The organism is Methylobacterium terrae, from assembly GCF_003173755.1.
Lineage (GTDB): Bacteria > Pseudomonadota > Alphaproteobacteria > Rhizobiales > Beijerinckiaceae > Methylobacterium > Methylobacterium terrae.
In genome coordinates, this window is sequence record NZ_CP029553.1 from 761,461 (window position 1) to 817,478 (window position 56,018).

Below are 56,018 nucleotides of genomic sequence, written 5' to 3' on the forward strand. Positions count from 1 at the left end.
GAGGGGGTTGCGGAACAGGCCCTGGAAGGCGGTGCCGGCGACCGAGAGCGCCGCGCCGATCAGGATCGCGGCGGCGATGCGGGGACCGCGGATCTGCCACACCACCGCCTCGACCGCCGGTCCGACGTCCGTGGCGTGGCCGGTCAGCCGCCCGAGGAGCACCCGGGCGACGTCGAGGAGCGAGACCGGGTAGCGCCCGACCCCGAAGGCGAGGGCGGCGGCGAGCAGCAGGGCGAGGAGCGCGAGCCACGGCCCGCCGATCCGGACCGCCCGGGCGCCCACGAGTGCGATGCCGTTCACGGTGCTCCCGCCAGCACGCGCTCGAGGGCGGGATCGTCCGGCGTCACGTGGTAGAGCCGGCCGTAGAGGTCGCGGGCGATCCCGCGGATGTCCTCGGGGAACTGCGCCGGGTAGAGGACCTTGCCGAGCCACCACAGGCCGGCGAGGCGGTTGACCGAGGGCGGGGCATCGACCCAGCCGAAGGGGAGCGACGGGCTCACGTGCAGGCGGTTCGCCCGCAGGGCCGGCGTCGCCTGCCAGAGCGGGTCCTGCCGGGCGGCGGCCGCGAAGGCGGGGTCGAGGGCGACGATCACCTCGGGCGCCCAGGCCACCACGTCCTCGGGCGAGACCTGCGCCAGGCTGCCGCCGGGACCCGCGACGTTGACGGCGCCCATCAGCGCCAGCGCCTCGACGTTGATCGAGCCCGCCCGCGCGGTCTCGAGGCCGCGGGGGCCGCGGGCGAGGTAGACCCGGGGGCGCCGGTCCTCCGGCACCGCGGCGACGCGCTCGCGGATGGTCGTGAGGGTGCGCTCGGCGACGCTCGCGAGCGCCTCCGCCGCGGCCTCGCGCCCGACGAGGCGGCCGAGGGTGCGGTAGGTGGCGGGCGCGGCCGCGAGGCGCCCGTCGAGGAGCGCGTACGGGATCCCGGTCTGGCCCTGGACCCGGTCGGCGAGGGAGCGGTAGGTCTCGGCGGTCGAGCCGACGTCGAGGATCAGGTCGGGCTTCGCGGCCAGCACCGATTCGAGGTTGGCGGTGTTGCCGCGCCCGGTGAGCCGCCCGACCTCCGGCAGGTCGGCGGATCGCGCCAGCAGGTAGGGCCTCTCCGCCGGGCGGATCGCCCGCGGCCAGCCGAGCAGCACTTCGGGCGCCAGCGTGTAGAGCAGGATCGCCGCCGGCGGACCGGCGGGGAACACCCGGGCGACGGGTTGCTTCAAGCCGTCGAGGACCCGGCCGGCATCGTCTCGCAACGGATCGGCGGCACGTGCAGGCACGTGGGCCGCCGCGAGGGCGGCCGCGCCGAGGAGCAGGGAGCGCCGGTCGGGCCGCATCGTCTGGAAAAATCAGTCCGTGGCGATCATCACGTCGCTGGACTTGATCACCGCCTTCACGGTCTTGCCGGGAGCGAGGCCCAGCTCGTCGGCGGATTCGTTGGTGATCGCCGCGGTGACGACCTGCCCGCCGGCGAGCTCGACCCGGACATGGGCGGTGGTGGCGCCCTTCTTGACCTCGACGACCTTGCCGTCGAGCTGGTTGCGCGCGCTGATCTTCATCACGGACTCTTCATTCGCGTCGGACTGGCCGGCGTTCCGCCGCGCGGCCGCCGTCCCCGCACAGATAGGCGACTTCCCCCCGCCCGGCGAGCCGGGCGCGGCCGAAATCACGGCCGAGTTTCGCCGGCGGGGAACCGAAACCAAAGCCGGCATCGCCCGTTGTCGTGCAGCTTCGAGCGGGCCCGCCCGCTCGCGACGTTTGTTCGAGGGAGACCGACGGATGCATCAGGGCAGCCACCGCGACCACGAGGGCGCACAGAAGCTCTTCGCGATGATCAAGGACGTGAAGATCGCGATGATGACCACGGCCGATTCCGACGGGCAGCTGCGCAGCCGCCCGATGTGGAACCAGGACGCGGACGAGGCCGGCGACCTGTGGTTCTTCGTCAAGCAGGACGCGCCGGTGACGAACGAGATCGGCCGCGACAACCAGGTCAACCTGTCCTACTCCGACCCGTCGAGCCAGAACTACGTCTCGGTGTCGGGCAAGGCCGAGATCGTGCGCGACAAGGCGAAGATCGAGGCCAAGTGGAGCGAGAGCCTGAAGACCTGGTTCCCCGGCGGCAAGGACGACCCGTCGATCGCGCTGATCCGCGTCCATCCCGAGAAGGGCGAGTACTGGGACAGCCCGAACTCGACGATGCTGCACCTCTACGGCTACGTGAAGGCCGCGGTGACCGGCGAGTCGCCGAAGACCGAGAAGAAGGCGGTCGACCTCGGCGCCCGCTGAGGATTGCGGATAAGACCGGGCGGGCGCTCGTCCCGGGCCCTCGCCCCGGCTCGGGCGCTTGACTCGGCGGCCCGAACCGTGCCGGCTTCGCACCCTCCGTCGCCCCGCCCGAGGGGCGACGGCGCGACCGCTCGCAGGAAGCGGTCCTGAATCAGGCAGGCACGGGCGATGCTCGATCTCGCGACCAGGGTCTACAACCATACCTGGAAGATCGACCCGATCATCCGATCCGTGCTCGACACGGATTTCTACAAGCTCCTGATGGCCCAGACGATCTTCCGGCGCCACCGGAACGTCTCGGTCACCTTCGGGATCCAGAACCGCACCCGCCGGGTCCGTCTCGCCGACCTGATCGACCCGGGCGAGCTGCGCGAGCAGCTCGACCATTGCCGGTCGCTGCGGCTCACCCGCGGCGAATCCACCTGGCTGCGCGGCAACACCTTCTACGGCCGGCGCCAGATGTTCTCGCCGGACTTCATGGACTGGCTCGAGAACTTCCGCTTCCCCGACTACCTGCTGGAGAAGCAGGACGGCCAGTACGTGCTCACCTTCCACGGCCCGTGGATCGAGACCACGATGTGGGAGGTGCCCGCACTCGCCATCCTCAACGAGCTGCGCTCGCGCGGCGTGCTCAAGGGCATGGGCAAGTTCGAGCTCCAGGTGCTCTACGCCCGGGCGATGACGCGGATCTGGGAGAAGATCGAGCGGCTGAAGGCCCTGCCGGGCCTCTCCATCGCCGATTTCGGCACGCGGCGGCGCCACGGCTTCCTGTGGCAGGACTGGTGCGTCGAGGCGATGATCGAGGGCTTGGGCAACGGCTTTCTCGGCACCTCGAACTGCCTGATCGCGCTGCGCCACGACATCGAGGCGGTGGGCACCAACGCTCACGAACTGCCGATGGTCTACTCGGCCCTGGCGGAGGGCGAGGAGGAACTGGCCCGCGCGCCCTACCTCGTGCTCGCCGACTGGCAGCGCGATTACGCCGGCAACCTCCTGGTGATCCTGCCCGACACCTACGGCACCACCGGCTTCCTCGAGCGCGGCCCCGCCTGGATGGCCGACTGGACCGGCATCCGCATCGATTCCAAGGACCCGATCGCGGGCGGCGAGGAGGCGATCGCCTGGTGGACCAAGCACGGCCGCAACCCGCGCGAGAAGCTGGCGATCTTCTCCGACGGGCTCGACGTCGACGTGATCGAGCGGATCCACCGCCACTTCCACGGCCGCCTGCGCATCGGCTACGGCTGGGGCACGCTGCTCACCAACGATTTCCGCGGCCTGGTGCCGGACGGCCGCCTCGATCCGATCTCGATCGTCTGCAAGGTGATCTCGGCCAACGGCCACCCGACCGTGAAGCTCTCCGACAATCCCACCAAGGCGCTCGGGCCCGAGGAGGAGGTCGAGCGCTACAAGCGGGTCTTCGGCGTCGGCGCGCAACAGGCGGTGCCGGTGCTGGTCTAGATGCGGCAGGCCGGAAGGGGCGGACAATCTCGCGCGCCGCGTCGTCCAGGTGACGCGGCGCGGCGCCGTTGCCGCCGGGCCCCGCCGCGCCTCCAGGGCCCGCCACGGTCGCCGCGTGGCGGGCCGATCGCTACTGCAGCTTTGCCCGGTAGGTCTCGCCGGCCTTCGCCTTCAGCTCCGCCCCCGCGTCGCGCCCGATCGCGAGCGCGTCGGCGGCCGGACCGCTGCGGTGGGTCGTCCAGTGGGCGCTGCCGTCGGGCAGGAACAGGATCCCGTCGAGGGTGAGGCTGTCGCCGTCGATCTGGGCGAGCGCGGCGATCGGGGTGCGGCAGGAGCCGTCGAGCTCCTCCAGAAGCGCCCGCTCGGCGTTCACCGCGATCGTGGTCGTCGGGCAGGCGACGGCCTGGAGGAGGGCGATCACCTCGGCATCGCCGGCCCGGCACTCGATGCCGAGCGCTCCCTGAGCCACCGCCGGCAGCATCTCGCTCACCGGCAGGATCTCCTGGGCGCGGTCGGCGAGGCCGAGGCGCTCGAGCCCCGCGATGGCGAGCAGGGTCGCGTCGCAGGCGCCTTCCTCGAGGCGCTTCATCCGGGTGTTGGCGTTGCCGCGCAAGGGGACGATCCGCAGGTCGGGCCGGCGCATCAGCACCTGGGCGCCGCGGCGCAGGGACGAGGTGCCGACCCGGCTGCCCGGCGCCAGCGCGGCGAGGCTCGCCGCCCGCGGCGACAGGAAGGCGTCGCGGGGATCGTCGCGCTCCAGGATGCAGGCGATGACGAGGCCGTCCGGCAGCCAGGTCTCGACGTCCTTCATCGAGTGGACGGCGACGTCGACCTGGTCGGCGAGGAGCGCCTGCTCCAGCTCCTTGGTGAACAGGCCCTTGCCGCCGATCTCGGAGAGCGGCCGGTCGAGCACCTTGTCGGCCACCGTGGTGACGACGACGAGCTCCATCGCGCCGGGCTCGGCGAGGGCGGGATGGGCCGCCGCGATGCGGTCGCGCACCATCCCGGTCTGGGCGAGCGCCATCGGGCTGCCGCGGGTGCCGATGCGCAGGGGACGTCGGGCCATGTCGGGTGCCGTGGGATCGAGGAGCCGTCGGACTCGCGAGTAGCGAACCCTGCGCCCCGTGTCACGACTCCTGTTGCGGGAGCCTCTCTCGCGGCACCTGCTCGTCGGCGGGCCGGCCGCCCTGCGGCGTGCCGGTGGCGGGCTTGGTCTCGCCCGCGCCTGCGGCGCGCCGGCTCGCCCCGAGGCTGTCGTTGGCCAGCCCCTCGCCCGGCTTCGGGTCCGGCTCGCGGTCGTCGGTCATGGGCGTCTCCGGTCGTGGTCCCGACGGGAACGATCGGGAACCGGCCCGGGTTCGGGCCGCCCTCCGTTCAGAATCCCTGGACCGCCAGCACGGTGTGCTCGACCTGCGGCGGGGCGGTGAAGTGCTCGGAGACCAGGGCGCGCCAGGCCTGGAAGTCCGCCGACTCGCGGAAATCGACGGTGTGGTTCTCCAGGGTCTCCCACTGCACCATCAGACGGTAGCGGGTCGGGATCTCGACCGAGCGCTGCAATTCCATGCTGCGGCAGCCCTTGGCGCGCCGAAACAGTTCCGCGGCCTGGGCGACGCCGGCCTCGAAGGCCGCCTCGTGCCCGGCCTTCACCTCGATCTGCGCGATTTCCAGTACCATGCGACCCTCCCGTGATCGGCGCGAGCCATGCGCGCGTGCGCCGGCCTTGTCCAGGCGGCGCGGGTTGCGAGAGTGGTGGATCGAGCCCGGCGGGCGGTTGCCAACCCGGAACAGGACGCGCACAAACCGTAGATGACCTGTGCATGGGGGGCAACCGGCCCCGGCCGGCGCCGTTTCCTTGCCGGAGCGTGACAGCGGAGTTCGGTCCTCATGGCGACGCTGAAGGAATTCGAGGAAGCCCTGCGCGAGAACGGCATGCTGATGGCCCTCGCGATCCTCGAGCGGCTGCGCGAGCGCGACCGCGCCAACCGGGTGGTGAAGCCCGGCCGCCGCATCGTCGGTAAGAAGATGACCCCGGAACTCGCCCGCCAGATCCTCGATCTGCACGGCTCGACGGAGATGACGCAGCAGGAGATCGCGTTCAAGCTCGGCGTCAACCAGGGCCGGGTGAACGAGGTGATCAAGCGCGGCAAGTGGCTCTCGGGCGACCAGACCGCGCCCGAGGCCGTGGCCCGCGACAAGGGCAAGGCGCGCATCCAGGGCGCCGAGCCGAAGCGGCCGCGCAAGGCCGCGGCCAGGAGCGCGGCCAAGAGCAAGACCGGCGCCGCCAAGGACAAGGCCGGCAAGCCGCAGAAGCGCCCGGCCACGGCCCAGCTCGCCTTCGGGGACCTGTAGGCGCCGGGTCGGATCCGATGGGCAGATCCGGCTTCCTCCCTACGTGATCCGGATCGCGTCCAGCGAAGAGCCGATGGGACGTCGTGCCGGCCGCCGGCCCGGCGCATCGCGCGGGACAGCCCACCGTCGACGGACCCATGTCCTCAGTCGCATTGGGCGCGCGCCCGCGATGGTCTAACTCTGGAGGGCCGAAGCCGCCCCGACCGATGGGCGGCCGGGAGGACCACGCCATGAGCCAGGCCATGTACGACGCCGCCAACCTCAAGAAGCTGCCCGCCCTGAAGAGCCTCGCCCCCGAGGCGATGGGGGCGTTCGAGGCCCTCGACAAGGCGGCGCTCGCCGACGGCGCCATCCCGCGCAAGTACAAGGAATTGATGGCGCTCGCGGTCGCGCTGACCACGCAGTGCCCCTACTGCCTCGAGGTGCATCGCGAGGCGGCCAAGAAGGCCGGCGCCACCGAGCAGGAACTGGCCGAGACCGTGTTCGTGGCGGTGGCCCTGCGGGCCGGCGCGGCGCTGACCCACGGCACGCACCTGCTGCCGTGACGCGAATCCTGCCCTGAGCACGACGAAAAACGCCCCGGCCTCGCGGCCGGGGCGCTCCCCCTGACGGGATGAAGGCGCTTTACGCGGCCTTCTGGACGCTGCCCTCGATCGATTGCGGGCGGGAGCCCGAGGCGATCTGGATCTGGCGCGGCTTCTTGGCCTCCGGGATCTCGCGGACGAGGTCGACGTGGAGCAGGCCGTTCTCCAGCACCGCGCCGGTCACCTGGACGTGGTCGGCGAGCTGGAAGCGCCGCTCGAAGCCGCGGGCCGCGATGCCCTGGTGCAGGAACTCGGCCTGCTTGGCCTCGGCCTTGCGCTCGCCCTTCACGGTGAGCGCGTTCTCGCGGGTCTCGATCGACAGGTCCTGATCGGTGAAGCCCGCCACCGCGAGGGTGATGCGGTAGGCGTTCTCGGCCGTGCGCTCGATGTTGTAGGGCGGATAGGTCGGCGCCGCATCCGAGGTCACGAACTGGTCGAGAGCGGAAAACAGGCGGTCGAAGCCGACGGTCGAACGGTACAGGGGAGCGAGATCGAACTGACGCATGACATATTCTCCGTCTGAAGCAATATGTAGTCTTGTGGGTCCGCCGCTGGGGCCGGGCCCGGTCTTGCGCGCCGCCGTATCGGCCGGCGCCCCTCGCATATTGGGGTGGGCTCTAGACTGGTCAAGGCCGGTGCAAGCGGGACGTCGCGAATTTTTTTCGAGCGGGCCGGCGCAGGGGCCGGACAGGCGCGGATCCCGCCCCACTTGTTAGGGGGTGCCGTGCGAGGATGCGGCGGATGACAGAACCGGGGAGCCTGCCGTGACCGTTCCGCTGCTCGCCACGCCCGACAACCCGATCCCGCCGGGAGCGACGCTCCTGACGGTGCGGACCGCCGACGGCCTCTCGTTGCGGGTCGCCACCTGGGCGCCGACCGCGCGGACGGTCCAGGGCACGGTCTGCCTGGTGCAGGGCCGCGCGGAGTTCATCGAGAAGTACTTCGAGACCGTGACGGAGCTGCGCGACCGCGGCTTCCACGTCGTCGCCTTCGACTGGCGCGGGCAGGGCGGCTCCGACCGCACCGTCGAGGACCCGCACAAGGGCCACGTCGACGATTTCGCGGAGTACCGCCTCGACCTCGCGGCGGTGGAGGCGCAGGTGATGGAAGGGCGGCTGCCGCGGCCCTTCTTCGGCCTCGCCCACTCGATGGGCGGCGCGATCTGCCTCACCGCCGCCCGGGAGGGCTGGCTGCCGTTCAGCCGCCTCGTCGTGCTCGCCCCGATGGTGGCGATCTGCATGATCCGCCGGCCGAAGGCGGCGATGCGCCTCGCCGCGGTCCTGCGCGCCCTCGGCTTCGGGCGCCGCTACGTGCCGGGCGGCTCGGCGGTCTCGATCGCCACCAAGCCGTTTCCGAACAACCGCCTCACGGCCGATCCCGCCCGCTACGCCCGCAACGCCGCGGCGGCGCTCGCGGTCGGGGCCGGCGCCATCGGCGACCCGACCATCGGCTGGCTCGCCGCCGCCTTCCGGGCGATGCGCCGCTTCGAGGATCCGCGCTATCCCCTGGGCCTTCGCGTGCCGGTGCTGGTGGTGGCCGCGGGCGCCGACCCGGTCTGCAGCACCCCGGCGGTGGAGCGGTTCGCGGCCAGGCTCGCGGCCGGCCACACCATCACCCTGCGCGGCGCCCGCCACGAGATCCTGATGGAGCGCGACGCGGTCCGCGAGCAGTTCTGGGCGGCGTTCGACGCCTTCGTGCCGGGCTCTGCGACCCCGGTGCCGGGCTCCGCGACCCCGGTGCCGGGCTCCGCGACCGCCGAGGAGGAGCGCGAAGCGGTCGCGTGAGGCGGGGGCCTCCCGCTCACCCCCGCCAGCGCAGGCGATCGACGAGGGCGCGGAGCGCCGGCGTCGCCTGCCGGACCGGGTGATAGAGGTGGAAGCCGGGGAAGGGCGGGCACCAACCGTCCAGCACCCGCACGAGGCGGCCCGCCGCCAGGTCCTCCGCCGCGTCCGCCTCCAGCATGAAGCCGAGCCCGGCGCCGGCGCGCACCGCCGCCGCCGTCAGGGCGCCGTCGTTGACGACGAGCCGGCCGCCGGGGCGCAGGCGGATCTCGCGCCCGCCTCGGGCGAAATCCCACGGCAGCAGCCCGCCGCCGGCGAGGCGGTAATTGACGCAGTCATGGGCCTCGAGGTCGGCCGGGCTCCCGGGCGCGGGACGGCGCGCGAAGTAGCCGGGCGTGCCCACCACCGCCATGCGCTGGTCCGGCCCGACCCGGACCGCCACCATGTCGCGTTCCACCGCCTCGCCGAAGCGGATGCCGGCATCGAAGCCCGCCGCCACGATGTCGGTCAGGCGATCGTCGACGACGACCTCGACCGAGACCGCCGGATGGTCGAGGAGGAAGCCCGGCAGGGCCGGATCGAGGACGCGGCGCGCCGCCGCCGAGAAGGTCGTCAGCCGCAGGGTGCCGGAGGGCTCGCCCCGCCAGTCGGCGAGGCCGGCGAGGCCGCGGGCGACCTCGGCGAGGGCCGGGTCGAGGGAGCGCAGCAGCCGCTCGCCCGCCGGCGTCGGGGCGACGCTGCGGGTCGTGCGGGCGAGGAGCCGCACGCCGAGCCGCTCCTCGAGCCCGCGCAGCGCGTGGCTGAGCGCCGAGGGCGACAGGCCGAGCTCGGCCGCCGCCCGGGTGAAGCTGCGGGCCCGGGCCACCGCCGCGAAGGCCGCGAGATCGTCGAGCGTGCCGCGCCGCATTGCTGAGCTTCCTTCACAAGCGCTTGCCGCCGATCCGGGCTAATCGCCCGAAGGCCCCCGGGCTATGCCTGTCCCACCATCGAGGACATGCAGCAATGGACCTGTCGGATTATCGCACGCTCGGCCGCTCGGGGCTCGGCGTCAGCCCGCTCGCGCTCGGCACCATGACCTTCGGCACGGCGCGCTGGGGCCTCGACGAGGCGGGCGCGCGCGCCGTGTTCGACGCCTATGTCGAGCGCGGGGGCAACTTCGTCGACACGGCCGACGTCTATGCCGGCGGCGAGAGCGAGGCGATGCTCGGCCGCTTCATCGCCGAGCGCTCCTTGCGCGACCGGATCGTGCTCGCGACCAAGGCGGGATTCGCGGCGGGCTCCGGGCCGCATGCCGGCGGCAGCGGCGCCAAGCACCTCCACGCCGCCCTCGACGGCTCCTTGGCGCGCCTGCGCACCGAGTGGGTCGACCTGTACTGGCTGCACGTCTGGGACGGCGTCACGCCCGCCGAGGAGATCCTGGAGACGATGACCGGCCTCGTGCGGGCCGGCAAGATCCGCCACTGGGGCGTGTCGAACGCCCCGGCCTGGTTCGTCGCCAAGCTCGCCACCCTGGCCGCGGTGCGCGGCCGGCCGGGACCGATCGCCCTGCAGTACTTCTACTCCCTGGTGAGCCGGGAGGTGGAGGACGAGCACGTCCCGCTCGGGCGCGAGTTCGGGATGGGGCTGGTCCCGTGGTCGCCGCTGGCCTACGGGCTCCTGACCGGCAAGTACGACCGCGCCGCCGTCGAGGCCGCCGCCCCGCGGGAGGACGGCCTGCCGCGCGAGGCCGCCGCCGGCGGGGCGCGGCCGGAGGGCGACCGGCGGCTCGACGGCGCCAATCCGTTCGGCGACAGCCTGTTCACCCCGCGCAACTGGGACGTCGTCGCGGCCCTGCGCCGGGTCGCGGCGGCGCTCGGGGAGCCGCCGGCCCGGGTCGCGCTGGCCTGGGTGGTGGGGCGGCCGGGCGTGGCCGCGACCCTGATGGGCGTCGGCCGCCCGGGTCAGGTCGCCGAGAATGCCGGCGCGCTCGCCCTCGTGCTGCCGCCGGAGCACCGCGCCGCCCTCGACGCGGCGAGCGCTCCGGCCGCGCCGCGCCTGGTCTACGCCCTGGCGCGGCCGCCGCTGCGCGAGCGGGCGGTGTTCGGGGGCGCATCGGTGCGGGGTACGACGGACGGGCCGGGGTAAGCCGGCTGGCGGACGATTCCGGCGGGCGGTCCATGAAGGCGCTTCCTGCCGGCGCTTCCTGCCGATGGCGACCGGGAAAGCCCGGTCGCGGAACGCTGCCGGGCCCACGGCCGCGCCGGTCGTCGAGGACCGTTCGGCTCACGATCGTCTCCGTCCATCGATCCGGTCCGGAACGATCGACATCGTCCGATTTCCATGCGAAATCATTCGGGCAGTACTTCCGCAAGATTACAGGTTAATGGAAATTTACGTAAATTTGTAATTATCGTAGTGTAGGCCTGTCGTAGAACGGCAGTTGCGTTGCTTGGAACAGCATTCGCCCGGCCTTTGTCCGGTATGACAGAATTCCTCTCTGTCCGGCGACAGCACATCCCCTGCGATTGCGCGAACGGGCAAAACAGAGTGCGCGCTCGGGCAAGCGCGGGTTCTGCCGCTGCGGTAGGTTGGATCCAAGTTGGACGGTGGTCGTCGACCGGAAATGTTCGCCGCTGCGAAATCTAAGTACTATGCGGTAATCCATATAACGGTACAGACGTCGACAAGTCGCATCCTGGCTTGATATGTCAAATTGCGTATTATAGCAGGATGTAAAGCGATGAAAAACTCTGATATTATAAGGATGACATCGGCTATTGCTGCAGCTTACGTATCTCGGAATCGCGTGTACTTGACCGAGGTGCCGGATCTGATCGCTCGCGTCCATGCCGGTCTGCTCGCGCTCACGACCCCGCCGGGGCACGGGCGGGCGCAGGCACGGCCGAGCGAGTCCCAGATCGCAGCCTCGGTGAAGCGCAACCGGATCATCAGCTTCATCGACGGCAAGCCCTACAAGTCGCTCAAGTGGCAGCTCGTGGCCCACGGCCTGACCCCGGACCAGTACCGGGCACGGTTCGGGCTGCCCGGTAATTACCCGATGGTTGCGCCGACCTACGACAAATCCCTTCGGCGCGACGACGAGACGGTCGCGCCGTCGAAGAAGCGCTCCTGACGGCAGGACCGTAACGGTCCGGGGAGGCACGCGGGCCGGAGCATGGACGATGGCAGGCCTCCGGGCCGGTCGCCCGTCCGTCTCCCCTGGCGTTCGGCGGCCGGCGAATGCCTGCCGTTCCGGCGTCGCTCGCTTCGTCGCTCCTCGGCCCGGCCCGCTCGACGGCGCCCGTCGCGACGTCGCGGGGGCTCCCGGCACGGCGGCGGGAGGACGTGAAGTTCAAGTGCAGCCCATTGATCCCGCGTCGGTGCCGACCGTGATCGACGCGTCTCGGCGCGTATCGAGGAGGATGAGCCAATGGGTGCGATTTTGTTCGAACGCATCTTCGAGCGGGCGCGGGCGACCTTGTCGCGCCTGTTCGATGCGGCCGCCGACGGGTGCATCGACATCCGGGAGGTCGAGGCCCTCGTCCATCCGGTCGTGCGGGCGCTGCAGGATGGCGGCGTGCAGCGGTGGCTCGTGGCCGTCCACGCCCATCCCAGCCAGGATACCGTCCAGCACTCGATGCACGTCGCCGGCCTGGCCGCCAACTTCGCCCATCATCTCGGCCTGTCCCCCTGGGACTGCGTGACGCTGGTTCGGGCCGGCCTGCTGCACGACATCGGCAAGGCGCGCATCCCGCGCGCGATCCTCGACAAGCCGGGCGCCCTGACCGCGCCGGAGATGGCCCTGATGCGCATGCACGCCGCGATCGGCCACGAGATCCTGTTCGAATCCGGGGTGCGGGACCCGGTGGTGCTGGCGGTGACGCGGCATCATCACGAGATGCTCGACGGGTCGGGCTATCCCGACCGGCTCGCCGGAGGCACCATCCGGGAGCTCGTGAGGCTCACGACCGTGTGCGACATCTACGCGGCGCTGACCGAGCTGCGGCCCTATCGCCCGGGGATGACGCGCGCCGACGCGCTGGCGATCCTGCGGGACATGGCTCCCACCCGGCTCGATCCGGTCCTGGTGCGCGCCTTCGAGGCCTCTCTCGATGCGCGCTGCATGATGGAGGCGGGGCGGACGATCCGCCTCTACCCGTCGATCGCCCGCGCCGCCCTGCGCGAGTGCGACGCCCCATAGGGCCGCCGACGGTTCACGCGCCGGAGTTCAGCGCCGTCTGCCGGTACTCGCTCGGCGTGGCGCCGTAGCGGTCCTTGAAGCGGCGGGCGAAATGCGCCTGGCTGACGAAGCCGCACCCGTAGGCGAGCGCCCCGATCGACAGATGCGCGTGCCCGGGATCGGACAGCCGCCGGGCGGCGGCCTCCAGCCGGCGCTGCCAGAGCCAGTCCGCGATCGGCTGCCCGCGCTCGTGGAACAGCTGCTGCAGGTGGCGCAGCGACACGCCCAGCGCCGCCGCCAGCTGCGGCGGGTCGAGGGTCGGGTCGCCGAGATGGGCCTCCACGTAGGCCTTCGCCCGCTGCACGATCACGGTGCCCTGGAGGGGGCGGGGCGTCTCCTGCGCCAGCCGCTCGGCGAGGCTCGCGACGATGAGGTCGGCGCCGATGCGGATCATGCGCTCGGCCGTGTCCGGGCTCATCTGGCGGTTCACGCGGATCAGGTCGTCGAAGAAGGTGCGCACCAGGGACGCGCCGGGCAGGTTGCCCGGGACGCTGAGGCCGGCGAACAGGGGCGCTGCGCCGAGCGGGCCCTCGAGCCGCTCGCGCGGGAGTTCGATCAGCAGCGAGCTCGTCGGGCCGGGATACTCGTAGATCAGCGGCCGGTTGCGGTCGAAGACCGTCAGGTCGCCGGGCTGCTGCACCGCCGCCCGGTCGTACTGGCGGCTATGCGCCGTCCCGGACAGCCGGATGACGACCGCGAGCGTACCCTGCTTGCAGTGGCGGCGGATCGTCAGCGGCGTCGCCTCGACGCGGTGCGCGCCGACTGCCGAGCGCGTCAGCAGCATGCTGCCGATATCGACCCCCTCGATCGTCGCCCTGAACGGCCCGTCGCCGGCCGGCGTGATCTCCGCCGGCACGAAGCGCGACCTGACGACGTCGAGATAGGTCGTGAACCGCTTCGGCGAGGGCGTATCGTCCGACGAGAACAACTTGCGCATCGGCGCTACGCTCCCCCGGCTTTCCGGCCGGCATCCCGGATGCGGGGGGTGTGGCGGGAGGACGGTCCGGCCATGCGGGGATCAGGCCGTCGGAGCCGGGGCCGTCCGCCGGTACTCGCTCGGCGTGACGCCGTAGCGGTCCTTGAAGCGGCGGGCGAAATGCGCCTGGCTGACGAAGCCGCACCCGTAGGCGAGCGCCCCGATCGACAGATGCGCGTGCCCGGGATCGGACAGCCGCCGGGCGGCGGCCTCCAGCCGGCGCTGCCAGAGCCAGTCCGCGATCGGCTGCCCGCGCTCGTGGAACAGCTGCTGCAGGTGGCGCAGCGACACGCCCGTCGCCGCCGCCAGCTGCGGCGGGTCGAGGGTCGGGTCGCCGAGATGGGCCTCCACGTAGGCCTTCGCCCGCTGCACGATCACGGTGCCCTGGAGGGGGCGGGGCGTCTCCTGCGCCAGCCGCTCGGCGAGGCTCGCGACGATGAGGTCGGTGCCGATCCGCGTCATGCGCTCGGCCGTGTCCGGGCTCATCTGGCGGTTCACGCGGATCAGGTCGTCGAAGAAGGTGCGCACAAGGGACGCGCCGGGCAGGCTGGCCGGGACGCTGAGGCCGGCGAACAGGGGCGCTGCGCCGAGTGGGCCCTCGAGCAATTCGCGGGGAATCTCGATGAACAGCGAGCTCGTCGAAGCCGGATACTCGAACGCCAGCGGCTTGTTGCTGTCGAAGACGACGAGGTCGCCGGGCTGCTGCACCACCGCCCGGTCGTACTGGCGGCTATGCGCCGTCCCGGACAGCCGGATGATGACGGAGAGCTTGTCGTGCTTGTCGTGGCGGCGGATCGTCGACGGCGTGGTGTCGACGGCCTGGCCGTTGAAGCTCGACCGCGTGATCAGCATGCCGCCGATATCGACCCCCTCGATATGGGCGCGAAAGCGGCCGTCGCCGATCTTGCGGCACTCGCTCGGGACGAAGCGATCCCGGACGATGTCGAGATAGGTCTCGAATTTCTTCCGCGAGTTCAGATCGTCGGTCGAGATCAGGGTCTTCATCGAAGGTCGATGCAGGTCGTGTATTCGCAAGTCAGCGTCAGGGGCTGACTAGCAGCCAGGCGCATTGATGGCTAGCGAATCGAGCGCTCTCCTGAATGGAAAGATAGAAAATTTTCCTAGTTACATGAGCTGACTATCGACTGCGCCTACAGGATCGGCATATAAAATTTCCAATATAATCCGGCGGGGTATCGACATCATCGGATCCGGTTGTATCGGTTAGACGTCGGCCGTCCGTTAGGGCAAGGAGATGTGTATCATTGTCGCAGGGCCTTCCCTGTTCCCCGCGCCGACGGTCTCGCCCTGCGCCGCGCCGCGCCGCGCCGCGTCGCCTCGCTCGACCGGTCGGCGGCGCCGAGGCCGCGTCGAGCATCCGCGCGCCACCGCTGGCGTGCGTGGTCTGCCGGGAATCCCCTGGGCGGCACCCGATCGCGACCACGTTCGGCCTGAACCCTATCCGGCCGTCTCCAGGGGCATGGCGGCCGATGCCGCGCTCATCGTCAATCGCCCGCGGCCGCCCCGCTTCGCCGCGTAGAGGGCATTGTCCGCTTCCTCGAGCAGGTCGTCCAGGCGATGCGCGGGATCGCGCGCGAGGGCGGCCCCGATGCTCACCCCGATGCGGGCCTGGACCGCGCGCCCGGTGTCGAACGGCTGCGCGGTCGCCGCGATGATCGAGCGGCCGACGGACCGGACCCGCGCCTCGTCGGCCTCCGGCATCAGGAGGACGTACTCGTCGCCGCCGATGCGGCAGGCGGTGTCGCGGAGTCCCGCGTGACGGCGCAGGATATCGGCGACGTGGACCAGGACCCAGTCTCCCGCGGCGTGCCCGAAGCGGTCGTTGATCTGCTTGAAGCCGTCCAGGTCGAGGCACAGGACGGCGACGCTGGAGGGCCCCTCGGTCGTCCCGAGTCCCGACAGGTGCCGCGCGAGCGTGTCGCGCATGCACGCCCGGTTGGGGAGCTTCGTCAGGGGATCGCGCAGGGAGAGGCGGTAATGGGCGCGCTGATTGCGGATGGCGCCGACGAGGGTCCTGTGGGTGCGCCGCGTCAGGATCCAGAAGGCGACGGTCGCGCCCGGGACCAGGAGGGCGAAGGGGCGGGTGACGTCGGACGGGCCGGTCGCCAGGCCCAGTTCCAGCGCACCGGTGAGCATCGCGATGTTGAGCATCGCGAGGACCGGAAAGGCCGTGAAGAGCGAGGCGACGTAGCCGCAGAATCCGACCGTCAGGATGATGGCGAGGATGGCCGCTCGATCGGAGCCGGCCTGGCTCAGGACGAGGATGTCGACCGAGACGAGGGCGATCAGCCCGATATTGACCGGCACGAACCGCAGGGGAGGCGTGCCGGCGGAGCCGTGACCCGTCCGCGCCTGCCGCCGGCGCAGCCTCCAGCGCACGACGAACAGGGCGACGTCCGCGGCGACGAAGACGAGGATCCACGCCCAGCCCGTGACCGTCAGGGCCCAGACCCAGCCGATCTGCGTCCAGAACAGCACGGCGAACGACATGTGATCGTCGTCGTTCAGCGAGACGAGGGACAGTGCACGGATCTCGGGATTGCTCTCCCCCTCCTGGTGGAGCAGAACGTCCGTCGCACGCACGAGGAGTGAGGATTGGTTCATCCTGCGGATCGGGCCGAGCGAAGTGGAGGCTCGAACCTTACCCAAGGAAAGTTGATCAATCGTGCACGAACGGGTCGCGCCTCAACGGCTGCGACGCGGCATCCGCCGCGTCGGATTCATGCTCCGGGTGCCTCGCTTGGCCGCCCGGGTCTGCCCCGCCCGGGCAGCGCCGATGGCGACGCCTTCAGGCGTTCAGCAGCGCCAGGGCCGCCTCGTGCAGCCGCTTGTCGCCGGCCGCCACGATCCGCCCGCCCTTGGCGGCGGACGTCCCCTCCCAGGTGGTGACGACGCCGCCGGCGCCCTCGATCACCGGGATCATCGCCACGATGTCGTAGGGCTTCAGCTCGGCCTCGACCACGAGGTCGATGTGGCCGGCCGCCAGCATCGCGTAGGCGTAGCAGTCGGCGCCGTAGCGGGCGAGGCGAGCCGCCTTCTCGACCCGGCCGTAGGCCTCCCGGTCGGAGGTGCCCTCGCCGAACAGGCGCGGGTCGGTGGTGTGCAGGACCGCGTCCGCGAGGTCGCCCTTGCGGCGGGTGCGCAGGCGGCGGGTGCCGTGCGGGCCCTGGTAGTGGGCGGCCTCGCCGTCGCCGAAGAAGCGCTCGCCGGTGAAGGGCTGGTTCATCAGGCCGTAGCAGGGCACCCCGCCACGGGTGAGCCCGATCAGCGTGCCCCAGATCGGCAGGCCGGCGATGAAGCCGCGGGTGCCGTCGATCGGGTCGAGCACCCAGACGTACTCGGCGTCCTCGCGCTCGGAGCCGAACTCCTCGCCGAGGATGCCGTGGTCGGGGAAGCTGCGCTGGATGAGCTGGCGCATCACCGCCTCGCCGGCCCGGTCGGCCTCGGTGACCGGATCGAACGCGGCGGTTCCCGCGGCCTTGTCCTCGGTGGCGAAGGAGGCGCGGAAGAAGGGCAGGATGGCCTGGCCCGACTGGGTGGCGAGCTCGTCCACGAACCGCGCGAAATCCACCACGCTCATGCTGTCCCCGATTCCGGCTCGGCGGGCCGGCGGCCCGCTCCCGCCGGATCGAAACGGCCGCGCGGTCCCGGCGTCAAGCCCCGGTGGCCGTCAGGCCTCGGCCCGCTCCGGCTCGCGGGCCGGGCGGCGCGCGGCGGGCGCATCCGGGGAGGGCGATTCCGGGACGGGCGAACCCGGTGGGGACGGCTCCGGGGCGACCCCGGTCGACGGCACGTCCCGCACCGCCTCCAGGCAGGCCTCGACGCCCTCGCGCAAGGAGACCGCGTAGTGGTCGGCGCCGAGGGTGGCGCGGGCATCGGGATCGGTCAGCACCGCGTCGTCCGCCGGCCACAGGCCGACCAGCACCTGCGCCTCCGGCGCCCGCCGCCGCAGCCGCTGGACGAGGTAGCGCAGATGGGCCGGCGTGCCGCTGATCTCGAGGTAGGAGATGCAGACCATCCGCGCGTCCTCGGCCGCGAGGGAGGCGATGCCGGAGCGCGTGACGTCCTCGAACGGCACCACCCGGGTGCCGAAGCCGTGCTTGCCGAGGAGCTGGGCCAGCATCATCGAGGCGGCCTCGTCGAGGGGCCCGCGGCCGGCGACGCAGAGTACCGCGCCCTCGCGCCGCCACGCCTCCGGCAGCTGGTCCGGGGCGGGCGCGTCCGGCACCGCGGGGGCGGCCTCGCACGGCGCCTCCTCGTCCTGGCGGCCCGACAGGAGGCGGCCGGCGAGCGTCGGCTTCGTGTCCGGCGCCGCGTCGTCGCGGTCGGAGAGGTCCTCGATCAGCTGCGCGATGCCGACGCGGATCCGGTCGAGCTGGCTCTCGGTGAGCACCCCGCGGCGGGCATCCGTCGCGGCGAGCTGAAGGCCCTTGAGCGCCACCTCGTCGTAGTAGGAGGAGAGTGAGCACTGGGCGAGGATGGCTTCGGCGAGTTCCTGCGCCTCGTCCGGGTCGTCGGCCAGCATGCGCTGGTAGAAGTTCTCGACCGGGGTGAGCGCCGGCCGGTCGCCGAACAGGACGTCGAGGAATTCGAGTTTGTCGACGTGGCGGCCGAGCACCACGAGGCAGACGGTGAGCGGCGTCGAGAGCAGGAGCCCGACCGGCCCCCACAGCCAGGTCCAGAACAGGGCCGAGACCAGCACCGCGAAGGGCGACAGCCCGGTCGAGTGGCCGTAGACCAGGGGCTCGATGAACTGGCCGACCAGCGGCTCCAGCACGACGAACAGGGCGGCGGTCGCCAGCACCATGTTCCAGCCCGGATCGACGGCGGCGGCGAGGGCCAGGGGCAGCAGGGCCGACAGGAAGGCGCCGATATAGGGCACGAAGCGCATCAGCGCCGAGAAGATGCCCCACAGGATCGGGTTCGGCACGCCGATCAGCCACAGCCCGACGCCGATGACGAGGCCGAACCCGGCATTGAGGGCGAGCTGGACCAGGAAGAACCGGCTCAGGCGCCGCGCCGCGTCGTCCATCGCCACGGTGGTGCGGTGCAGGTCGCTCGAGCCGACGAGGCGGATCATCCGGTCGCGCAGGTCCTCGCGCTGCACCAGGATGAAGATCAGCACCACGAAGACGATGCCGAGCGTGGCGAGCGGCGAGAGGACCGGCGCCAGGACCTTCTCGGCGAGCTCGACCGGGCTCGGGTCGCGGTCGCGCACCTCGACCAGGACCGGCTTGTCGGGGTTCTGCACCGCGGGCGGCGGGGCGGGCTTGCCGGGTGCCGGCTTCTGCTCGGGAGGCTTCTGCTCCGGCGCGCCGGCCTGCTGGAGCTGGTGGTTGATGCTGCGGATGTAGCCGGCGACGTCGCCGAGCGGCCCCGCCTTCAGGTTCTCGGCCTTCTGGGCGATGGTGCGCTGGTAGCGCGGCAGGCCGGTCGAGAGGTCGGCGACCTGCATGCCGATCAGGCCGCCCAAGCCCGCCACGACGGTGAGCAGCAGCAGCACCGCGACGCCGACGGACGGGATCCGCCCGAGGCGGAGCTTGCGCAGGAGCGCCACCAGCGGCCCGATGACGAAGCTCAGGAGCACCGCGATGGCGATCGGGATCAGGATCTCGCGGCCGAAATAGAGGGCCGCCACGATCACCGCCGCGATGACCAGCGGCGCCGCGAGGCCGTCGCCGGGGGTCTCGGCGGCCTGGATCCGGGCCGGCTTCATCGGCAGGACCCGCCTGCGATCGTCTCCCGCTTCGGCCATGCGACGCATACTCGACTCTTGCGCGGCGCACCCGTCTCGCCCCGCTTCCACGAGGGAGGAACGGGGTGGCGGGCGAAACGATCCGCCGGTGACGCAGGGCCAACCTCGCGAAAACGTGTGCGGGCCTACTCGATCCGCACCATCACGCTGTCGCTCGCGCCCGCCGCGTCGAGGACCGAGATGCGCACGAAGCCGGCGCCGTCGGGCTGCCACTCGGCCTGGCGCCGGTCCGATTCGGTCACCGGCAGGCCACCGACGAGCCAGGTCAGCGGCGGCGTGCCCCCGAGCGCCTTGAGGGCGAGGCCGGCAGGGGGACCGCCCTCGGCCCCGAGGTCGATCCGCGCCCCGTCCGGCGGGTAGGCGATGCGCAGGCGGTCGGCCGGGCCGGCGTCGCGGCGCAGGGCGCGCAGGGGCGGGGGAAGGGCGGAGGTCGTCGCCACCAGGGCGTCGCGAGGGCGCGGCACCGCCTCGGGCTCGCCCCCGAGGCGCGCGAAGGCGTCGAACAGGAGGGGCGCGGCGGCGATCCGCCCGACGAGGCCCGGCACCCCGGCCCCGTCCGGCCGGCCGAGCCAGGCCGCCACCGTGGTGCGACGGTCGAACCCCACCGCCCAGGCGTCGCGGTAGCCGTAGGACGTGCCGGTCTTGTAGGCGAGCGGGTTCGGCAGGGCGCTCTCCGGCGGGGGCGTGCCGCGCAGGACGTCGGCGACGTACCAGGCCGCCACCGGCTCGGCGATCCGCGGCAGGACCGCCTTGGGCATCGCCGGACCGTCGAGGCGGCGCCGGAGCACCGGCACGCCGCCGCCGCGGGCGAGGCCCGCATAGAGCCGGGCGAGGTCGGCGAGCGTGATCCCCAATCCCCCGAGCGCCACCGGCAGGCCGGGCGCGGCGTCCTTCGGCAGGACGATGGCGGCGCCGGCGCTCCGCAGGCGGGCGATGAAGCGGGCCGGGCCGACCGCCTCCATCAGCTCCACCGCCGGCACGTTGAGGGAGAGCTGCAGCGCGCGCCGCGCCGTCACGGTGCCCTGGAAGGTGAGGTCGAAGTTCTCGGGCGCGTAGGACGCGCCGAACCGCGACGGACGGTCCTCGATCAGGGTCTCGGGATGGGCGAGGCCGGCCTCGAACGCCATGGCGTAGACGAAGGGCTTCAGCGCCGAGCCCGGCGAGCGGACCGCCCCCGTCATGTCGATCGCGCCCGCGCGCGCGGGATCGAGGTAGCCGGCGCTGCCGACCTGGGCCCTGACCTCGCCGCTGGCGTTGTCGATGACGAGAAGGGCCGCCGACAGGCCGGGGCCGAGCGAGGCCGCCCGCTCCGCCGCCAGGGGTTCGAGCCGGGCCTGCAGGCGGGCGTCGAGGGTGAGGCGGTGGATGGCCCGGCCCGGCTCCTGCGCCAGGGCCGCCTCGGCGGCGTGGGGAGCCAGCATCGGGAACGGCTTTCGCCCGTGCGGCACCGGCTCGGCCTTGGCGGAGGCGGCCTCCGCCGCCGGCACCACGCCGCGGGCGGCCGCGAGGTCGAGCACCCGGTCGCGGGCGCGCCGCGCGGCCCGCGGGAAGCGGTCGGGCCGGCGCGCCTCCGGCGCCTGCGGCAGGGCGACCAAAAGGGCGGCCTCGGCGAGCGTGAGGCGCGCCGGCTCGCGCCCGAAATAGGCGAGGCTCGCGGCCCGGAGGCCCTCGACCGGCCCGCCATAGGGCGCGAGCGCCAGGTAGAGCCGCAGCACCCCGTCCTTGCCGAGACGCCGCTCCAGTTCGATCGCCCGGGCGATCTGGCGCAGCTTCGCGCCGAGCGAGCGCGCGCCCCGCGGCTCGACGAGGCGCGCCACCTGCATCGACAGGGTCGAGGCGCCCGACACGATCCGCCCCGCCGCGAGCCACTGCCCGGCCGCCCGCAGGAGCGCCAGAGGATCGACGCCCGGATGGTCGCGGAAGCGCCGGTCCTCGTAGGCCGTCAGCAGGGCGAGGAAGCGGGGATCGGTCGCCGCGGGCTCGAGCGGCAGCCGCCAGCGGCCGTCACCGGTCGCGAAGGGACGCAGCAGGGTGCCGGCGCGGTCGAGGACGACGGGGGAGCGGGCCTCGGCGGCGGTGAGGTCGAGGGGAGGGAGCCGGGCGAGGGCGACTCCGAGCCAGGCGCAGGCCGCGAGGCCGGACACGGCCGCGACGCCCGCGAGACGCCACGCCGCCCGTCGCCACGCCGCCCGTCGCCTCGCCGATGTCTCGCGCTCGCTCATGCGGCTCTTCCGCGCCCGCCGCGACTCTGCCCGCCCGCCGCCGCCGGGGCAATCCCGGCCGCGGAGGGGACCGCGCTACGGGCCGGGCGCCGCCCCGCACCGCTCGATGAAGCCGACGGCGCGGGCGCCGCCCGCGGCCGAGCTCACCGAGACCATCGCGACCGGCCCCGGGGAGGTGCGGTGCGGCGGGTCGGCGAGCGCGAGGGCGGGCAGCAGCAGGCCGGCCGCGGTCCCGCAATCGCCGAGCTGGAGCGCCGGCGTCTCCGGGTCGGCGGCGAGCCCGGCGATGCCGGCCTCCGGGCCGGCCGCCCGCGCCACCGCGACGCCGAACTCCTCGGCCCGCCAGCGCTCGCCGTTGAGGTCGGCGAGCAGACGGTCCGGCGGCAGGAAGCGCGCGCCGCGCGCGAAGGCCCTGGCCAGCCCCCGCCCGACGAGGCCCCTGGGCGCAGCGACGTCCTCCTCCTCGACGCCGCGGAACACGCCGAGCACGTGACCGAGCGCCGATCCGGGCGGCCGCAACTCCACCGGGCCGAGCGCCACCACCGCCGCCGCCTCGCCGGGGATCAGGCCCCAGGGATTGCCGCGCATCAGGATCCGTCCCTCCACCGCGAGACGGTCGAGCAGGAGCGGGTGGATGTGACTGTCGAGGGCGCCGACCAGGACGTGGTCCTCCCCCTCGTCCCGGACCGCCAGGGCCGCGTAGGCGAGATCGGACAGGGCCTCGGCCGGCCCGCCCGGGCGGAGGTCGATGTCGCGCAGCAGGCCCGCATGGGGTCCGAGGAGGAGGGCGCGGATCGCCTCGCGGTCGGGCCCGTCGCAAAGGTCCGGCCGCACGGTGAGCCGCAGGAGCCAGCCGCCCGGGGGCGGCGCCACCTGGCCGGCGCAATCGGCGAGCGCCGCGGCGAGCAGGCGCCGCAGCCGCTCGTGGTAGTCCCGGCATTCGGTCGTCGGGATCGCCCGGGCGAGGGTCGGCGGCAGCCCGTCCGCGCCGACGAGGGCGCGCTCGAGCCGCTGCGCCCGCTCGCCGGCCGCGTAGCGCCGGGTCGTCTCGGCGAAGCTGGTGCCGAGCGGAGAGCAGAGACCAACCGCGAGGATTGCAGGAACACGTTCAGCCATCATAGCCCTCAAATTTGCTCAAGCGAGTGAATATCTGATTTGGCAAATCATCGTGCGCAATTTTGAAAATTAAATTTATATTTACATATTTATCATAAATATCGTTCAGCGTCGACCTATCATTAAAAACATTTTTTTATCAGTCAAACCGACGAATCCACTTCAAAGTTTCTTCCATGCTATCGAGTGGCGCAGGCGCGTCGAGGAGTGGGCGTGGGTAATTCTCGAAACGGATGGATTTCAGGGCGTGGGCCACGCTCTTGTAGGCTGGGGGGGACAGCCCAAGATTTATATCGCCGAGTACAGGCCTGGCGCCTGCTTGGATGATGATGCCACCCTCAAAAGGATGGATTAGGCAATCCTCGGTGAGCGAGTTCCTGAGAGATTGTAGCCCACCGAGCACGTTGATGAACGTCTCGTCGATGATCGTAAGCCAATTGATCGTTCTAATAGATCTTTGGTTTTGACGATTCATTATTGAGTACCATCGCGAGGACTCCGGCATATCAAGTCCGATAAATCTTTTTATGAGGGGAAATGCTGTAAGTCTATCTTCTAAGCTCTCCTGCCCTTCATTGAAAACGACGGAAAGTCCTGCCGTTCCATACGATGGCCGGATCCATTCGCACCATCGTTTCACGAGACTAATATATAATCCATAGCCATTGACCTCTGGCCAGCTGGCAGGAATATATGCTGACGCGCTAGAGAAGCGGCGATGCGGCGTTGCGGAAGTTACATTCATAAAATAAAGCGTTGGCTCTTCATTATCTAAGCCCTCGGGAAAACCATAGACGGCGGCATCAAAGCCCTGATTTTCATCGTAATCATAGGGCGCTTGAGCGCGGTTGTCCAAATATGTCACTAGGCTGACTTCGCCGAGCGGCGCGAGTTGTAGCGAGTCGTGCGGGTGATAGTGGGTAATGTTTTCCCGGAATGTTTCTACGTAATCAAGAATCAATCGCGACAATACTTGCTTAAGCTCGACATTGTCACCCCCATCGATAGACATGTCTACATAGTGGCCAAGTCGCAGGCTGGAATTTCCCCGAGCCGAACGAACTCCAATGCAGTCTAAATCTGCGAGATTAAATTTGCTATCAGCAATAAGATGAGATATCGACATTCTGCTCTCCCGCATTTCCGGTAATCTATCATTGTGTTGCAGATAATCCAAGTGCACCAACGCCTAAAGTTCCCGCAACTACAGGCACTCCAAAATACAAGACGGCCCCTCCAGTGCCTAAGACCGCCGCAGCGCCGAGGCCGGTCGCTACGTATGGATGATCGTTGGAAAACTGCTTGACCTTACCTGATAGCGATGTTGCTGGAGCCGTGGCTGTGCCGTCCTTGTCATCTCCACTCCCCGAGCAGTCGCAATCTTTTTTGAAATTTATGTCTTCTCGAACCAAGCCATTATCCGCTGCTATACTATTTAAATTCTCAGATTGTCCGCGACGCAATCGGTCGCGCGGCCCTTTATATTCATGAATGCCGCCTAGGTCCATGTCTATGAAATCGCCGGGACGTTTTCCTCCGCCACGCAACGGTCTTCCGTCTGGACCCTGGCGCATTTGCCAGATGCCATCAACGATTTCCCAAGCAACTTCTGGCATGATGTTGCGTCCGAGTTTCCTAGCCCAAGACTCGACTTTATCTGCTACGCACTTCCCTGACATAGTTCCTGCGGCTTCGCACTCACAAGCAGCTTTACAAATTTGCTCGGCGAGAACTCGATTTTTCTCATCCCGTGGCTTGCCTGTATAATACCCCCCGACACTGACGGTATTCCCCCGGTTCATCAGCATCTTGTCGGTCAGCCGGGTGACCGGCCGGCCCTCCATGAACACGTTCGGCGACCACGACAGCCACGTCGCCTCGTGCCGGTTCACCCCCGATGTCACGCCCCCGCCCGTCCCGGGCTCGTCGTCGTAGGACGGGTAGAAGCGCGAGCCCTTCACCCCGTTCATCGCGCCCCCGTGCGAGCGCACGCTCACCGTCCCGTTCTCCAGGTCGCGGGCGTAGGCCACGTTGGAATACGGCACCGGCGCCACGGGCGAGCGGCACACGTCCGGCAGCGTCGCCCGCACGAAGCCGATCGCCGAGTGCTTGTGGCACAGGGTCAGGTCGTTCACCTTCACCGTCTCGGTCGACGTCGGCCCGCTCATCGCGCCACCCCCGCCATCTGCCGCACCGTCACGGTCGAGCCCTCGACCGCGTGGTCGCGCCCGTTGCACGCCACCGCGGCGTTGAAGATCAATTCGACCCGGCGCGCGCTGCCGTCGAGGATCGCCGCGACGAGGCGCAGCCGGTCCTGCACGCGGGTCGCGCCGATGCGGGTGCGCGCCTCCAGCAGGACCTGCGGCAGCCGGAAGGCGTAGGGGCCGTCCGGGTGCAGGCCCTCGACCTCGACCGGCTCGCCGCCGCGCAGCACGCCCGGATAGATCTGGTCGGCGGGGGCGGTCTGGTGGAAGCGCTCCGAGAAATCCTCCGGCGGCAGCGGCGCGCGCGTCGCCATCCAGGTCTCGTCGTAGGTGCCGGCATGGTCGAGGCGCGGGCGCCAGGCCGGCTGCAGCGGCCCGAAGCCGTGCGGCGGAGGCAGCGGCCGGCCGGGCACGACCGGCCGGGCCGGATCCTCGATCAGCGGCAGCGCCAGTTCGGCGCCCTCCGGCAGATCCGTCCACCGTGCCGTCCAGCCCCGGCCGACGGGGTTGTCGGGGTGCGGCTCGGCGGCGGCGCTGCCGGGTTCGGCGAACGGGTCGGCGCCCCCGAGGGCGGCGCGCCAGACCAGCCGCACGCCGGCGAAGTCCTCCGGGCCGTCGAGGGCGAGGCGCCCGCGGCGGCCGCCGATGCGCCGCAGCACCCGCGGGCCGGTGATGCGGGCGCGCTTCTCGATCGCTCCCACCCGCACCCGCACCGCGCAGCCGCGCACGGCGGCCTCGCCGGGCGCGCAGGCGGTGCCCCGCACCAGGATGTCGGCCGCCGGCCGGAACGGCGCGATGTCGGCGGCGGCCTTCAACTCGCGGAACTGCCCGTCGGCGTAGTCACCGGCGAGCCGGACCGGGGGTGGGTCGGGCTCCACGTCCAGAAGGCCGTCGGCGCGCACCGAGAAGCAGGCCCTGACCGCCACCACCCAGTGCTCGACCCCGTGCCGGTCGCGCAGGAACGACCCTTGCGCCGCGAACGGGGTCCGGTCGTCCACCGCCCACATGGCGGCGGCTCAGTTGAGGTCGATCACGGCGGCGTGGAGCGCGATCGCCTCGTCGGCCGTCCCGACGATCCGCACGCCCTCGACCCGGACGGTGCCGTCGCGCTTGAGCACCAGGCGGGCGGCGCCGTTGGCGATGACGAGATCGCCGGTGGCGGCGTCGATCCGCACCATCCGGGCGAGCGCCGCGAGGTCGGCGGGCGGCGTCCCGATCGGCGACGTCTCGGCGGGGTCGAGCGGGTGCGCACCCGCCAGGTCGTGGCGCATCTGGTTCATGACCCTGCTTCCCCGCTTCCCGCAGCGACGGTCGAACCGCCGATGATGCAACCTACATTCGCCTCGCACGAAAGTCGATGCAGCCTGCATGACGCAGAAGTCGGAGAGACCATTCGCCGGGATCGTGGCGGGCACGATCCTTCGCCCCGGCGCATTGCCGGGAGACGACAGCACCGCGGCGACGGGTTTACTCGGTCATGTTGTCTCGCAGGTTTTCTCGCAAGGGCACCTCGGGCGCCGGCGAGGTCGGGATCGCGGCCGGGAGGAGAACCGCGCGCCGCCCCCGACGAGCGGCCGGGCCGCCGCGCCGGCGATCACGCCCCGGTCCGCGCGGGGCGCTCCCCGGCGGGGGACTTGCCGGAAGGGGACTTGCCAGAAGGGGATTTGCCGCCACGGCGCAGCAGGCCCGACACGACGTTCGCCGCCGGGATCAGCGCCCCACCGACGAGGAGGCCGACGAGGCCCGACGCCACCGCCGTCACCAGCCACTCGACGACGCCGCGGATCGACGGAACGAGCGCTCCCAGGCTCGCCGCCGCCGCGTGCGCCGCATGCGCCGGACCCGACAGGCCGTACTCTTCCAGCCCGTGCAGCAGGATGCCGCCGCCGACCCAGACCATCGCCGCCGTCCCGACGATGGAGAGGAGCTTGAGCAGGACCGGCATCCCCTTGACCACGAAGCGGCCGATCCCGCGGACGAGGTGGCCGAAGGGCGGTCCGGCCCGGCTGCCGGCGAGCGCCATCCCGGCATCGTCGGCCTTCACGATCACGGCGACGGCGCCGTAGACCGCAACCGTGATGCTGATGCCGACGACCGCCAGCACGGCCGCCTTCGTCCACACGCTGCCCTCCGGCAGGGCGGCGAGCGTGATGGCCATGATCTCGGCCGACAGGATGAAGTCGGTCTTGATGGCGCCGGCCACGCGGCGCTCCTCCAGCGCCGGATCGTGGCCCGCGCCGGCCCCGGGTTCCTCCTCGTCGCCGTGTCGGCGATGCGGAAAGACCGCCTCGTAGACCTTCTCGGCGCCCTCGTAGCAGAGATAGGCGCCGCCCAGCATCAGGAGCGGGGTGATCGCCCAAGGCGCGAAGGCGCTGAGCGCGAGGGCGCCGGGGAGCAGGAACAGGAGCTTGTTGCGCAGCGAGCCGAGCGCGATCTTGCCGACGATCGGCAATTCGCGCTCGGCCGCGAAGCCCACGACGTAGCGCGGCGTCACCGCCGCGTCGTCGATGACGACGCCGGCGGCCTTCGTGCCGGCCCGCGCCGCCTGCGCGGCGACGTCGTCGAGGGAGGCCGCCGCGCTCCTCACCATGAAGGCGACGTCGTCCAGAAGAGCCAACAACCCGACGCTCACCACACCCCCCCCCGGCCCACCACGGCTTCGCTGGAAACGGGGCAGAAACGGTTTGGATCCGGGCCGCGATCCGGACGGGCGCCGTCCCTACAGGAACGGCGCCGGATCCTTCGGGTCGCGGGCCGGCTTCACGTCGCGCCGGTTCCACCAGCCGCCGCCGAGGGCCTGGAACAGGGCCGCGGTGTCGGCGTACTGGTTGGCCTGGGCCTGGGCCTGGGTCACCACCGCCTGCAGGTAGGCCGACTGGGTGATGAGCAGCGAGGCGCTGCTGACCGCGCCGAGGCCGAATTGCTTGCGCACCAGCTCCACGCTCTGCCGGCTCGCCGAGACGGCGGCGTTGGCCGCCGCGACCGCGCGGCCGTCGGACTGGAGGGCGCGCAGCGCGTCGGCGACGTTCTGGTAGGCGGCGATGACGGTGGCGCGATACTGCGCCTGGGCCGCCACCAGGGTCTCCTCCGCCGCCTGCTGGCGCCGGAACAGCGTGCCGCCGTCGAAGAGCGGCTGGGCCACCGCGCCGGCGATGGTCCAGAGGCTGGCCGCCGGGTTGAGGAGCGCCGCGAAGTTGGTGGCGCTGGCGCCGACCGCGCCCGAGATGGTGAATTGCGGCAGGCGGTTCGCCACCGCGACGCCGACCTGGGCGCTCGCCGCGTGCACGGCGGCCTCCGCCGCCTTGACGTCGGGGCGCTGCTCGACGAGCCGCGAGGGCAGGCTCACCGGCAGGTTGCGGGGCAGGTGCAGCGAGGCGAGCGTGAAGGTCTGGCTCACCTCCTCGCTCGGGAAGCGGCCGGCGAGCGCGGTCAGGAGGTTGCGCTGCTGCGCCAGCGCCCGCTGCAGCGGCGGCAGCAATTGCTGCGACTGGGCCAGCAGCGCGGTCTGCTGCACCACGTCGGCGCCCGCGACCTGGCCGGCATTCGACTGCTTGGTGATCAGGTTCAGAAGGTCGGTCTGGGCCTGGATCACCTTCTCGGTCGCGGCGATCTGGGCCCGCAGCGCCGCCTCCTGGATCGCCGCCGCGACGACGTTGGAGGTGAGCGTCAGATAGGCCGCCTCGAGCTGCCAACGCTGCCCCTCCTCCTGCGCCGCCTGCGATTCCAGCGCCCTGCGGGTGCCGCCGAACACGTCCGGGGCGAAGCTCACCGTCACCTGCGGGGTGACGAGGCTGTAGAGCAGGGAGTTGTCGTTGAGGGGCGATTGCAGGTCGCCGCCCGGCGCCTTGTTGTAGGAGGATTGCGCCCCGAACCCGACCTGCGGAAAGAGCGCGCCGCGCTGCGCCTCGGTTGTCGCCCGCGCCGCGCGCAAGCTGGCCTGGGCCGCGTCGAGGGTCGGGTTGCGGGCGAGCGCTTCCGCCACCAGGCTGTCGAGGGCGCGGGAGCGAAACAGCCTCCACCACTCGCCCGGCACGTCGCGCCCCTGCGCGAAGGTCTGGCTCACCGCACCGTTGCGGCGGTCCTCGTCGCTCGTCGGCGGATTGCGCAGGCCCTCCCGGGTGTAGGCGGCGACCGGCGGCGGCGTCGCGCCCTGGAAGTCGGGCCCGACCATGCAGGCCGAGGCCGACGAGGCCGCGAGAGCGGCCGCCAGGATGCGGGCGGCGGTGCGGGCCGACGGGCGCGGTCCGGCGCGGTCCGGCGCGGCCTCGTCGCCCGGGCGGGCGCCGCCCTCCGGTGCCGGACCGGGCGCGGGCGCGCCGGCGCGCGGCGGCACCACGATGGCGGTCGAGAGGCGCAGGAGGGCGCGCATGGGAAGGGGCAGCTTCACGTCGGCGGGGGAGGGCGAGGGCGGGGCCGGCAAGGGCGAGGGGAGATCGGCCTGCATCTAGCTCACTCCGCCGGCTCGGGCTGTCGCGCGGGAGCGACAGGCACCCGCGGACGGTGGCGCGAGAACGCCGCGATCAGCACCGGCAGCACCACCAGGATCAGGATCGGGGCGAGCAGGATGCCGCCCACCACCACGAGCGCCAGGGGTTTCTGCACCTGCGAGCCGATGCCGGTCGAGATCGCGGCCGGCAGCAGGCCGACGCAGGCCGCCACGCAGGTCATCATCACCGGGCGCATCCGCACGTCGGCGGCGTGGTGGATGGCCCGCGCCCTCTCCCAGCCCTCGTCCATCAGCTGGTTGCAGTAGGAGAGCAGGATCACGCCCTCCATGGTCGAGATGCCGAACAGCGCGATGAAGCCGATCGCCGCCGACACCGAGAACGCCGTGCCGGTGAGGACGAGGGCGAAGATGCCGCCGATCAGCGCCATCGGGATCACGCTCAAGGTGAGAAGGGTGTCGGTGAGCGAGGCGAAATTGACGTAGAGGAGCAGCGCGATCAGCCCGATCGTCAGGGGCACCACCAGCTTCAGCCGGGCGATCGCCCCTTGCAGGTTCGTGAACTCGCCGACCCATTCGAGGTGGTAGCCGGCCGGCAGCTCGACCTGCTCGGCGACGCGCCTCTGCGCCTCGATCACCGCGCCGCCGAGGTCGCGCCCGCGCACGCTGAACTTGACCGGGATGTAGCGCTCCTGGTTCTCGCGGTAGATGAAGGCCGCGCCCGAGACGAGCTGAACCCGGGCGATCTCCGAGAGCGGCACCTGGACCACGCCGTTCGGCGCGCTCACGCCGACCGTGATGTTGCGGATGGTCTCGAGCGAGCGGCGGTATTCCGGCGCCAGCCGCACCCGCATCGGGAAGTGGCGGTCGCTGCCGTACTCGTAGAGGTCGCCGGCGGTCTGCCCGCCGATCGCCGCCGAGATGGTGGTGGCGATGTCGCCGGGCGCGAGCCCGTAGCGGGCCGCCCGCGCCCGGTCGATGTCGATGCGCACCGTCGGCTGGCCGAGCGAGGTGAACACCGCGAGGTCGGTCACCCCCGGCACCGTGGCGAGCGCCGCCTTCACCTCGTTGGCCGTGCGGGTGATCTGCTCGAGGTCGGTCCCGTAGATCTTGACCGAGTTCTCGCCCTTCACGCCCGAGGCCGCCTCCTGGACGTTGTCCTGGATGTACTGCGAGAAGTTGAACTCGATGCCGGGCAGCTCCTCGCGCAGGCGGCCCGAGATCTCCTCGATCAGCTTCTCCTTGGTCAGGCCCGGCCGCCACTGGTCGGCGGGCTTGAGGGGCGCGAAGATCTCGACGTTGAAGAAGCCGGTGGCGTCGGTGCCGTCGTCGGGCCGTCCCTGGTGCGAGACGACCGTGGTCACCTCCGGGTAGGAGCCGATCAGCTTGCGCATCCGCTCGACGTAGGGGTTGCCCGCCTCCAGCGAGATCGAGGCCGGCATCGTGCCGCGGATGTAGAGGTTGCCCTCCTCCAGCGTCGGCAGGAACTCGAGGCCGAGCGTGCGCATCGCGAGGCCCGTGCAGCCGAGCATCGCCACCGTCACCAGGATCGTCAGGATCCGGTTGTCGAGGGTGAAGCCCTGGAGCGGCCGGAACAGGGCGCGCAGCACCTTCACCACGACGGTGTCGCGCTCCTCGACGTGGTTCGGCAGGATCAGGGCCGAGAGCGCCGGCGACACCGTGTAGGTGGCGATCAACCCGCCGACCAGCGCGTAGGCATAGGTCTTCGCCATCGGCCCGAAGATGTGGCCCTCGACGCCGGTCAGCGTGAAGAGCGGCAGGAAGCCCACGATGATGATCGAGGCGGAGAAGAAGATCGCCCGGTTCACCTCGCGGGCGGCCGCCGCGATCAGCCCGATCTTGACCCCGCTGCCGCGCTGATGCGGCCCCTTGTGCTCGGCGAGGTGGCGGAAGATGTTCTCCACCATGATCACCGTCGCGTCGACGATGAGGCCGAAATCGATCGCGCCGAGCGACAGGAGATTCGCCGATTCGCCCCGCGCCACCATGATGGCGATGGCGAATCCCAGCGCGAAGGGAATCGTGGCGGCGACGATGATCGCGCTCTTCAGGCTGCCGAGGAAGAGCCACTGCACCAGGAACACCAGCACCACGCCGAAGACGAGGTTGTGCATCACCGTGTGGGTGGTGGTGTGGATCAGCGCGCTGCGGTCGTAGAGCGGCACCACCTGAACGCCCGGCGGCAGGATGCCGGACGCGTTGATCTTCTGGATCTCGGCCTCGACGCGCTGGATCGTCGGCAGGCTCTTGCCGCCGCGGCTCAGGAGCACGATGCCCTCGACGATGTCGCCGTCGTTCTCGTGGCCGACCATGCCGAGGCGCGGCGCGTTGCTGACCTGGACCTGCGCCACGTCGCCCACCAGCACCGGCACGCCGTTGACCTGGCTGATCATGGTGCTGCGGATGTCGTCCATGTCGCGGATCAGGCCGATGCCGCGCACCACCGCCGATTGCTCGCCGACATTGAGGGTCTGGCCGCCGACGTTGGTGCTCGAGTTGTTGAGCGCCGTGACGAGCTGGACCAGGGTCAGCCCCTGCGCCTGGAGCCGGCGCAGGTCGACCGCGACCTCGAATTCCTTGGTCTTGCCGCCGAAGGCCGAGACGTCGACGACGCCCGGGATCGCCTTGAAGCGGCGCTGCAGCACCCAGTCCTGCAGGGTCTTCAGGTCGGTCGAGGAGAAGCCCGGCGGGCCCGCCACCTGGTAGCGCATGATCTCGCCGATCGGGCTCGTCGGCGAGATCTGCGGCTGGGCGTTGTTGGGCAGGGGCTGGAGCTGCGACAGGCGGTTGAGCACCCGCTGCAGCGCTTCCTGGTAGGTGAAGTCGTAGGTGAACTGGATCTTCACGTCCGACAGGCCGAAGACCGAGATCGTCCGCGTCACCGTGGCGTTCGGGATGCCGGCGAGCTGCACCTCGAGCGGGATGGTGATGTAGCGCTCGATCTCCTCGGCGGACTGGCCGGGATTCTGGGTGATGACGTCGACGAGCGGCGGCACCGGGTCCGGATAGGCCTCGATGTTGAGCTGCTGGAAGCTCGCGTAGCCGATCCCGAGCGTCGCCAGGAACAGCAGCAGCACCAGCACCCGCTGGCGCAGGGCGAAGTCGATCAGGCGGTTCATGTCGCCCCTCCCGCGGGGGTTCTCGAATCAGGGGCCGGGGGTCAGGAGGCCTTCTCGCCGGAAGCGGCCCGGTCGATGAACAGGCTGCCGCGGGTCACCACGCGCTCGCCGACCTTGAGGCCGTCGACGACCTGCACGAGGCCGCCGCCGGTGAGGCCGAGGGTGACGCCCCGCGACGCGATGGTGCCGTCCGGCCGCTCGACCCAGACCCGGGCGCGGGCGCCCTCGTAGACGATCGCCGCGGCGGGGATCGCCGGGGCGCTCTCGTCGCGCCCGGTCAGGATCGTGAAGGTGGCGAACATCTCGGGGCGCAGCAGGCCCTCGGCGTTGTCGATCTCGGCCCGCACCGGCAGGCGGCGGGTCGCCGGGTCGAGGGCGGCCGCCATGTAGCTGATCCGCGCCTTGAACACCCGGTCGGGAAAGCCGATGACGCTCGCCTCGAGCTCCTGGCCGATCTTGATCCGCGGCACCTCCGTCTCGCGCACGTTGGCGACGAGCCACACGGTCGAGAGGTCGCCGATGACGAAGGCGGGGTCGCTGCCCGAGCCGAGATACTGGCCGAGGCCCACCTTGCGCTGCACGATGGTGCCGGCGATCGGCGCGCGGATCTCGGTCTCCGGGCTCATCGCGCCGCTCCGCGCGAAGGCGTCGATCTCCTGGTCCGACTTGCCCAGCAGGCGCAGGCGGTTGCGCACCGCCTGGAGGGCGGCCTCGGCCGAGCGCTGGTCGCTCTGCGCCGCGATCACGTCGTTCTGGGCCTGCTGCCAGTCCTTCAGCGCCACCGCCTTGGCCTGGAACAGCTCCTGGAGCCGGGCCGCCACGGTCTGGTTGAGCTTGAGCAGGGCGGAGTTCTTGGCAAGCGAATTCTGCGCCGCCTGATAGTCGTTGAGGGCGGAGACCATGTCGGCGGCCTCCAGGGTGAACAGCACCTGGTTGGCCTTCACGCGGTCGCCCGCGCGCACCATCACCTTGGTCACCCGGCCCGCATAGGGCGAGTAGACCGGGACGTTGTCGTCCTCGTTGACGCCGATCCGCCCCTCCGCGAAGCCCTCGGGCCGGAACTCCCGGGCCTGCACGGTCTCGATGCCGAAGCTCGCGAGCTGCTGCCTGGTCGGCCGGAAGACAGGCGCCACCGCGGTCTCGCCCGGCTCCGGCGCCTGACCCGAGGTTCCCTGGCCCTCCACCCCCTCGCGCTGCACCAGTAGGCCGGCGAGGCGCTCGCGCACGGGCGAGAGGGCGGGCACGAGCCACAGCGCCAGGCCGCCGCCGGCCAGGAGCAGGATCGTCACGGCCCAGCCGAGGCCGCGCCGCCGCCGCGCCGGCGCCCGGGTGGTCAGGGACTCCTTGGTCAGGGGATTGCTGGTGTCCATCGCGCGCCGACCATTCGTCGGGGGGCGGCCGAGGTCCGGGACGCTCCCGGCGACGGGCCCCGGCGACGGGGCGCGTCCGAGCAGTCCCAGGCCGGCCGAACGGCCCCCGTCTGTGCCTCGATACCGGTATCCACCGGCGTCCTGCCGTCTCCTTACGTCAATTCCATGACAGGGACGGACGACGAGGCAGGTTCCGGGCCGCGGCGCCGCACCTCGCGGGCGGCGCCCCGTGGCCGTCTCTTGGCGAGCAAACCGAACCCAAGTCAAGGACGCCCGGACGCCCATCCACCCGCCGCGGGGGCCCGCGGTCGAGGCCTGCCGGAAGAGCCGATCCCGGCGGGAAAACCCTGTATTTGTCGTATCTTGCCGCCGCTGAAAAATTCTTTTCGACGGCAGGGATTAAGCCGTCAGGACGAGTCCGGACGGGACTGTTAGATCGTGAGGCATCGGCCCGGCGCCTTGACCCAAGGGACGGCGTGGCCGAGTTTCCAGGGTCCGGCGCGGTGCCCGCGCGCGAGAGCCCCGATGACCCGAATGTCCGTCCGCGACCCGATCCTCCACAGCACGCCGATCGCCGAACTGCGTCCGACCCAGATGACGGTCGGGTACCGGGAGGTCGCGGCCAAGCGCGAGCGCTGGCGCGAGATCGACGACAAGGACCGGGAAGCGTTCCTCGGCTCGCACATGATCCCGGTCCTGCTCGGGCCCAAGAAGCGCCGCTACGTCATCGACCACCACCACCTCGCCCGCGCCCTCCAGGAGGAGGGCGTCGAGAGCGTGTTCACCACCGTGGTGGCCGATCTGCATCACCTCGAGAAGGACGCGTTCTGGGTCGTGGCCGATCACCGCGCCTGGGTCCACCCCTACGATGCCGACGGCCTGCGCCGGGACCCCGGCGACCTGCCCAAGCGCATCGAGGACCTGGCCGACGATCCCTTCCGCAGCCTCGCCGGCGAGTTGCGCCGCGCCGGGGGCTTCGCCAAGGACACGACGCCGTTCAGCGAGTTCCTGTGGGCCGACTTCCTGCGCCGGCGCATCAAGCGCAAGGACGTGACGCAGGACTTCTCCGACGCGATGGAGGAGGCGATGGCGCTCGCCCGCTCCAAGCACGCGGTGTACCTGCCGGGCTGGTGCGGGCCGCACGGGGATTGAACGCCGAGCTTGAGGCAGGGCCGTCTCACGAGTGATCGCGCGCCGATCGCAGCGCTGTCCCGGTCCGGGGAAGCCGGTTGCCGGGCGGTGCTGACAAGGTCATCCGCGGGGCCAGCTCTCGTCTCATGTCACGCGAATTCGCAGGTCGATACCGTGGGGAGGTGCCGAGGTCGGGTTTCCGGCGACCTTGACATCGTCGTACTGACCGCCCCGGCCATCGGCGACGACGGCGCATCGATTCCGGCCGGCACCGAGGGGACCATCGTTTCCGTGGACGACCCGGGTGCGATGTCCGTCGTGGAGTTCGCAGAGCCGGACGGAACGTTCGCGACTGTCGAGCCTCATGACATTCGCCTCGCCGAGAACATCGGGCGCTGATCGCGGCGCGGGCCCCATAGCCTGGGCGATCGATGGTCGAAAGATTTCGGAGTACTTGCCGAATCTCGCGCATCCCTATGGCGGTCCAAAGGCGAAGTACCTGATGCGCTTCGGCTTCAGGCCTGAAGAACCCGGTATCCCGGCAATAGCGAATGCAGGGAGGTCTCCTCCCACCCCTCGCTCCGGGAACCCCGATCCCCTCCCATCAAGTTTATTTGCCGCAGGCCGCCCGCCCGGCCTAGTCTCGGCCCGGGCGCGACGGAGGTCGCGCCGGAACGAGGGACCTCCGCGATGTTCGAGTCGCTCCTGAAGGGCATCGGCGCCGAGCCGGTCGACAACGAGACCCACTTCTACCGGTTCGAGCCCAAGCCCGACATCACCGCCTACGAGCTCGCCCTGATCCTGCGGCGCTTCGGCGCCCTCACGGCGGGGGCGGCGCCGCTGCACGGCGTGATGCTGATGCCGTGGGAAACCCTCGAGGAGGAGTACGCCCGGCACTTCGAGCTGGCACCCCACGGCATGTTCCAGGGCTGACGCTCCCGGTCGCGAGGGCCGACGGCCCGGGCGGGATCCGCAGCCCTGAGGCGGCGCGGCAACACTCGGTTTACCATTCCGTCCGATGGTCGCGGCTGGTGAACGAGGGGCCCAGCAAGCCATGATGTCCCGCGCGGAACGCTCGCATCTGGGCGATTGGTGGTGGACGGTCGACCGGGCGCTGCTCGCCGGCCTCGGCGTCCTGATGACGGCCGGCCTGGTCTTCCTGATGGCCGGCGGTCCCCCGGTGGCCGAGCGCCTCGGCCTGCCGACCTTCCACTTCCTCAATCGGCAGGTGATGTACCTGCTGCCGACCATCGCCCTGATCCTGGCGGTGTCGTTCCTGTCCCTGCGCCACATCCGGCGCATGGCGCTGGTCACCTACGGCCTCGGCATCGTGCTGTGCATCGCGGCCACCAAGTACGGGCCCGAGATCAAGGGCGCGCACCGCTGGATCCAGTTCGGCTCGATCGGCGTCCAGCCCTCCGAGTTCGTCAAGCCCGCCTTCGTGATCCTGGCCGCCTGGGCCTTCGCGGAGGGCGCGCGGCGGCGCGACATGCCGGGCGGCACGCTCGCGGTGCTGCTCTTGCCGATGACCATCGTGCCGCTGATCCTGCAGCCGGATTTCGGCCAGACCATGCTGGTGACGATGGTGTGGTGCGCCATGGTGTTCGTCGCCGGGCTGCACTGGTTCTGGGTCGGCGGGCTCGGCGGCGCCGGCCTCATCGGCGTGGCGGCGGCCTACGAGTTCCTGCCCCACGTGCGGGCCCGCATCCAGCGCTTCATGGACAAGGATTCGGGCGACAACTTCCAGACCTTCTGGTCGCAGGAATCGTTCAATTCCGGCGGCTGGCTCGGCACCGGCCCGGGCGAGGGCGTCGCCAAGCGCCACCTGCCGGACGCCCATACCGACTTCATCTTCTCGGTGGCGGGCGAGGAGTTCGGCGTGATCGTCTGCGTCGCCATCGTGCTGCTGTTCGCCTTCATCGTGATGCGCGGCCTGGTGCTCGCCCGGCGCAGCGACGACATCTTCTGCCGGCTCGCCATCACCGGACTGACCGCCCTGTTCGGCCTCCAGGCCTGCATCAACATGGCGGTGAACACCCGGATGATGCCGGCCAAGGGCATGACCCTGCCGTTCATCTCCTACGGCGGCTCGTCGCTGATCTCGCTCGCCCTCGGGATGGGCTTCCTCGTCGCCCTCACACGGCGCCGCCCGCGCACGACGCTCCTCAACCGGGACGAGGGCCTGGCGCACTGATCCTCGCCCCTCCGGGGGGGGCGACCTGTTCCAAAGGGGCGACTTTTCCCCCGAAGGGGTGACCCGGCGGTCCCGTCGTGACACACGGGGCCGCTCGACCCGACCGGAGACCGCATGTCCGGAGACCGCCCATCCATGCCCCGCCCCGCCCCGGCCGCCCGATGACCGTCGCCCAGCCCCTCGTCCTCCTCGCCGCGGGCGGCACCGGCGGCCACCTCTTTCCCGCCGAGGCCCTGGCGCTTCGCCTGCGCGAGCGCGGCATCCGGGTCGTGCTCGCCACCGACAGCCGGGTCGCGGCGCTCTCGGGCGAGTTCCCGGCCTCGGAGATCGTGGCGGTGCCCGCCGCCACCCCGTCGAGCGGGCGCTCGGCCCTGCGCCGCGTCACCGCCTTCGCGACCCTCGGGCGCGGCTTCGCGGCGGCGGTCCGTGAGGTGCGCCGCCTCAACCCGGCGGTCGTCGTCGGCTTCGGCGGCTATCCGACCGTGCCGCCGCTGCTCGCCGCCCAGATGCTGCGGGTGCCGACGCTCCTGCACGAGCAGAACGCCGTGATGGGCCGGGCCAACGGGTTCCTGGCCCGCGGGGCCAGCGTGATCGCCACCGGCTTTCCCGAGGTGCGGGGCGTGCCGGCGAAGGCGCGGGCGCGCCGCGTCCATACCGGCAACCCGGTCCGCCCGGCGGTGCTGGCGGCGGCCGCGATACCCTACCCGGCGGTCGGGCCCCACTCGGCCCTCCAGCTCCTCGCCTTCGGCGGCAGCCAGGGCGCCCGGGTGATGAGCGACGTCGTGCCCGACGCGGTGGTGCGCCTGGATCCCGCCCTGCGCGCCCGCCTCACGGTGATCCAGCAGGCCCGCGCGGAAGACCTCGCCCGGGTGCAGGCGCTCTACGAGGGCGCGGGGCTCGCTGCCTTCGCGGTGGCGCCGTTCTTCAAGGACCTGCCGGCCAAGATGGCGACCTCCCACCTCGTCGTCGCCCGCTCGGGCGCCTCGACGGTGGCGGAACTGGCGGTGATCGGGCGGCCGTCGATCCTGGTGCCGCTGCCCGGCGCCCTCGACCAGGACCAGGCGGCGAACGCCGCGGTGCTGGAGCGGATCGGCGCCGCCTTTCCCAGACCACAAACGGACTTCACCCCTGAGCGGCTGGCCGGCGATCTCGGCGCGCTGCTCGGCGATCCCGACCGGCTCGCCGGGGCGGCGGCCGCCGCCGGGGCGTCGGCCTGCCCGACGCCGCCGAGCGCCTCGCCGCCCTGGTGGTCGAGACCGCCGTCGCGGCCCGCTAGCGGCCCTCGATCGATCAGGGCGGCCCGCGAGCGGCCGTCACCCCAAGAAGAAGACACGCAAGGACCCCGACTCCCATGAAGCTGCCGAACCAGCTCGGACCCATCCACTTCATCGGCATCGGCGGCATCGGCATGTCCGGCATCGCCGAGGTGATGAACAATCTCGGCTACACGGTGCAGGGCTCGGACGCGTCCGACAACGCCAACGTGCGCCGCCTGACCGAGAAGGGCATCCGCACCTTCGTGGGCCACCGGGCCGAGAACCTCGCCGACGCCGCCCTGGTGGTGGTCTCGACCGCGATCCGCCGCGACAACCCGGAGCTGGTCTCCGCCCGCGAGCGCCGCCTGCCGGTGGTGCGCCGGGCCGAGATGCTGGCCGAGCTGATGCGCTTCAAGTCCTGCGTGGCGGTGGCCGGCACCCACGGCAAGACCACCACCACGTCGCTCGTCGCCACCCTGCTCGATGCCGGCGAGCTCGACCCCACCGTCATCAACGGCGGCATCATCAACGCCTACGGCACCAACGCCCGCATGGGCGAGGGCGACTGGATGGTGGTCGAGGCCGACGAATCCGACGGCACCTTCCTGAAGCTGCCGGCCGACATCGCCATCGTCACCAACATCGATCCCGAGCACCTCGACCATTTCGGCTCGTTCGACGCGATCAAGGACGCCTTCCGGGCCTTCATCGACAACATCCCGTTCTACGGCTTTGCCGTGATGTGCATCGACCACCCGACGGTGCAGGACCTCGTCGGGCGCATCGAGGACCGGCGCATCATCACCTACGGCGAGAACCCGCAGGCCGACGTGCGCCTGATCGACGTCGACCTGAAGGGCGGCCAGAGCCGGTTCCGGGTGATGATCCGCGACCGCCGCCCCGGCTTCCGGATGGAGATGGAGGACCTCGTCCTGCCGATGCCGGGCAAGCACAACGCGCTCAACGCCACCGCCGCGCTCGCGGTCGCCCACGAGCTCGGCGTCTCGCCCGACGCGATCCGCAAGGCGCTGGCGAATTTCGGCGGCGTCAAGCGCCGCTTCACCCGCACCGGCGAGTGGAACGGCTGCCAGATCTTCGACGATTACGGCCATCACCCGGTCGAGATCCGGGCGGTGCTGAAGGCCGCCCGCGCCTCCACCGACGGCCGCGTCGTCGCCGTGGTGCAGCCGCACCGCTACTCGCGCCTCGCCTCGCTGTTCGACGATTTCTGCACCTGCTTCAACGACGCCGACACGGTCATCGTCGCCCCCGTCTACGCCGCCGGCGAGGCGCCGATCGAGGGCATCGACCGCGACACCCTGGTGGCGGGCCTGACCTCCCGCGGCCACCGCAACGCCGTCGCGCTCGAGCGCACGGAGGATCTCGCCGGCATCGTCGGCGGGCTCGTGGGGCCGGGCGACTACGTGGTGTGCCTGGGCGCCGGCAACATCACCCAGTGGGCCTACGCGCTCCCGGGCGAACTCGCCTCGATCGGCGAGAAGGCGGCGTGAGGCTCTGATACTCCGATGCGTGGCCCCGACGATCCCGGTACGGCGCGGGCCCGCACCCTGAGGCGGACCCAGACCGATTCCGAGCGGGCACTCTGGTCGCGATTGCGTGACCGGCGCTTGGCGGAAGCGAAGTTCGTGCGCCAGATGCCGATCGGCCGCTACTTCGCCGATTTCACCTGCCGGGAGGCGAAGCTCGTCGTCGAACTCGACGGCAGCCAGCATGCGGAGAGCGGCTACGACCGTGAGCGCGATGCGTGGCTGGCCTCTCAGGGCTGGCGCGTGCTTCGGTTCTGGAACGGCGAGATCGCGCGCAACCTGCAAGGCGTCCTCGAAACCATCCTGGCTGCCATCACGGAGCGCCACTCCTCCTCCTCTCCCCGCGGGCGGGGAGAGGGCCGTGTCCCCCTCGTTGGGGACACGGCGAGCCCGCAGGGCGAGGGTGAGGGGGTGTTTCCGAAGAAGCCACATCCGGCACCACCCCCTCACCCTCGGCTGCCGCCTCGTTTCGCCCCCGACAAGGGGGGCGAAACCCTCTCCCCGCCCGCGGGGAGAGGGGATGGGCGGCCTTCATCCCGATCGGATCCATGACGACCTCCGCCGCCATCCTCGCCGCCCTGGAACCCGCCGCCCTGCGCGGTCGCCTCCTGCCCGACCATCCGCTCGCCGACCTGACCTGGTTCCGGGTCGGGGGACCGGCGGACGTGCTGTTCACCCCCGCCGACGAGGACGACCTCGCGGCCGCTCTGGCGGCCCTGCCGTCCGGGGTTCCCGTGACGGTGATCGGGCTCGGCTCGAACCTGATCGTGCGCGACGGCGGGGTGCCGGGTCTCGTCATCCGCCTCGGCGGCAAGGCCTTCGGGTCGATCGCGATCGACGGCGAGACGATCCGGGCCGGCACCGCGGTGCCGGACATGAAGCTCGCCCGCGCCGCGGCGGAGGCCGGGCTGGACGGGCTCGCCTTCTATCGCGGCATCCCGGGCTCGGTCGGGGGCGCGCTCCGGATGAATGCCGGGGCGCATGGCGGCGAGACCACCGACGTGCTGGTCGAGGCCCGCGGGATCGACCGCTCGGGGATCCTCCACGTCCTCTCGCACGCCGAGATGGGCTTTTCCTACCGCCACTGCGCCGCGCCCGCCGACCTGATCTTCACCCAGGCGACCTATCGCGGGAGGCCCGGCGACCGGGCGGCGATCGAGGCCGAGATGGACCGGGTGACGGCGGCCCGCGAGGCGGCCCAGCCGATCCGCGAGCGCACCGGCGGCTCGACCTTCAAGAACCCGGACGGGGCCAAGGCCTGGCAGCTCGTCGACGCCGCCGGCTGCCGCGGGCTCATCCGCGGCGGCGCCCAGGTGTCGGAGATGCACTGCAACTTCCTGATCAACCGCGGCGGCGCCTCGGCGGCCGACATCGAGGGCCTGGGCGAGGAGGTGCGGGCGCGGGTGCGCGAGACCTCCGGGATCGACCTGCACTGGGAGATCAAGCGGGTCGGCGTGGCCGCCCGCTGATTCGCGAATCATCCGGGCGTTAACCACCCGGGCGGCCGACAGGCCCGAAGGCCCTGCGACGGGATGACCGGGCCTTAACCGACGACGGGCGGGCACGGGGCCCGGGCAACGCCGGCGATCCCGAGGCCCGCGAGTGTCCCGCCGTCCCGTGGAGGAGGCGATCCCGCGGCGGGCAAGTCCTTGTCGAAGCAGGGGCTTCGGGCCGCGATCCGGGTTCCCCGCCGCCCGGGCCGTCGGCGCCCGGACGGCCGGGCTCCGGCCGATCGCCGGGGGAGGCCGCGCCGCCGCACCGGGCCGCGGCGGACGCGCGATCCCTGTGCGGGGACCGAAAATTTTACCGGATATTTACCAGCGAGTTCGAGAGTTGGCGTTAACGGCGCATCAAGCACTTGGATGCCGGGCGTGAGCCGTGCCGACCTCTCGCGACGACGCGGACCGGTCCCTTCAGCGACCGGTGCGCCCGCAGCTTCAGGCCGACACGGGGACAGCCCGGACGACCGAGACCCAAGCCCTGCGCCGGAGATCGCAGCCCATGCCGGGTATCGTTTTCGGTGAACTCGTCCGATGGATGGTGGTGGACGTTTCCCTGAGCCGCTGACCGTCGCCGGCTATGCCGGCGAGGAGGCCGGCACGCCCGCGCCCCAGCCGGGGACGGCGCCGACCTGGGGCGCTCCCGCGCGCGAGGCGCGCCTCGGCGGGGTGATCCTCGCCCGCGTCCTGCCGCGGTTCCTGCGCCCGCGCCGCGCCTCGGTGGCGGTGCCGATCGAGCGGCGGATGCCGCGCCATCTCGGGATGGGCCTGGCCTTCGGGTTCTTCGGCCTCGTCGCGGTGGCCGGCTTCGTGTCCGGCGGCGGCTACGCCGAGATCTCGGCCCGCTACGGCACGCCCGCCGACATGGCCGCGCGGGGCCTCGGCTTCGGCCTCGACAAGGTCACGATCTCGGGGCTGGTGCAGCTGCGCTCGGCCGAGATCCTCAAGGCCGCCGGCATCGACCAGCGCAACTCGCTGCCCTTCCTCAGCGTGGTCGACGTGCGCGACCGCCTGTCCACCGTCCCGCTGATCGGCGCGGTGTCGGTGCGCAAGATCTACCCGCGCGAGCTCCTGATCACGCTGACCGAGCGCGAGCCGAGCGCCCTGTGGCAGCGCAACGGCGAGATCGCCGTGATCGCCGCCGACGGCACGGTGATCGACCAGATGCGCGACGGCCGCTTCTCCGACCTGCCGCTGGTGGTGGGCGACGAGGCGAACCTGCGCACCAAGGAGTACCTCGCGCTGCTCGAGGCCGCGGGGCCCCTCCGGGAGCGCATCCGGGCCGGCACCCTGGTCTCGGGGAGGCGCTGGACCCTCAAGCTCGACGGCATCGACGTGCGCCTGCCCGAGGCCGGCGCCCGCGAGGCGGTCGCTCGCCTCGTCAAGCTCGAGGCCGAGTCGAGCCTGCTCGAGAAGGACATCATCGCGGTCGACCTCAGGCTGCCCGACCGGGTGGTGGTGCGGCTGACCGAGGAGGGCGCGGCGGCGCGCCTGGAGGCCCAGAAGAAGCAGCAGAAGAAGCCGAAGGGGACCGAGACATGACCCGCGCGCGAGACGTGACGCCCGCGGGTCTGCCGGGATCCTTGCCCGCCGGTTCCACCCGCCCCGCCATCACCGTTTCCTCGTCCGTGAGCGTCGCGTCATGAGTCTCCTCCAGCACGGTCTCACGCCGCGCTTAAAGCCGCTCTCGGCGCGCCGCAGCGCGACCCTGTCGGTGCTCGACATCGGCACCAGCAAGATCGTCTGCCTCGTCGCCGAGCTGCAGCCGGTCGAGACCCTGGCGACCCTGCGCGGCCGCACCCACCTCGCCCGCATCATCGGCATCGGCCACCAGCGCTCCCTCGGCCTCAAGGGCGGCGCCGTGGTCGACCTCGAGGCGGCCGAGACCGCGATCCGCCAGGCGGTCCACGCCGCCGAGCGCATGGCCCGGGTCGAGGTGCAGTCGGTCATCGTCAGCCTGTCGGGCGGCCGGCTCGGCTCGCAGCACTTCGACGCCAAGGTCCCGGTGCGCACCGGCGCCGTCACCGGCTCGGACGTGCAGCGGGTGCTGGAGGCGGCGAGCACCCACAGCATCAGCCCGGGGCGCGCGGTGCTGCACGCCCTGCCGACCGGCTACTCCCTCGACCAGCAGAGCGCGGTGGTCGACCCGTCGGGCATGCTCGGCGAGCGCCTCGGCGTCGACCTGCACGTCGTCACCGCCGAGATCGCCGCCGCCCGCAACCTGATGCTGGCGGTCGAGAACACCCACCTGCGGGTCGAGGCGGTGATCGCCACCCCCTACGCCTCGGGCCTCTCGGCGCTGGTCGACGACGAGGCCGAGATGGGTGTGGCTGTCGTCGACATGGGCGGCGGCACGACGAGCGTCGGGGTGTTCTCCGGCGGCCACCTCGTCCATTGCGACGCGCTGGCGGTCGGCGGCCACCACGTCACCATGGACATCGCCCGCGGCCTCTCGACCCGGGTGGCGGCGGCCGAGCGTCTCAAGACCCTGTACGGCGCCGCGATGGCGACGGCGTCGGACGAGCGCGACATGATCGCGGTCCACGGCGTCGACGAGGACGAGCGCGACCTGCCCCACCACATCCCGAAGTCGCACCTCGTGCGGATCATCCGCCCGCGGGTCGAGGAGGTGCTGGAGCTGGTGCGCGACCGCCTGCGCAACGCGGGCTTCGCCGCCCAGGCCGGGCGCCGGGTGGTGCTGACCGGCGGCGCGAGCCAGCTCGTCGGCCTGCCGGAGGTCGCCCGCCGCATCCTGCAGGGCCAGGTCCGGATCGGCCGGCCGCTCGGCATCAAGGGGCTGCCCGAGGCCGCCAAGGGACCGGCCTTCTCGGCCGCCGTCGGCCTCCTGGTCTACCCCCAGGTCTCGCATGTCGAGCACTTCGAGCCCCGCGGCCAGTCCGGCCATGCGGGCCTCGGTTCCGACACATACCTCTCCAAGGTCGGACGCTGGATCCGGGAGAGCTTCTAACGGGATCGCCTCCCGGCGCGGGCCCCGGAAACGGGCCGCATCGGCGGGGTGGGACGGCAAGCGGCGCCGATGAGGCGCCAACCAGAAACGTAACGATCATCAGAGGCTCGCGCATCATGGCCATCTCCCTGCAAGCTCCGGACATCCGCGAACTGAAGCCCCGCATCACCGTGTTCGGCGTCGGCGGCGCCGGCGGCAACGCCGTCAACAACATGATCGAGTCGGGCCTCCTCGGCTGCGAGTTCGTGGTCGCCAACACCGACGCCCAGGCGCTGACCTCCTCGAAGGCCGAGCGCGTGATCCAGATGGGCATCGGCGTGACGCAGGGTCTCGGCGCCGGCTCGCAGCCGGACGTCGGCCGCGCCGCCGCCGAGGAGGTGATCGACGAGATCCGCGACCAGCTCTCGGGCGCCCACATGTGCTTCATCACCGCCGGCATGGGCGGCGGCACCGGCACCGGCGCGGCCCCGGTCATCGCCCGCACCGCCCGCGACATGGGCATCCTGACGGTCGGCGTCGTGACGAAGCCGTTCCAGTTCGAGGGCGTGCGCCGCATGCGCACCGCCGAGTCGGGCATCAACGAGCTGCAGCAGGCCGTCGACACCCTGATCGTGATCCCGAACCAGAACCTGTTCCGGGTCGCCAACGAGAAGACCACCTTCGCGGACGCCTTCGCGATGGCCGACCAGGTGCTCTACTCGGGCGTGGCCTGCATCACCGACCTGATGGTGAAGGAGGGTCTCATCAACCTCGACTTCGCCGACGTGCGGGCGATCATGCGCGGCATGGGCAAGGCGATGATGGGCACCGGCGAGGCGTCGGGCGAGAAGCGCGCCAACCGCGCGGCGGAAGCCGCGATCGCCAACCCGCTCCTCGACGACGTCTCGATGAAGGGCGCCCGCGGCCTCCTGATCTCGATCACCGGCGGCAACGACCTGACCCTCTACGAGCTCGACGAGGCCGCCACCCGCATCCGCGAGGAGGTCGATTCCGACGCCAACATCATCCTGGGCGCCACCTTCGACGAGAGCCTCGACGGCATCATCCGGGTCTCGGTCGTCGCCACCGGCATCGAGCCGGCCCTGATCAACGCCAACGCGATCGGCTCGCCGGAGATCGCCCAGACCGAGCAGCGCATCGCCGAGGTCGCCGAGCGCCTGCGCGCCGAGGCCCGGGCCCGCGCCGCCGCCCCGTCGGCGCCCCCCTCCACCGCCTCCTTTCGTCCCGCCGAGGCCCCGGTAGCGCGGGCCCCGGCGCCGGAGCCGGTGGCGCATGCCCCGATGCACGCTCCGATGCATCAGGCCTCCGCCCCCGAGCCCGTGCGGATGGAGCTGCCCCCCGTCCACCAGGCCGCCGGCCTGATGCGCGACGAGGTGCAGATCACCCCGGCCCAGCCGCGCACCGCCCCGGTCTACGAGCCGGCCCCGGCGCCGGCCCCCGAGCCGCAGATGCCGATGGCGTCGGGCCCGTTCATCCCGCCGTCCCCGGCGGTGGTGCGCGCGCCGCGCATGCCCCGGGTCCAGGACCTGCCGATGCCGGCCCAGAACCAGATCCGGGCCAGCCGCGGCGAGGAGCCGGTGCAGCAGGTGACCCCGGACGCCAAGCGCACCTCGCTCCTGCGCCGCCTCGCCACCGTCGGCTTCGGCGGCCGGCGCGAGGACGAGGCCGGCCAGCCGGCGCAGGCTCCCGCCCACGCCCCCGTGGCGCACGCCCCGCAGCCGGCGCCGCGGCCGATGGCCCAGGCTCCGATGCAGCAGGCTCCGATGCAGCAGGCCCCGGTGCAGCACCACGCCGCCCCGGCCCCGCGCCAGGCCGCCCCGCAATACGCCCCGCAGGGCTACGCGCCGCAGCCCCAGGGCTACCGCCCGGCGCAAGGCAACCTCGACCCGCAGGGCCGCGCGGTGCCGGCCGGCACCCGCATGATGGACGACGACCAGCTCGAGATCCCGGCCTTCCTGCGCCGCCAGGCGAACTGAGACGACCGGACCGGGACGACGGACGGGGCCCGCCGAAAGGCGGTGCCCCTGCGTCGCCCGGAGAGCGCCACGATCCCGCCACGCGGGCCGCCGGTGCCGCCCAAAAGACACACCCCGAGGCCCCCCGGCCTCGGGGTTTACGCGTTGTTCAAGCTTTTGATGCAGAACGGTTTTTCGCGGTCGAAGCCGGGCCGCCGGACTGTTACAGAGCGTAAGAATCCGTGATTTGGCCGTGCTTGAGAGCGCGACTATAGGTGTCCTACGCACAAGGGCGAAGGCCGCGCCACCCGCCGGCACCGACACCCACAGGGGCTTCAAGCAACGGACGGATCGCCTCGAACGTGGGCCCGGCAACGGGACACGCTGGTGAGTCGCGGCCGAGGGCTGAGGTAATGAGAACAAGTCAGCAGACGACCCTACGCTCGGCCGCGAGCCTTTCAGGCATCGGCGTCCATTCCGGCAACCCCGTCTCGATCACTCTCCATCCCGCGGAGGCGAATCACGGCATCGCCTTCCTGCGCACCGGCCTCGCGAACGGCCGCGACCGCCTGATCCAGGCCCACCACGCCCAGGTCAGCGCCACCGAGCTCTGCACCGTCATCGGCAGCCGCGAGACCGGCGCCGTCGCCACCATCGAGCACCTGATGTCCGCCCTCTACGGGCTCGGCATCGACAACTGCCTCGTCGAGATCGACGGGCCCGAGATGCCGATCCTCGACGGCAGCGCCGGCCCCTTCGTGACGGCGATTGAGGCGGTCGGCACCACCTCCTGCGGCACGCCCCGCCGCTTCATCAAGGTGCTGAAGACCGTCCGGACCGAGAAGGGCCGCGCCTATTCCGAGCTGCGCCCGTTCGAGCGCGGCTTCCACCTCGACGTCGAGATCGACTTCGAGAGCCCGGTGATCGGCCGCAGCCGCAAGGCGCTCACCCTCACCCCCGCCGCCTATCGCCGCGAGATTGCCCGCGCCCGCACCTTCGGGATGATGCGCGACGTCGAGCGCTACTGGAAGGCCGGCTTCGCGCTCGGCGCCTCGCTCGAGAACACCGTCGCGGTCGGCGACGGCGGGGTCGTGAACCCCGAGGGCCTGCGCTACCCGGACGAGTTCGTCCGCCACAAGCTCCTCGACGCGGTCGGCGACCTGGCGCTCGCGGGCCTGCCGATCCTCGGCGCCTACCAGTCCTTCTGCGGCGGCCACGGCCTCAACGTCGCGGTGCTGACCGCGCTCTTCGCCGACCGGTCGAACTACGCCATCGTCGAGGGGGCGGCCGCCCGGCGCGAGCCGGTCTTCGCCGAGTTCGGCGTCGGCCTCGGCGCCGCGGTCTACGCGCCCGAGCTCTGAGACCTCGTCTCCGCGGGCTGTTGCGATCGGGCAACGGCCGGCCGCTTTCGCCGCTCCGCGGCGCAACCTCCACCTCTTCGCGCCGCTTTGGCGCCCTATTCGCCCCGCAGGGTTAAGAGGTTCCTGACCGATGGCCGCTCCGCTCTTTCCGGGCATGGCGGCCGTCACGGGCTTGGCGCGCCGCGCCGGCCTGCGCTAAGGGGCTCGTGAATCAGCGGCGTGCAAAGCCGCCTGCTTGGGGAAGAACCCGAATGCCGTTCGCCCACCCGCTTCGCGACGCGAAGGTGACCGTTCTGCGGACCGTGCTGCTCGGGGCGTGCGGCCTGGGGCTCGCCGGTTGCGACGCGATCGACTCCATCAACCCGTTCGCGAACGAGAAGTACAAGCCCGAGGTCGTCGCCGACGTCCCGGCCGACAAGCTCTACAGCCAGGGCCTCGGCAAGCTCGAGGACCGCGACTACGAGGGCGCGACGAAGCGGTTCGAGGACCTCGACAAGCAGTACGCCTATTCCGACTGGTCGCGGAAGGCGGTGCTGATGACCGCCTACTCGAACTACGAGGGCGGCCGCTACGAGGACGCGATCACCGCCTCGAAGCGCTACCTGCAGCGCCACCCGGGCTCGAAGGACGCGGCCTACGCCCAGTACCTGCTGGCGATGTCCCACTACAAGCAGATCCCGGACGTGACCCGCGACCAGGACCGCTCCGAGAAGGCCCTCGTGGCGCTCACCGAGCTGGTGCAGAAGTACCCGACCTCGGAATACGCCGCCGACGCCAAGGCCAAGATCCAGATCACCCGCGACCAGCTCGCCGGCAAGGAGATGGAGATCGGCCGCTACTACCTCGAGCGGCGCAACTTCCCGGCGGCGATCAACCGCTTTCGCGACGTGGTGAGCAAGTACCAGACCACCCGCCACGTCGAGGAGGCGCTGGAGCGCCTGGCCGAGGCCTACATGGCGCTCGGCATCACCGGCGAGGCCCAGACCGCCGCGGCGGTGCTCGGCCACAACTTCCCCGACTCGCCCTGGTACAAGGACGCCTTCAACCTGCTCCAGAGCGGCGGCCTGCAGCCGCGCGAGGAGAAGGGATCGTGGATCAGCAAGGCGTTCCGCGGCGTGATCGGGATGGACACCCGCACCGCCGAGGCGCAGTAAGGGCCTGACGGCTCGGGGCCGGACATGCGGCCGTGGCGCGCACTCGCGCCGCGGCCCGTTCGGCTGTAGATACCCGCCCGAAATCGTCCTCCGAGTCCCTTCCTCTTCAACGTCCCGGCAAGGGTGGCATGCTGGTTCAGCTCGCGATCCGCGACATCGTCCTGATCGATAAGCTCGAGCTGAACTTTCGCGAAGGCCTGAGCGTCCTGACCGGGGAGACCGGCGCCGGCAAGTCGATCCTCCTCGATGCCTTCACGCTGGCGCTGGGCGGGCGCGGCGACGGGCGCCTGGTGCGCCAGGGCGAGGCGCAGGGGCAGGTCACGGCGGTGTTCGACGTACCCGCCGACCATCCGGCCCGGACGCTGGCGGCCGCCGCCGACATCGACACCGAGGGCGACCTGATCCTGCGCCGCATCCAGGTCGCGGACGGGCGCACCCGCGCCTTCGTCAACGACCAGCCGGTGGGCGTGCAGGTTCTGCGCGCGATCGGGGCGGCGCTCGTCGAGATCCACGGCCAGCACGACGACCGGGCGCTGTCCGATTCCACCACCCACCGGGCGATCCTCGACGCCTTCGGCGGGCTCGGATCGCGCCAGGCCGCGGTGGCGGACGGGGCGCGCCGGGTGCGCCAGGCCCGTACCGCGCTCGCCGAGCACCGTGCCCGGGTCGAGGCCGCCCGCAAGGAGGTCGATTTCCTGCGCCACGCCGTCGAGGAGCTCGCCGCCCTCGACCCGAAGCCCGGCGAGGAGACCGAGCTCGCCGAGCGCCGCACCGCGATGCAGCAGGGCGAGAAGGTCGCCCGCGAGCTCAACGAAGCCCTCGACGCCGTCGCCGGCCAGGGCTCGCCGACCGCCCATCTCTCGGCGGCTTTGCGCAAGCTCGAGCGCCGCGCCGCCCAGGCGCCGGGCCTCGTCGAGCCGAGCATCAACGCCCTCGACAACGCCCTCGTCGCCCTCGACGAGGCCCGCACCAGCCTGGAGGACGCGCTCCAGGCGGCGGAGTTCGATCCGCGCGAGCTGGAGCGGGTCGAGGAGCGCCTGTTCGGCCTGCGCGCCGCGGGACGAAAGTACAACGTCGCGGTCGACGACCTCGCGGCGCTCCGCCAGCGCTACGAGGGCGACGTCGCGGTCATCGATGCCGGCGAGGAAGCGCTCGGCCGGCTCGAGGCCGACCTCGCCACCGCCGATGCAGCCTATCTCGAGAAGGCGCAAAGCCTGAGCAAGGGGCGGCGCAAGGCGGCGGCCGCCCTCGACAAGGCGGTGCAGGCCGAGTTGCCGCCCTTGAAGCTCGAGCGCGCCCGCTTCATCACCGAGATCGTCACCGATCCGGAGGCCCGCGATCCCGCGGGCCTCGACCGGGTCGAGTTCTGGGCCCAGACCAATCCGGGCACCCGGCCCGGGCCGATGATGAAGGTCGCCTCGGGCGGCGAGCTGTCGCGGTTCATGCTCGCCCTCAAGGTGGTGCTGGCCGACAAGGGCTCGGCCCCGACGCTGATCTTCGACGAGATCGATACCGGCGTCGGCGGTGCGGTGGCGGACGCGATCGGCGCGCGCCTCGCCCGGCTCTCGGCCCGGGTCCAGACCGTGGCCGTCACCCACGCGCCCCAGGTCGCCGCCCGCGCCTCGACCCATTTCCTGATCGCCAAGGAGGCGGTGAAGGGCTCCGACCGGGTCGCCACCCGGGTCAAGCCGCTCGCCGCGATGCCACGCCAGGAGGAGATCGCCCGGATGCTCGCCGGCGCCACGGTCACCGAGGAGGCGCGCGCCGCCGCGGCCCGGCTGCTTCAGGCGGCCGAAGCCTGAGCACGGCGTCCGAGGGCCGCGCGGCTCTCGACAGGCGTTTCTGAACGGTTAAGCTTCAAAGGCGATTCGCGGAACGGCCGCTCCCGGTCCCGACATGGTGAACAAAGAGCAAATTTTAACTCTTTTTTTACCACGTCCGGCGAGAGTGCTTCGTCTCGGCGCGGGTCAGCCTTCCTTCGGACCCGCGCGACGGTACGGGGCCAGCGGTCCGATGAAGCAGGAAGTGAGTTCGTCTCGGGAGTCCATCCAGGATCCGACCCTGCCGGCGATCTGCGTCGAGGCGCAGCATCGGCTCGGGCGGACGTTGCGCTCGCTCTACGAACGCACCGTGGATGGCGAGCCCATCCCCCTCGATCAGGTCGATCTGCTGCTGCGCCTGCGCCACCGCGAGCGCGAACTGCAGCGTCAACGCTGAGGGATCGGGTCCAGGATCCGCGCCCGGCCTCGCCGGGTGCTACCCGCCCCGAACGGGGGAGGCCGTCCGGATCGAGGGGCGGCCGGAGAAGCCCGGCCGCGATCATTCGCTCGTCGTGTCACGCCGGGCCGGCCCGTGGGAGCCCGCCCGGCACGGTCCGCCTCACCGCCGGCGGCGGTCGCGCACCCGGACCGGGACGAGGGCCGGAGCCTGGGCCCGGGCACCGGCGAGCGCCAGGGCGCCCGCAAGGCCGAGCGCCGCGACGATCCCCGTCACGACCATCGGGGAGGCCGTGAGGAGACCCGCCAGCAGGGCGAGCAGCACGAGGCCGGCACGCAGGGCATTGGAACGGATCATCTTCGAGCCTCCATCCAGACGCCGGGAAGAACGTGTGGTGCGAAATCGGAGTTCCGCCCGGCCGCTCCCCAGCCGCAATCCGAATGTGGGGTGCCCGATCGGTTTGCGCTACCTGCGACAAACGGAACCCAAAGTCAGGCTTGACGTTGTCTGAGCACGATCGGCCCGAGGGGGCCGAGACAACAGACAAGAGGGTCTCGCCATGCTGGGTTGGGCTGTTACTTTCCTCGTCGTGGCCCTGGTGGCCGCGCTGTTCGGGTTCGGCGGCATCGCCGGCACGGCCGTCGAGGCGGCCAAGCTGATCTTCTTCGTCGCCGTCGTGCTGTTCGCGATCTCGGCCGTGGTCGGCCTGATGCGGGGCCGTTCGCCCACGCTCTGACGCGACGGGCCCGCGTCCCCTCCCGCGCCGTCCCTCTCTCCCGCGAGGGACGGCGTCGCCGCCGTGCCGCATCCGCGACTTCAGGCTTCCGGCGGCGAGGAAGGGGAGGGCGGGGCCGCCTCGGCGGCGTTGCGCTCGAGTTCGGCGATCAGATCGGCGAACCGGTCGGGAATAGGTTGCTGCATCAGCTCGTCATACATGGCACGCAGGTGCGAGCCGATGCGTCCCTGGACGCTGCGGTCGAGAGCGGGCTGCTCGGGCCCAGGCCCCGGATCGTCGTCCCCGGACGCTCGCGGGCCCTGTCCCCCCGGGCCCTGCATCCCCTTGCCATCGATCATGCCGTTCCCCTTCGCCCGTCCTGGACACGCGGACAGAGCGATGCCATGGCGCCCGGTATGCCGGGTCGCGCGCTTGCGGCGACAACGCACGCCGGCGCAGTGAGTTCCGCGCCGGTCGGAACGAACGCGGCCGCGGGGCGTTGAGGGCGTGAGGGCCGTCGCGCACAACGACAAGACCAAGGGGACCTGAATGTCGACAGCACAACTCGTGGTGCAGCACCTGCCTTACCTGCGTCGCTACGCGCGCGCCCTGACGGGCAGCCAGGTGGCCGGCGATGCCTACGTGGCCGCGACGCTCGAGACGCTCGTGAACGAGCCCGAGACCCTCGGGCGCAGCACCAACGTCAAGGCCGACCTGTTCCGCGTCTTCACCCGGATCTGGAACTCGCTCTCCGTCAACGGCCAGACCGAGCAGGCGCAGCACGACCTGCCGGCCGAGGTGCGCTTAGGCCAGATCACGCCGCTGCCGCGTCAGGCCTTCCTGCTCTCCTGCCTCGAGGGCTTCTCCGAGGAGGACGCCGCGACCATCCTGGGCGTCGACGTCTCGGAGGTCCGCGACCTCGTCGACGAGGCCGGCCGCGAACTCGCCGCCGACATGGCGACCGAAATCCTCATCATCGAGGACGAGCCGCTGATCGCCATGGACCTCGAGGCCCTGGTCGAGGGCCTGGGCCACAACGTCACCGGCGTCGCCCGCACCCGCACGGAGGCCGTCAAGCTCGCCTCGACCAAGCGTCCGGGCCTGATCCTCGCCGACATCCAGCTCGCCGACGGCTCCTCGGGCCTCGACGCGGTCAACGATCTCCTGAAGTCGTTCGAGGTGCCGGTGATCTTCATCACCGCCTACCCGGAACGCTTCCTCACCGGCGAGCGGCCGGAGCCGGCCTTCCTGATCGCGAAGCCCTTCCAGCCCGCCAACGTCTCGGCGGTGATCAGCCAGGCGCTGTTCTTCCAGCAGAGCGCCCGCCGGCGCGAGGCGCCCGCCACCGCCTGAGAGCCTGTTTGACGTGTAAGGACGGTCTCGCGAGACACTCAATTATCCCACCCGCGACCTCATCCTGAGGTGCGACCGACGGAAGCCTCGAAGGAGGCCTCCAGCGATCGCGAGACCTCTGGAGGCCTCCTTCGAGGTCAGTCGATGAACAATCGACTGACACCTCAGGATGAGGTTGTGAGGGGGAATAAGATTTGCCACTCAGCCAAACAGGCTCTGAGGCATCAGGTTCACATCACCCCGTACCGTCGATCCGACGCGAGGTCCCGGGCTCACCGAGAGGTGGGTGCCGGGACCTCGTCGTTCCGGGGTCGGACGAGGCACGAGACAGCCTCGGTCCATACGCAGCCATCGCGCCGAGATAAGACGCGGCGCGCGCGGTGCTCCGGCGGGAGCGAGGTCGGGGGGATTCCGGGAGGGGTGGAGGCGTGCCCGCCCGGCGCACGGGAGAGTGGCGAGTCTCGGGCCCGGACGGGGGACGTGCACCATGGCGGAAGGCACCCCGCAACGATGTCGCACGGCCTCTCCCATCCGCAGGAATACTTGCGTTTGCAGGAATACTTGCGTTTGCGGGAATACTTGGTCGGTCCCGAAAACCCGCTCTCAATACAAAAGAACGGGCCGGATCGGGATCCGGCCCGTTGAAAGAGTTTCCGGCCAATGCACAAGGGGAATGCGGGGAGGACCAGGTGGCCGGGTTGCCATATCAACGGGAATCCCACCGGATTGGTTCCGTGCGGCGGCGAGCGCGATGCCTTTTCCGTTGCATGTGGCGAAATTGCTTCGCTTGGTCCTCGCTCAGGGCCGTGCCGCGTCGGTTAACGCCAGGTTGACAGGGTGTCCGGCATTCTCGCCATGAACTGTCCCGTCCGGGCACGACGTCGGGAACTACTTGGGACGGGCGCGCGTTAAGGAAGCATTCTAAAGCTTCGCCGCGAGGGCCACGCGTATGCTCCGCCCGCACTTCTTCTTCGGCATTACGGTCCCGGCCGCGCTCCTCGCCCTGGTCGGTCAGCCGCTGATCGAGCACTCGGTCGAGGCGCTCGCCCGCCCGGCCGGCGTCGAGCAGGCGGCGATCAAGGGCGACCGCCTGGCGCCGGTCCGGCCGGCCGCGAGGGCGCAGGTTCCGGTCGCGGTCGAGATCACCGGTCTCGGCGCTGCCAAGGTCACCATGCGCAACGCCGCCGGCGACGTCGTCTACCAGGCCGACGCGACCCGCAACACGACGCTCGTCGCCCGCGACACCGCGGTGCCCCACGTCACGGTGCGCGAGCGCGCGGGCGCTCCCGTGGCGCAGCGCGAGCCCGTCGCGGCCGGGCAGACCGGCCGGCGGATGCTGGAGGGCTGCGAGGGAGCGATCAGCGGCCTGGCCGGCCACGAGGCCCGCCGCCTGCTGCCGAGCCGCTGCCTGGCCGATGCCGGCGACGTCATCCCCGCCCGCGTCGCGACGCTCTAGCGCCCCCGCGCGGGATACCAGCAGAGAGCCGCCCCATGATCGACCTGCGTGACTACGAGGCGCCCTCGCCTCAGCCGCTTCCGCCCGAGCGGGCCCACCGCGACGGATATGTCGAGCCGGATGTCGACCGGCTCGCGAGCCTGCTGGCCGGCGTCACGGCCGTGCGGCCCGTCGACGACGTGATCTGCGCCGCCCTGGCGCGACGCAACCTCGTGGTCACGGCCCGGGCCCTCGCGGCCTGAGAACGCACCACTCCCGAAACGAGGCTCCCCGGGCGCGGCAGCGCCCGGGGAGCCTCGTCGCGTCTCGTGACCGCAGCGACGGCTCACGCTGATGCGCCGGAGGCGAGACGGGCTCCCTCCGGCGCATGAGCGTAAGTCTCGTATGGTCCGTGTCGAGCGGGTGCCTTACGAACCGGGCGGACGCCCGGTCACGCGGAGCGGGTCCTCGGCGGGCTGGGCCGGCCGGGCCTGATCCGCCCCTCACTCGTCGGTGGCGCGCCCGCTGCCCGAGGCCTGGCCGCCCTTGCGGCCGGCCGACGAGGCCAGTTCGCGATCCTGCGAGAAGGACCGCTTCTCGGCCGGCACGCTGCGGCCGCCCTTGCTGGCGATCTCGCGCTGACGCTCCAGGTCCATGGACGCGAAGCCGCGCTTCGAGGTCGAATTTCCGGTAGCCATGATTGCCTCCTTGGCCGGTGTTCTCAGTCCGGACAACCTTCAGCGGAAATGATGGTTCCTGCCACGCATGCGGGTCGCCGCACTGAAGGTCCCGAATCGGGGCAGTAGAGGTGGGCCCCTGCGACACTCCGCCGGATCGGTGACTTGGACTAACAGCACGCGGCCGGCGCGAAACTTGGCCGTAGGGCGTCCTCGTCACGCGGAACCCGCCGGGTGGCCCGGCGTTCGCCCCTGATTCCGCGGCGGAGGCATCGGTTGCGGGGCGCACGGCCCCGGCCTGCCCGCCGCGCAGCCGCGAGCGGAGCAGCCCGATGACGAACAAGACCATGGTGAGCCGCGAGGCCGCCGCCCATCCGGAGACGGCGCCGGCCCCCAACCGCGGCGCCACGCCGCCGATGCCGGCCGAGGAGGGCAGCCCGCGCCCGACCACCACCGAGGAGCCCGGCGACTCGCCCCAGCCGAACCGCCAGTTCGGCGACGAGCCGATCGGCGGCCTGACCACCCGCAAGGAGTACACCCGCCGGGATTAAACCCGGCCCGGCCGGCGACGCCCGACGCGGCGGCGGTTTCCAGTCCCGCTCCGGCCCTCTACACAGGCAGGCGGGATCTGGGG

At 71.4% G+C, this 56,018-nt stretch carries 52 protein-coding genes and 1 pseudogene (1 of these 53 running past the window's edge); 27 read left to right on the forward strand and 26 right to left on the reverse strand.

What is annotated here, in order from left to right:
* The 3 genes in view from DK419_RS03385 to DK419_RS03395 are tightly spaced (at most 12 nt apart) and all read right to left on the reverse strand, a layout consistent with a single transcriptional unit that may run on beyond the window.
* A protein-coding gene (locus DK419_RS03385; protein ID WP_109957844.1) for a FecCD family ABC transporter permease crosses the window boundary here: on the reverse strand, positions 1–300 show its 5' end (the start). Its footprint begins 738 nt before the window's first position; the window shows 300 of its 1,038 coding nt (coding positions 1–300); its start codon is at positions 298–300; its stop codon lies beyond the left edge, outside the window.
* Positions 297–1,328, reverse strand: coding sequence for an ABC transporter substrate-binding protein (locus DK419_RS03390; protein WP_109957845.1), 1,032 nt, complete (start codon positions 1,326–1,328; stop codon positions 297–299). Before DK419_RS03390 ends, DK419_RS03385 begins: the two co-directional genes overlap by 4 nt.
* Positions 1,329–1,340: 12 nt before the next feature.
* Complete coding sequence (locus DK419_RS03395; RefSeq protein WP_048427261.1) at positions 1,341–1,550, reverse strand: TOBE domain-containing protein; 210 nt, start codon at positions 1,548–1,550, stop codon at positions 1,341–1,343.
* 220 nt (positions 1,551–1,770) lie between these two features.
* Here DK419_RS03395 and DK419_RS03400 point away from each other — a divergent pair, with 220 nt between their 5' ends.
* Together DK419_RS03400 and DK419_RS03405 are read left to right on the forward strand one after the other, a co-directional pair.
* Positions 1,771–2,280 carry a pyridoxamine 5'-phosphate oxidase family protein gene (locus DK419_RS03400; RefSeq protein WP_109957846.1) on the forward strand — a complete coding sequence of 170 codons (510 nt, stop codon included), beginning with the start codon at positions 1,771–1,773 and terminating at the stop codon, positions 2,278–2,280.
* A 168-nt stretch (positions 2,281–2,448) separates the two neighbouring features.
* The gene (locus DK419_RS03405) at positions 2,449–3,741 is read left to right on the forward strand and encodes a nicotinate phosphoribosyltransferase (RefSeq protein WP_109957847.1); all 1,293 of its coding nucleotides are present in this window, start codon (positions 2,449–2,451) and stop codon (positions 3,739–3,741) included.
* A gap of 130 nt (positions 3,742–3,871) precedes the next feature.
* Here DK419_RS03405 and hemC read toward each other — a convergent pair whose 3' ends face one another.
* From hemC to DK419_RS03420, 3 genes are all read right to left on the reverse strand, one after another.
* Positions 3,872–4,807 carry a hydroxymethylbilane synthase gene (gene hemC / locus DK419_RS03410; protein WP_109957848.1) on the reverse strand — a complete coding sequence of 312 codons (936 nt, stop codon included), beginning with the start codon at positions 4,805–4,807 and terminating at the stop codon, positions 3,872–3,874.
* A gap of 61 nt (positions 4,808–4,868) precedes the next feature.
* Positions 4,869–5,048 (reverse strand): hypothetical protein, encoded by a 180-nt coding sequence (locus tag DK419_RS03415; RefSeq protein ID WP_109957849.1) that lies wholly within the window; start codon positions 5,046–5,048, stop codon positions 4,869–4,871.
* Between the two features lie 67 nt (positions 5,049–5,115).
* On the reverse strand, positions 5,116–5,415 hold the full coding sequence (locus tag DK419_RS03420) for an antibiotic biosynthesis monooxygenase family protein (RefSeq protein ID WP_109957850.1): 300 nt from the start codon (positions 5,413–5,415) through the stop codon (positions 5,116–5,118).
* Between the two features lie 210 nt (positions 5,416–5,625).
* On the opposite strand from DK419_RS03420, the gene DK419_RS03425 reads away from it, so the two are divergent.
* The gene (locus DK419_RS03425) at positions 5,626–6,090 is read left to right on the forward strand and encodes an RNA polymerase subunit sigma-70 (RefSeq protein ID WP_109957851.1); all 465 of its coding nucleotides are present in this window, start codon (positions 5,626–5,628) and stop codon (positions 6,088–6,090) included.
* Positions 6,091–6,320: 230 nt separating this feature from the next.
* Positions 6,321–6,635, forward strand: coding sequence for a carboxymuconolactone decarboxylase family protein (locus tag DK419_RS03430; RefSeq protein ID WP_342587212.1), 315 nt, complete (start codon positions 6,321–6,323; stop codon positions 6,633–6,635).
* 79 nt (positions 6,636–6,714) lie between these two features.
* Here the strand turns inward: DK419_RS03430 and DK419_RS03435 are convergent, their stop codons facing one another.
* Positions 6,715–7,179: an Hsp20 family protein gene (locus tag DK419_RS03435; RefSeq protein ID WP_099899369.1), complete on the reverse strand. Its 465-nt coding sequence runs from the start codon at positions 7,177–7,179 to the stop codon at positions 6,715–6,717.
* Positions 7,180–7,438: 259 nt separating this feature from the next.
* Here DK419_RS03435 and DK419_RS03440 point away from each other — a divergent pair, with 259 nt between their 5' ends.
* Positions 7,439–8,458: an alpha/beta hydrolase gene (locus tag DK419_RS03440; RefSeq protein WP_109957852.1), complete on the forward strand. Its 1,020-nt coding sequence runs from the start codon at positions 7,439–7,441 to the stop codon at positions 8,456–8,458.
* A 16-nt stretch (positions 8,459–8,474) separates the two neighbouring features.
* Here the strand turns inward: DK419_RS03440 and DK419_RS03445 are convergent, their stop codons facing one another.
* Complete coding sequence (locus DK419_RS03445; RefSeq protein WP_109957853.1) at positions 8,475–9,362, reverse strand: LysR family transcriptional regulator; 888 nt, start codon at positions 9,360–9,362, stop codon at positions 8,475–8,477.
* A gap of 95 nt (positions 9,363–9,457) precedes the next feature.
* Between DK419_RS03445 and DK419_RS03450 the strand changes: the two genes are divergently transcribed.
* The 3 genes from DK419_RS03450 (at position 9,458) to DK419_RS03460 (ending at position 12,635) form a co-directional block, all read left to right on the forward strand.
* Positions 9,458–10,579 carry an aldo/keto reductase gene (locus DK419_RS03450; protein WP_109957854.1) on the forward strand — a complete coding sequence of 374 codons (1,122 nt, stop codon included), beginning with the start codon at positions 9,458–9,460 and terminating at the stop codon, positions 10,577–10,579.
* A gap of 661 nt (positions 10,580–11,240) precedes the next feature.
* Positions 11,241–11,567, forward strand: a complete 327-nt coding sequence (locus tag DK419_RS03455; RefSeq protein ID WP_245442816.1) for a MucR family transcriptional regulator — start codon at positions 11,241–11,243, stop codon at positions 11,565–11,567.
* A 297-nt stretch (positions 11,568–11,864) separates the two neighbouring features.
* Positions 11,865–12,635 carry an HD-GYP domain-containing protein gene (locus tag DK419_RS03460; RefSeq protein WP_109957856.1) on the forward strand — a complete coding sequence of 257 codons (771 nt, stop codon included), beginning with the start codon at positions 11,865–11,867 and terminating at the stop codon, positions 12,633–12,635.
* Positions 12,636–12,648: 13 nt separating this feature from the next.
* On the opposite strand, the gene DK419_RS03465 is transcribed toward DK419_RS03460, so the two are convergent.
* From DK419_RS03465 to DK419_RS03535, 15 genes are all read right to left on the reverse strand, one after another.
* Entirely contained in the window at positions 12,649–13,611 is a 963-nt protein-coding gene (locus DK419_RS03465) for a helix-turn-helix domain-containing protein (protein ID WP_109957857.1), read from the reverse strand.
* 81 nt (positions 13,612–13,692) lie between these two features.
* Complete coding sequence (locus DK419_RS03470) at positions 13,693–14,655, reverse strand: AraC-like ligand-binding domain-containing protein (RefSeq protein ID WP_109957858.1); 963 nt, start codon at positions 14,653–14,655, stop codon at positions 13,693–13,695.
* 453 nt (positions 14,656–15,108) lie between these two features.
* Positions 15,109–16,275 carry a GGDEF domain-containing protein gene (locus tag DK419_RS03475; protein WP_109957859.1) on the reverse strand — a complete coding sequence of 389 codons (1,167 nt, stop codon included), beginning with the start codon at positions 16,273–16,275 and terminating at the stop codon, positions 15,109–15,111.
* Between the two features lie 184 nt (positions 16,276–16,459).
* Positions 16,460–17,251 (reverse strand): histidinol-phosphatase, encoded by a 792-nt coding sequence (hisN, locus tag DK419_RS03480; protein WP_109957860.1) that lies wholly within the window; start codon positions 17,249–17,251, stop codon positions 16,460–16,462.
* Between the two features lie 90 nt (positions 17,252–17,341).
* The gene (locus DK419_RS03485) at positions 17,342–19,426 is read right to left on the reverse strand and encodes an AI-2E family transporter (protein ID WP_109957861.1); all 2,085 of its coding nucleotides are present in this window, start codon (positions 19,424–19,426) and stop codon (positions 17,342–17,344) included.
* Positions 19,427–19,551: 125 nt separating this feature from the next.
* On the reverse strand, positions 19,552–21,648 hold the full coding sequence (pbpC, locus tag DK419_RS03490; protein ID WP_109957862.1) for a penicillin-binding protein 1C: 2,097 nt from the start codon (positions 21,646–21,648) through the stop codon (positions 19,552–19,554).
* Between the two features lie 75 nt (positions 21,649–21,723).
* The gene (locus tag DK419_RS03495; RefSeq protein ID WP_109957863.1) at positions 21,724–22,764 is read right to left on the reverse strand and encodes a hypothetical protein; all 1,041 of its coding nucleotides are present in this window, start codon (positions 22,762–22,764) and stop codon (positions 21,724–21,726) included.
* A 139-nt stretch (positions 22,765–22,903) separates the two neighbouring features.
* On the reverse strand, positions 22,904–23,890 hold the full coding sequence (locus tag DK419_RS03500; RefSeq protein ID WP_162561132.1) for a type VI immunity family protein: 987 nt from the start codon (positions 23,888–23,890) through the stop codon (positions 22,904–22,906).
* 28 nt (positions 23,891–23,918) lie between these two features.
* Complete coding sequence (locus tag DK419_RS03505) at positions 23,919–24,899, reverse strand: DUF4150 domain-containing protein (RefSeq protein WP_162561133.1); 981 nt, start codon at positions 24,897–24,899, stop codon at positions 23,919–23,921.
* Between the two features lie 29 nt (positions 24,900–24,928).
* On the reverse strand, positions 24,929–25,975 hold the full coding sequence (locus tag DK419_RS03510; protein ID WP_109957866.1) for a DUF2169 family type VI secretion system accessory protein: 1,047 nt from the start codon (positions 25,973–25,975) through the stop codon (positions 24,929–24,931).
* Positions 25,976–25,984: 9 nt separating this feature from the next.
* Positions 25,985–26,248: a hypothetical protein gene (locus tag DK419_RS03515; protein ID WP_109957867.1), complete on the reverse strand. Its 264-nt coding sequence runs from the start codon at positions 26,246–26,248 to the stop codon at positions 25,985–25,987.
* Positions 26,249–26,562: 314 nt separating this feature from the next.
* Positions 26,563–27,600 (reverse strand): DUF808 domain-containing protein, encoded by a 1,038-nt coding sequence (locus tag DK419_RS03520; protein WP_109962107.1) that lies wholly within the window; start codon positions 27,598–27,600, stop codon positions 26,563–26,565.
* 87 nt (positions 27,601–27,687) lie between these two features.
* Positions 27,688–29,412: an efflux transporter outer membrane subunit gene (locus DK419_RS03525; protein WP_245442817.1), complete on the reverse strand. Its 1,725-nt coding sequence runs from the start codon at positions 29,410–29,412 to the stop codon at positions 27,688–27,690.
* A gap of 5 nt (positions 29,413–29,417) precedes the next feature.
* Positions 29,418–32,552 (reverse strand): efflux RND transporter permease subunit, encoded by a 3,135-nt coding sequence (locus DK419_RS03530; RefSeq protein ID WP_109957868.1) that lies wholly within the window; start codon positions 32,550–32,552, stop codon positions 29,418–29,420.
* Positions 32,553–32,593: 41 nt separating this feature from the next.
* Entirely contained in the window at positions 32,594–33,922 is a 1,329-nt protein-coding gene (locus tag DK419_RS03535; RefSeq protein ID WP_109957869.1) for an efflux RND transporter periplasmic adaptor subunit, read from the reverse strand.
* Positions 33,923–34,456: 534 nt separating this feature from the next.
* Here DK419_RS03535 and DK419_RS03540 point away from each other — a divergent pair.
* From DK419_RS03540 to DK419_RS03610, 14 genes and pseudogenes are all read left to right on the forward strand, one after another.
* Positions 34,457–35,074 (forward strand): ParB-like protein, encoded by a 618-nt coding sequence (locus DK419_RS03540; protein WP_109957870.1) that lies wholly within the window; start codon positions 34,457–34,459, stop codon positions 35,072–35,074.
* Positions 35,075–35,743: 669 nt separating this feature from the next.
* Positions 35,744–35,986 carry a hypothetical protein gene (locus DK419_RS03550; RefSeq protein WP_109957872.1) on the forward strand — a complete coding sequence of 81 codons (243 nt, stop codon included), beginning with the start codon at positions 35,744–35,746 and terminating at the stop codon, positions 35,984–35,986.
* Between the two features lie 121 nt (positions 35,987–36,107).
* Positions 36,108–37,247, forward strand: coding sequence for an FtsW/RodA/SpoVE family cell cycle protein (locus DK419_RS03555; protein WP_109957873.1), 1,140 nt, complete (start codon positions 36,108–36,110; stop codon positions 37,245–37,247).
* 161 nt (positions 37,248–37,408) lie between these two features.
* Positions 37,409–38,523: pseudogene (locus DK419_RS03560) on the forward strand (UDP-N-acetylglucosamine--N-acetylmuramyl-(pentapeptide) pyrophosphoryl-undecaprenol N-acetylglucosamine transferase).
* A 75-nt stretch (positions 38,524–38,598) separates the two neighbouring features.
* A complete protein-coding gene (gene murC / locus DK419_RS03565) occupies positions 38,599–40,014 on the forward strand; it encodes a UDP-N-acetylmuramate--L-alanine ligase (RefSeq protein WP_109957874.1) in 1,416 nt (471 codons plus the stop codon).
* Positions 40,015–40,029: 15 nt separating this feature from the next.
* Entirely contained in the window at positions 40,030–40,602 is a 573-nt protein-coding gene (locus tag DK419_RS03570; protein WP_109957875.1) for an endonuclease domain-containing protein, read from the forward strand.
* Complete coding sequence (gene murB / locus DK419_RS03575) at positions 40,599–41,519, forward strand: UDP-N-acetylmuramate dehydrogenase (protein ID WP_109957876.1); 921 nt, start codon at positions 40,599–40,601, stop codon at positions 41,517–41,519. Before DK419_RS03570 ends, murB begins: the two co-directional genes overlap by 4 nt.
* A 564-nt stretch (positions 41,520–42,083) precedes the next feature.
* Positions 42,084–43,091, forward strand: coding sequence for a cell division protein FtsQ/DivIB (locus tag DK419_RS03580; RefSeq protein ID WP_109957877.1), 1,008 nt, complete (start codon positions 42,084–42,086; stop codon positions 43,089–43,091).
* 100 nt (positions 43,092–43,191) lie between these two features.
* The gene (gene ftsA / locus DK419_RS03585) at positions 43,192–44,517 is read left to right on the forward strand and encodes a cell division protein FtsA (RefSeq protein WP_109957878.1); all 1,326 of its coding nucleotides are present in this window, start codon (positions 43,192–43,194) and stop codon (positions 44,515–44,517) included.
* Between the two features lie 116 nt (positions 44,518–44,633).
* The gene (gene ftsZ, locus DK419_RS03590; protein WP_109957879.1) at positions 44,634–46,493 is read left to right on the forward strand and encodes a cell division protein FtsZ; all 1,860 of its coding nucleotides are present in this window, start codon (positions 44,634–44,636) and stop codon (positions 46,491–46,493) included.
* A 392-nt stretch (positions 46,494–46,885) separates the two neighbouring features.
* Positions 46,886–47,833, forward strand: coding sequence for a UDP-3-O-acyl-N-acetylglucosamine deacetylase (gene lpxC / locus DK419_RS03595; RefSeq protein WP_109957880.1), 948 nt, complete (start codon positions 46,886–46,888; stop codon positions 47,831–47,833).
* Between the two features lie 251 nt (positions 47,834–48,084).
* Positions 48,085–48,987: an outer membrane protein assembly factor BamD gene (locus tag DK419_RS03600; protein ID WP_109957881.1), complete on the forward strand. Its 903-nt coding sequence runs from the start codon at positions 48,085–48,087 to the stop codon at positions 48,985–48,987.
* 128 nt (positions 48,988–49,115) lie between these two features.
* On the forward strand, positions 49,116–50,789 hold the full coding sequence (gene recN, locus DK419_RS03605; RefSeq protein WP_109957882.1) for a DNA repair protein RecN: 1,674 nt from the start codon (positions 49,116–49,118) through the stop codon (positions 50,787–50,789).
* A gap of 211 nt (positions 50,790–51,000) precedes the next feature.
* A complete protein-coding gene (locus DK419_RS03610; RefSeq protein ID WP_109957883.1) occupies positions 51,001–51,204 on the forward strand; it encodes a hypothetical protein in 204 nt (67 codons plus the stop codon).
* A gap of 162 nt (positions 51,205–51,366) precedes the next feature.
* On the opposite strand, the gene DK419_RS03615 is transcribed toward DK419_RS03610, so the two are convergent.
* Positions 51,367–51,561: a hypothetical protein gene (locus tag DK419_RS03615; protein WP_109957884.1), complete on the reverse strand. Its 195-nt coding sequence runs from the start codon at positions 51,559–51,561 to the stop codon at positions 51,367–51,369.
* A gap of 202 nt (positions 51,562–51,763) precedes the next feature.
* Between DK419_RS03615 and DK419_RS03620 the strand changes: the two genes are divergently transcribed.
* Positions 51,764–51,940 (forward strand): DUF1328 domain-containing protein, encoded by a 177-nt coding sequence (locus tag DK419_RS03620; protein WP_048429091.1) that lies wholly within the window; start codon positions 51,764–51,766, stop codon positions 51,938–51,940.
* 80 nt (positions 51,941–52,020) lie between these two features.
* On the opposite strand, the gene DK419_RS03625 is transcribed toward DK419_RS03620, so the two are convergent.
* Positions 52,021–52,278, reverse strand: a complete 258-nt coding sequence (locus tag DK419_RS03625; protein WP_109957885.1) for a NepR family anti-sigma factor — start codon at positions 52,276–52,278, stop codon at positions 52,021–52,023.
* Positions 52,279–52,468: 190 nt separating this feature from the next.
* Here DK419_RS03625 and DK419_RS03630 point away from each other — a divergent pair, with 190 nt between their 5' ends.
* From DK419_RS03630 to DK419_RS03640, 3 genes are all read left to right on the forward strand, one after another.
* Positions 52,469–53,272: a response regulator gene (locus tag DK419_RS03630; protein ID WP_109957886.1), complete on the forward strand. Its 804-nt coding sequence runs from the start codon at positions 52,469–52,471 to the stop codon at positions 53,270–53,272.
* 949 nt (positions 53,273–54,221) lie between these two features.
* Positions 54,222–54,728, forward strand: coding sequence for a hypothetical protein (locus DK419_RS03635; RefSeq protein WP_109957887.1), 507 nt, complete (start codon positions 54,222–54,224; stop codon positions 54,726–54,728).
* Positions 54,729–54,763: 35 nt separating this feature from the next.
* Positions 54,764–54,970 (forward strand): hypothetical protein, encoded by a 207-nt coding sequence (locus DK419_RS03640; protein ID WP_109957888.1) that lies wholly within the window; start codon positions 54,764–54,766, stop codon positions 54,968–54,970.
* 240 nt (positions 54,971–55,210) lie between these two features.
* Here the strand turns inward: DK419_RS03640 and DK419_RS03645 are convergent, their stop codons facing one another.
* Positions 55,211–55,405, reverse strand: coding sequence for a con-10 family general stress protein (locus DK419_RS03645; protein WP_048429096.1), 195 nt, complete (start codon positions 55,403–55,405; stop codon positions 55,211–55,213).
* A 311-nt stretch (positions 55,406–55,716) separates the two neighbouring features.
* On the opposite strand from DK419_RS03645, the gene DK419_RS03650 reads away from it, so the two are divergent.
* Positions 55,717–55,935 carry a hypothetical protein gene (locus DK419_RS03650; protein ID WP_109957889.1) on the forward strand — a complete coding sequence of 73 codons (219 nt, stop codon included), beginning with the start codon at positions 55,717–55,719 and terminating at the stop codon, positions 55,933–55,935.
* Positions 55,936–56,018: the final 83 nt, after the last annotated feature.

Bases quoted from the DNA above. Each gene is read 5' to 3' on its own strand.
- DK419_RS03470 (WP_109957858.1), bottom strand. From the start codon at position 14,655: ATGAAGACCCTGATCTCGACCGACGATCTGAACTCGCGGAAGAAATTC.
- ftsZ (WP_109957879.1), top strand. From the start codon at position 44,634: ATGGCCATCTCCCTGCAAGCTCCGGACATCCGCGAACTGAAGCCCCGC.
- DK419_RS03610 (WP_109957883.1), top strand. From the start codon at position 51,001: ATGAAGCAGGAAGTGAGTTCGTCTCGGGAGTCCATCCAGGATCCGACC.
- lpxC (WP_109957880.1), top strand. From the start codon at position 46,886: ATGAGAACAAGTCAGCAGACGACCCTACGCTCGGCCGCGAGCCTTTCA.
- DK419_RS03425 (WP_109957851.1), top strand. From the start codon at position 5,626: ATGGCGACGCTGAAGGAATTCGAGGAAGCCCTGCGCGAGAACGGCATG.
- hemC (WP_109957848.1), bottom strand. From the start codon at position 4,807: ATGGCCCGACGTCCCCTGCGCATCGGCACCCGCGGCAGCCCGATGGCG.
- DK419_RS03645 (WP_048429096.1), bottom strand. From the start codon at position 55,405: ATGGCTACCGGAAATTCGACCTCGAAGCGCGGCTTCGCGTCCATGGAC.
- DK419_RS03555 (WP_109957873.1), top strand. From the start codon at position 36,108: ATGATGTCCCGCGCGGAACGCTCGCATCTGGGCGATTGGTGGTGGACG.
- DK419_RS03630 (WP_109957886.1), top strand. From the start codon at position 52,469: ATGTCGACAGCACAACTCGTGGTGCAGCACCTGCCTTACCTGCGTCGC.
- DK419_RS03495 (WP_109957863.1), bottom strand. From the start codon at position 22,764: ATGGCTGAACGTGTTCCTGCAATCCTCGCGGTTGGTCTCTGCTCTCCG.
- DK419_RS03620 (WP_048429091.1), top strand. From the start codon at position 51,764: ATGCTGGGTTGGGCTGTTACTTTCCTCGTCGTGGCCCTGGTGGCCGCG.
- DK419_RS03515 (WP_109957867.1), bottom strand. From the start codon at position 26,248: ATGAACCAGATGCGCCACGACCTGGCGGGTGCGCACCCGCTCGACCCC.
- DK419_RS03405 (WP_109957847.1), top strand. From the start codon at position 2,449: ATGCTCGATCTCGCGACCAGGGTCTACAACCATACCTGGAAGATCGAC.
- DK419_RS03535 (WP_109957869.1), bottom strand. From the start codon at position 33,922: ATGGACACCAGCAATCCCCTGACCAAGGAGTCCCTGACCACCCGGGCG.
- recN (WP_109957882.1), top strand. From the start codon at position 49,116: ATGCTGGTTCAGCTCGCGATCCGCGACATCGTCCTGATCGATAAGCTC.
- DK419_RS03435 (WP_099899369.1), bottom strand. From the start codon at position 7,179: ATGCGTCAGTTCGATCTCGCTCCCCTGTACCGTTCGACCGTCGGCTTC.
- DK419_RS03600 (WP_109957881.1), top strand. From the start codon at position 48,085: ATGCCGTTCGCCCACCCGCTTCGCGACGCGAAGGTGACCGTTCTGCGG.
- DK419_RS03580 (WP_109957877.1), top strand. From the start codon at position 42,084: ATGGATGGTGGTGGACGTTTCCCTGAGCCGCTGACCGTCGCCGGCTAT.
- DK419_RS03550 (WP_109957872.1), top strand. From the start codon at position 35,744: ATGTTCGAGTCGCTCCTGAAGGGCATCGGCGCCGAGCCGGTCGACAAC.
- DK419_RS03450 (WP_109957854.1), top strand. From the start codon at position 9,458: ATGGACCTGTCGGATTATCGCACGCTCGGCCGCTCGGGGCTCGGCGTC.
- DK419_RS03500 (WP_162561132.1), bottom strand. From the start codon at position 23,890: ATGTCGATATCTCATCTTATTGCTGATAGCAAATTTAATCTCGCAGAT.
- DK419_RS03460 (WP_109957856.1), top strand. From the start codon at position 11,865: ATGGGTGCGATTTTGTTCGAACGCATCTTCGAGCGGGCGCGGGCGACC.
- DK419_RS03430 (WP_342587212.1), top strand. From the start codon at position 6,321: ATGAGCCAGGCCATGTACGACGCCGCCAACCTCAAGAAGCTGCCCGCC.
- ftsA (WP_109957878.1), top strand. From the start codon at position 43,192: ATGAGTCTCCTCCAGCACGGTCTCACGCCGCGCTTAAAGCCGCTCTCG.
- DK419_RS03475 (WP_109957859.1), bottom strand. From the start codon at position 16,275: ATGAACCAATCCTCACTCCTCGTGCGTGCGACGGACGTTCTGCTCCAC.
- DK419_RS03635 (WP_109957887.1), top strand. From the start codon at position 54,222: ATGCTCCGCCCGCACTTCTTCTTCGGCATTACGGTCCCGGCCGCGCTC.
- DK419_RS03420 (WP_109957850.1), bottom strand. From the start codon at position 5,415: ATGGTACTGGAAATCGCGCAGATCGAGGTGAAGGCCGGGCACGAGGCG.
- DK419_RS03650 (WP_109957889.1), top strand. From the start codon at position 55,717: ATGACGAACAAGACCATGGTGAGCCGCGAGGCCGCCGCCCATCCGGAG.
- DK419_RS03415 (WP_109957849.1), bottom strand. From the start codon at position 5,048: ATGACCGACGACCGCGAGCCGGACCCGAAGCCGGGCGAGGGGCTGGCC.
- DK419_RS03445 (WP_109957853.1), bottom strand. From the start codon at position 9,362: ATGCGGCGCGGCACGCTCGACGATCTCGCGGCCTTCGCGGCGGTGGCC.
- DK419_RS03570 (WP_109957875.1), top strand. From the start codon at position 40,030: ATGCGTGGCCCCGACGATCCCGGTACGGCGCGGGCCCGCACCCTGAGG.
- DK419_RS03510 (WP_109957866.1), bottom strand. From the start codon at position 25,975: ATGTGGGCGGTGGACGACCGGACCCCGTTCGCGGCGCAAGGGTCGTTC.
- DK419_RS03390 (WP_109957845.1), bottom strand. From the start codon at position 1,328: ATGCGGCCCGACCGGCGCTCCCTGCTCCTCGGCGCGGCCGCCCTCGCG.
- DK419_RS03625 (WP_109957885.1), bottom strand. From the start codon at position 52,278: ATGATCGATGGCAAGGGGATGCAGGGCCCGGGGGGACAGGGCCCGCGA.
- DK419_RS03485 (WP_109957861.1), bottom strand. From the start codon at position 19,426: ATGGCCGAAGCGGGAGACGATCGCAGGCGGGTCCTGCCGATGAAGCCG.
- murC (WP_109957874.1), top strand. From the start codon at position 38,599: ATGAAGCTGCCGAACCAGCTCGGACCCATCCACTTCATCGGCATCGGC.
- DK419_RS03525 (WP_245442817.1), bottom strand. From the start codon at position 29,412: ATGCAGGCCGATCTCCCCTCGCCCTTGCCGGCCCCGCCCTCGCCCTCC.
- murB (WP_109957876.1), top strand. From the start codon at position 40,599: ATGACGACCTCCGCCGCCATCCTCGCCGCCCTGGAACCCGCCGCCCTG.
- pbpC (WP_109957862.1), bottom strand. From the start codon at position 21,648: ATGAGCGAGCGCGAGACATCGGCGAGGCGACGGGCGGCGTGGCGACGG.
- hisN (WP_109957860.1), bottom strand. From the start codon at position 17,251: ATGAGCGTGGTGGATTTCGCGCGGTTCGTGGACGAGCTCGCCACCCAG.
- DK419_RS03530 (WP_109957868.1), bottom strand. From the start codon at position 32,552: ATGAACCGCCTGATCGACTTCGCCCTGCGCCAGCGGGTGCTGGTGCTG.
- DK419_RS03615 (WP_109957884.1), bottom strand. From the start codon at position 51,561: ATGATCCGTTCCAATGCCCTGCGTGCCGGCCTCGTGCTGCTCGCCCTG.
- DK419_RS03465 (WP_109957857.1), bottom strand. From the start codon at position 13,611: ATGCGCAAGTTGTTCTCGTCGGACGATACGCCCTCGCCGAAGCGGTTC.
- DK419_RS03540 (WP_109957870.1), top strand. From the start codon at position 34,457: ATGTCCGTCCGCGACCCGATCCTCCACAGCACGCCGATCGCCGAACTG.
- DK419_RS03640 (WP_109957888.1), top strand. From the start codon at position 54,764: ATGATCGACCTGCGTGACTACGAGGCGCCCTCGCCTCAGCCGCTTCCG.
- DK419_RS03395 (WP_048427261.1), bottom strand. From the start codon at position 1,550: ATGAAGATCAGCGCGCGCAACCAGCTCGACGGCAAGGTCGTCGAGGTC.
- DK419_RS03400 (WP_109957846.1), top strand. From the start codon at position 1,771: ATGCATCAGGGCAGCCACCGCGACCACGAGGGCGCACAGAAGCTCTTC.